At 57.3% G+C, this 57671-nt stretch carries 45 protein-coding genes and 10 pseudogenes (1 of these 55 running past the window's edge); 12 read left to right on the forward strand and 43 right to left on the reverse strand.

Features of this window, described 5'->3' with window-relative positions; all coding sequences use genetic code 11:
* Positions 1-371: pseudogene (locus AC2YI2_RS31520) on the forward strand (recombinase family protein); the annotation flags it as partial.
* Here AC2YI2_RS31520 and tnpB (AC2YI2_RS31525) read toward each other — a convergent pair.
* The 6 genes and pseudogenes from tnpB (AC2YI2_RS31525) to AC2YI2_RS31550 all read right to left on the reverse strand — a co-directional run bounded on the left by tnpB (AC2YI2_RS31525) (position 368) and on the right by AC2YI2_RS31550 (position 6690).
* The gene (gene tnpB / locus AC2YI2_RS31525) at positions 368-643 is read right to left on the reverse strand and encodes an IS66 family insertion sequence element accessory protein TnpB (protein ID WP_487390500.1); all 276 of its coding nucleotides are present in this window, start codon (positions 641-643) and stop codon (positions 368-370) included. The pseudogene AC2YI2_RS31520 and the gene tnpB (AC2YI2_RS31525) overlap by 4 nt on opposite strands.
* A gap of 34 nt (positions 644-677) precedes the next feature.
* Positions 678-1016 (reverse strand): annotated as a pseudogene (locus AC2YI2_RS31530) (transposase); the annotation flags it as partial.
* Positions 1017-1307: 291 nt separating this feature from the next.
* Positions 1308-2795 carry an aldehyde dehydrogenase gene (gene aldA / locus AC2YI2_RS31535; RefSeq protein WP_487390501.1) on the reverse strand — a complete coding sequence of 496 codons (1488 nt, stop codon included), beginning with the start codon at positions 2793-2795 and terminating at the stop codon, positions 1308-1310.
* A gap of 100 nt (positions 2796-2895) precedes the next feature.
* Complete coding sequence (locus tag AC2YI2_RS31540) at positions 2896-4266, reverse strand: aldehyde dehydrogenase family protein (RefSeq protein WP_487390502.1); 1371 nt, start codon at positions 4264-4266, stop codon at positions 2896-2898.
* Positions 4267-4279: 13 nt separating this feature from the next.
* The gene (locus AC2YI2_RS31545; protein WP_487390503.1) at positions 4280-5611 is read right to left on the reverse strand and encodes an aspartate aminotransferase family protein; all 1332 of its coding nucleotides are present in this window, start codon (positions 5609-5611) and stop codon (positions 4280-4282) included.
* 5 nt (positions 5612-5616) lie between these two features.
* Positions 5617-6690 carry a phosphotransferase gene (locus AC2YI2_RS31550; RefSeq protein ID WP_487390504.1) on the reverse strand — a complete coding sequence of 358 codons (1074 nt, stop codon included), beginning with the start codon at positions 6688-6690 and terminating at the stop codon, positions 5617-5619.
* A gap of 142 nt (positions 6691-6832) precedes the next feature.
* On the opposite strand from AC2YI2_RS31550, the gene AC2YI2_RS31555 reads away from it, so the two are divergent.
* Entirely contained in the window at positions 6833-7648 is an 816-nt protein-coding gene (locus AC2YI2_RS31555; RefSeq protein WP_487390505.1) for a GntR family transcriptional regulator, read from the forward strand.
* 207 nt (positions 7649-7855) lie between these two features.
* Here the strand turns inward: AC2YI2_RS31555 and AC2YI2_RS31560 are convergent, their stop codons facing one another.
* The 8 genes from AC2YI2_RS31560 to AC2YI2_RS31595 all read right to left on the reverse strand — a co-directional run bounded on the left by AC2YI2_RS31560 (position 7856) and on the right by AC2YI2_RS31595 (position 16147).
* A complete protein-coding gene (locus AC2YI2_RS31560; protein WP_487390506.1) occupies positions 7856-9217 on the reverse strand; it encodes an acetyl-CoA carboxylase biotin carboxylase subunit in 1362 nt (453 codons plus the stop codon).
* A gap of 9 nt (positions 9218-9226) precedes the next feature.
* The gene (locus AC2YI2_RS31565; RefSeq protein ID WP_487390507.1) at positions 9227-9469 is read right to left on the reverse strand and encodes an acetyl-CoA carboxylase; all 243 of its coding nucleotides are present in this window, start codon (positions 9467-9469) and stop codon (positions 9227-9229) included.
* 87 nt (positions 9470-9556) lie between these two features.
* Complete coding sequence (locus AC2YI2_RS31570) at positions 9557-11119, reverse strand: sugar ABC transporter ATP-binding protein (protein WP_487390508.1); 1563 nt, start codon at positions 11117-11119, stop codon at positions 9557-9559.
* Positions 11106-12089: a 5-oxoprolinase subunit C family protein gene (locus AC2YI2_RS31575; RefSeq protein WP_487390509.1), complete on the reverse strand. Its 984-nt coding sequence runs from the start codon at positions 12087-12089 to the stop codon at positions 11106-11108. The genes AC2YI2_RS31570 and AC2YI2_RS31575 overlap by 14 nt, the downstream gene beginning before the upstream one ends.
* Positions 12086-13003 (reverse strand): 5-oxoprolinase subunit B family protein, encoded by a 918-nt coding sequence (locus AC2YI2_RS31580; protein ID WP_487390510.1) that lies wholly within the window; start codon positions 13001-13003, stop codon positions 12086-12088. Before AC2YI2_RS31580 ends, AC2YI2_RS31575 begins: the two co-directional genes overlap by 4 nt.
* Positions 13000-13725 carry a 5-oxoprolinase subunit PxpA gene (locus AC2YI2_RS31585; protein WP_487390511.1) on the reverse strand — a complete coding sequence of 242 codons (726 nt, stop codon included), beginning with the start codon at positions 13723-13725 and terminating at the stop codon, positions 13000-13002. The genes AC2YI2_RS31580 and AC2YI2_RS31585 overlap by 4 nt, the downstream gene beginning before the upstream one ends.
* Positions 13726-13734: 9 nt before the next feature.
* Positions 13735-14955 (reverse strand): sugar ABC transporter permease, encoded by a 1221-nt coding sequence (locus AC2YI2_RS31590; protein ID WP_487390512.1) that lies wholly within the window; start codon positions 14953-14955, stop codon positions 13735-13737.
* A gap of 67 nt (positions 14956-15022) precedes the next feature.
* Positions 15023-16147 carry a substrate-binding domain-containing protein gene (locus AC2YI2_RS31595; protein ID WP_487390513.1) on the reverse strand — a complete coding sequence of 375 codons (1125 nt, stop codon included), beginning with the start codon at positions 16145-16147 and terminating at the stop codon, positions 15023-15025.
* Between the two features lie 993 nt (positions 16148-17140).
* Here AC2YI2_RS31595 and AC2YI2_RS31600 point away from each other — a divergent pair.
* Positions 17141-17798: pseudogene (locus tag AC2YI2_RS31600) on the forward strand (VirB4 family type IV secretion/conjugal transfer ATPase); the annotation flags it as partial.
* Positions 17799-17918: 120 nt separating this feature from the next.
* Here AC2YI2_RS31600 and AC2YI2_RS31605 read toward each other — a convergent pair.
* From AC2YI2_RS31605 to AC2YI2_RS31615, 3 genes are all read right to left on the reverse strand, one after another.
* Positions 17919-18365 carry an ABC transporter permease subunit gene (locus AC2YI2_RS31605; protein ID WP_487390572.1) on the reverse strand — a complete coding sequence of 149 codons (447 nt, stop codon included), beginning with the start codon at positions 18363-18365 and terminating at the stop codon, positions 17919-17921.
* A gap of 156 nt (positions 18366-18521) precedes the next feature.
* Complete coding sequence (locus tag AC2YI2_RS31610) at positions 18522-20834, reverse strand: N,N-dimethylformamidase beta subunit family domain-containing protein (protein ID WP_487390514.1); 2313 nt, start codon at positions 20832-20834, stop codon at positions 18522-18524.
* Positions 20831-21205 (reverse strand): N,N-dimethylformamidase alpha subunit family protein, encoded by a 375-nt coding sequence (locus AC2YI2_RS31615; protein WP_487390515.1) that lies wholly within the window; start codon positions 21203-21205, stop codon positions 20831-20833. Before AC2YI2_RS31615 ends, AC2YI2_RS31610 begins: the two co-directional genes overlap by 4 nt.
* A 286-nt stretch (positions 21206-21491) precedes the next feature.
* Here AC2YI2_RS31615 and AC2YI2_RS31620 point away from each other — a divergent pair.
* The 3 genes and pseudogenes from AC2YI2_RS31620 to AC2YI2_RS31630 all read left to right on the forward strand — a co-directional run.
* Positions 21492-21746 (forward strand): annotated as a pseudogene (locus tag AC2YI2_RS31620) (integrase core domain-containing protein); the annotation flags it as partial.
* Between the two features lie 282 nt (positions 21747-22028).
* Entirely contained in the window at positions 22029-22208 is a 180-nt protein-coding gene (locus AC2YI2_RS31625) for a hypothetical protein (RefSeq protein WP_487390516.1), read from the forward strand.
* Positions 22195-24264 (forward strand): recombinase family protein, encoded by a 2070-nt coding sequence (locus AC2YI2_RS31630; protein WP_487390517.1) that lies wholly within the window; start codon positions 22195-22197, stop codon positions 24262-24264. Before AC2YI2_RS31625 ends, AC2YI2_RS31630 begins: the two co-directional genes overlap by 14 nt.
* 12 nt (positions 24265-24276) lie before the next feature.
* On the opposite strand, the pseudogene tnpC reads toward AC2YI2_RS31630, so the two are convergent.
* The 5 genes and pseudogenes from tnpC to AC2YI2_RS31655 form a co-directional block, all read right to left on the reverse strand.
* Positions 24277-25650 (reverse strand): annotated as a pseudogene (gene tnpC, locus AC2YI2_RS31635) (IS66 family transposase); the annotation flags it as partial.
* A 132-nt stretch (positions 25651-25782) separates the two neighbouring features.
* On the reverse strand, positions 25783-27864 hold the full coding sequence (locus tag AC2YI2_RS31640) for a recombinase family protein (protein ID WP_487390518.1): 2082 nt from the start codon (positions 27862-27864) through the stop codon (positions 25783-25785).
* 348 nt (positions 27865-28212) lie between these two features.
* Positions 28213-28542 (reverse strand): IS66 family insertion sequence element accessory protein TnpB, encoded by a 330-nt coding sequence (tnpB, locus tag AC2YI2_RS31645; protein ID WP_487390519.1) that lies wholly within the window; start codon positions 28540-28542, stop codon positions 28213-28215.
* Positions 28539-28925: an IS66-like element accessory protein TnpA gene (tnpA, locus tag AC2YI2_RS31650; RefSeq protein WP_487390520.1), complete on the reverse strand. Its 387-nt coding sequence runs from the start codon at positions 28923-28925 to the stop codon at positions 28539-28541. The genes tnpB (AC2YI2_RS31645) and tnpA overlap by 4 nt, the downstream gene beginning before the upstream one ends.
* A gap of 227 nt (positions 28926-29152) precedes the next feature.
* Positions 29153-29428 (reverse strand): transposase, encoded by a 276-nt coding sequence (locus AC2YI2_RS31655; RefSeq protein ID WP_487390521.1) that lies wholly within the window; start codon positions 29426-29428, stop codon positions 29153-29155.
* A gap of 206 nt (positions 29429-29634) precedes the next feature.
* On the opposite strand from AC2YI2_RS31655, the gene ltrA reads away from it, so the two are divergent.
* Positions 29635-31113 carry a group II intron reverse transcriptase/maturase gene (ltrA, locus tag AC2YI2_RS31660; protein ID WP_487390522.1) on the forward strand — a complete coding sequence of 493 codons (1479 nt, stop codon included), beginning with the start codon at positions 29635-29637 and terminating at the stop codon, positions 31111-31113.
* Between the two features lie 70 nt (positions 31114-31183).
* Here ltrA and AC2YI2_RS31665 read toward each other — a convergent pair.
* The 10 genes and pseudogenes from AC2YI2_RS31665 to AC2YI2_RS31710 all read right to left on the reverse strand — a co-directional run.
* A pseudogene (locus AC2YI2_RS31665) lies at positions 31184-32416 on the reverse strand (IS1380 family transposase); the annotation flags it as partial.
* Between the two features lie 260 nt (positions 32417-32676).
* Complete coding sequence (locus AC2YI2_RS31670) at positions 32677-32829, reverse strand: hypothetical protein (RefSeq protein WP_487390523.1); 153 nt, start codon at positions 32827-32829, stop codon at positions 32677-32679.
* Between the two features lie 341 nt (positions 32830-33170).
* The gene (locus AC2YI2_RS31675) at positions 33171-33416 is read right to left on the reverse strand and encodes a MoaD/ThiS family protein (protein WP_487390524.1); all 246 of its coding nucleotides are present in this window, start codon (positions 33414-33416) and stop codon (positions 33171-33173) included.
* Positions 33416-35680 carry a xanthine dehydrogenase family protein molybdopterin-binding subunit gene (locus tag AC2YI2_RS31680; RefSeq protein WP_487390525.1) on the reverse strand — a complete coding sequence of 755 codons (2265 nt, stop codon included), beginning with the start codon at positions 35678-35680 and terminating at the stop codon, positions 33416-33418. The genes AC2YI2_RS31675 and AC2YI2_RS31680 overlap by 1 nt, the downstream gene beginning before the upstream one ends.
* Complete coding sequence (locus tag AC2YI2_RS31685) at positions 35670-36158, reverse strand: (2Fe-2S)-binding protein (protein ID WP_487390526.1); 489 nt, start codon at positions 36156-36158, stop codon at positions 35670-35672. Before AC2YI2_RS31685 ends, AC2YI2_RS31680 begins: the two co-directional genes overlap by 11 nt.
* Positions 36155-37018 (reverse strand): FAD binding domain-containing protein, encoded by an 864-nt coding sequence (locus tag AC2YI2_RS31690; RefSeq protein ID WP_487390527.1) that lies wholly within the window; start codon positions 37016-37018, stop codon positions 36155-36157. Before AC2YI2_RS31690 ends, AC2YI2_RS31685 begins: the two co-directional genes overlap by 4 nt.
* Before the next feature lie 144 nt (positions 37019-37162).
* Positions 37163-38965, reverse strand: coding sequence for an ABC transporter ATP-binding protein (locus tag AC2YI2_RS31695; protein WP_487390528.1), 1803 nt, complete (start codon positions 38963-38965; stop codon positions 37163-37165).
* Positions 38962-39882, reverse strand: a complete 921-nt coding sequence (locus AC2YI2_RS31700) for an ABC transporter permease (RefSeq protein WP_487390529.1) — start codon at positions 39880-39882, stop codon at positions 38962-38964. The genes AC2YI2_RS31695 and AC2YI2_RS31700 overlap by 4 nt, the downstream gene beginning before the upstream one ends.
* Positions 39883-39916: 34 nt before the next feature.
* A complete protein-coding gene (locus tag AC2YI2_RS31705) occupies positions 39917-40891 on the reverse strand; it encodes an ABC transporter permease (RefSeq protein WP_487390530.1) in 975 nt (324 codons plus the stop codon).
* Positions 40892-40972: 81 nt separating this feature from the next.
* Complete coding sequence (locus tag AC2YI2_RS31710; protein WP_487390531.1) at positions 40973-42541, reverse strand: ABC transporter substrate-binding protein; 1569 nt, start codon at positions 42539-42541, stop codon at positions 40973-40975.
* A gap of 305 nt (positions 42542-42846) precedes the next feature.
* On the opposite strand from AC2YI2_RS31710, the gene AC2YI2_RS31715 reads away from it, so the two are divergent.
* The gene (locus AC2YI2_RS31715; protein WP_487390532.1) at positions 42847-43830 is read left to right on the forward strand and encodes an AraC family transcriptional regulator; all 984 of its coding nucleotides are present in this window, start codon (positions 42847-42849) and stop codon (positions 43828-43830) included.
* Positions 43831-44085: 255 nt separating this feature from the next.
* Here the strand turns inward: AC2YI2_RS31715 and AC2YI2_RS31720 are convergent.
* Positions 44086-44309 (reverse strand): annotated as a pseudogene (locus AC2YI2_RS31720) (transposase domain-containing protein); the annotation flags it as partial.
* A gap of 93 nt (positions 44310-44402) precedes the next feature.
* Positions 44403-44642, reverse strand: a pseudogene (locus AC2YI2_RS31725) (DDE-type integrase/transposase/recombinase); the annotation flags it as partial.
* Here AC2YI2_RS31725 and AC2YI2_RS31730 point away from each other — a divergent pair.
* The 4 genes and pseudogenes from AC2YI2_RS31730 to AC2YI2_RS31745 all read left to right on the forward strand — a co-directional run.
* Positions 44634-44756: an IS66 family transposase gene (locus tag AC2YI2_RS31730; RefSeq protein ID WP_487390533.1), complete on the forward strand. Its 123-nt coding sequence runs from the start codon at positions 44634-44636 to the stop codon at positions 44754-44756. The pseudogene AC2YI2_RS31725 and the gene AC2YI2_RS31730 sit on opposite strands and share 9 nt — an antisense overlap.
* A gap of 212 nt (positions 44757-44968) precedes the next feature.
* Positions 44969-45607: an SDR family NAD(P)-dependent oxidoreductase gene (locus AC2YI2_RS31735; protein WP_487390573.1), complete on the forward strand. Its 639-nt coding sequence runs from the start codon at positions 44969-44971 to the stop codon at positions 45605-45607.
* 50 nt (positions 45608-45657) lie between these two features.
* Positions 45658-45759 (forward strand): annotated as a pseudogene (locus tag AC2YI2_RS31740) (bifunctional methylenetetrahydrofolate dehydrogenase/methenyltetrahydrofolate cyclohydrolase); the annotation flags it as partial.
* Positions 45760-45820: 61 nt separating this feature from the next.
* Positions 45821-45937, forward strand: a pseudogene (locus AC2YI2_RS31745) (C-terminal helicase domain-containing protein); the annotation flags it as partial.
* Between the two features lie 343 nt (positions 45938-46280).
* Here AC2YI2_RS31745 and AC2YI2_RS31750 read toward each other — a convergent pair.
* The 9 genes from AC2YI2_RS31750 to AC2YI2_RS31790 all read right to left on the reverse strand — a co-directional run.
* Complete coding sequence (locus AC2YI2_RS31750; RefSeq protein ID WP_487390534.1) at positions 46281-47366, reverse strand: GlxA family transcriptional regulator; 1086 nt, start codon at positions 47364-47366, stop codon at positions 46281-46283.
* 77 nt (positions 47367-47443) lie between these two features.
* On the reverse strand, positions 47444-47977 hold the full coding sequence (locus AC2YI2_RS31755) for a hypothetical protein (RefSeq protein ID WP_487390535.1): 534 nt from the start codon (positions 47975-47977) through the stop codon (positions 47444-47446).
* Positions 47970-50840, reverse strand: a complete 2871-nt coding sequence (locus AC2YI2_RS31760) for a sarcosine oxidase subunit alpha family protein (protein WP_487390536.1) — start codon at positions 50838-50840, stop codon at positions 47970-47972. The genes AC2YI2_RS31755 and AC2YI2_RS31760 overlap by 8 nt, the downstream gene beginning before the upstream one ends.
* Positions 50837-51106 (reverse strand): sarcosine oxidase subunit delta, encoded by a 270-nt coding sequence (locus AC2YI2_RS31765; RefSeq protein WP_487390537.1) that lies wholly within the window; start codon positions 51104-51106, stop codon positions 50837-50839. Before AC2YI2_RS31765 ends, AC2YI2_RS31760 begins: the two co-directional genes overlap by 4 nt.
* Before the next feature lie 13 nt (positions 51107-51119).
* Positions 51120-52373 (reverse strand): sarcosine oxidase subunit beta family protein, encoded by a 1254-nt coding sequence (locus AC2YI2_RS31770; RefSeq protein WP_487390538.1) that lies wholly within the window; start codon positions 52371-52373, stop codon positions 51120-51122.
* A gap of 121 nt (positions 52374-52494) precedes the next feature.
* Complete coding sequence (locus AC2YI2_RS31775) at positions 52495-54909, reverse strand: GcvT family protein (RefSeq protein ID WP_487390539.1); 2415 nt, start codon at positions 54907-54909, stop codon at positions 52495-52497.
* Positions 54910-55046: 137 nt separating this feature from the next.
* Positions 55047-55700 carry a TetR/AcrR family transcriptional regulator gene (locus AC2YI2_RS31780; RefSeq protein WP_487390540.1) on the reverse strand — a complete coding sequence of 218 codons (654 nt, stop codon included), beginning with the start codon at positions 55698-55700 and terminating at the stop codon, positions 55047-55049.
* A 121-nt stretch (positions 55701-55821) separates the two neighbouring features.
* The gene (locus tag AC2YI2_RS31785) at positions 55822-57369 is read right to left on the reverse strand and encodes a trimethylamine methyltransferase family protein (protein WP_487390541.1); all 1548 of its coding nucleotides are present in this window, start codon (positions 57367-57369) and stop codon (positions 55822-55824) included.
* A 120-nt stretch (positions 57370-57489) separates the two neighbouring features.
* Positions 57490-57671, reverse strand: partial view of an aspartate/glutamate racemase family protein gene (locus AC2YI2_RS31790; RefSeq protein ID WP_487390542.1) — the 3' end only. The gene runs 607 nt beyond the window's last position; only the last 182 of its 789 coding nucleotides appear in the window; its start codon lies off the right edge, out of view; it ends in the stop codon at positions 57490-57492.

A 57671-nucleotide genomic window follows, 5' to 3' on the forward strand; every position in this document is an offset into this window, starting at 1 on the left:
ATGATGACGAGATAGCTGCCATCCTCACCCAAGAAGGCCACCGCTCCCCCACATGCAGGGATAAGGTCCTACCCATCACCGTGCAAAGAATACGCCATTCGGCAGAGATCGAGGTGGGCCAGCGAAACGTCAGATGGCACCATGAAATCGGCCGCCTATCAGCACCTGAACTCGCCGCTAAGCTCAGAATTTTCGCAAACTGGCTCTATGTGCAAATCAGGAAAAAGCGCCTTCTGGTGAATCGGCAACTCAACGGCGCATACGTCTTCAACGACGTCGAGGAGGTCCTTGAGGGTGTCCAAAACCTACGAAACCACACGATCAGCTCCATCGATCTCAGAATCTGTCAGCCTCACCAGGAGGGGCATTAACATGAGCCATCGAACAGGGCTTCGAACTGGGCGTGGGTCAGCGTCATCAGGCCATCCTTGATGCCGGGCCAGGTGAAGGTGTGCTCTTCCAGCCGCTTGTAGGCAAGCACGATGCCGCTTCCATCCCAGTAGATCAACTTCAGCCGGTCTGCCTTACGAGACCTGAACACGAAGACTGTTCCGGTGAACGGGGCCTTGTGCAGCTCGTTCTTCACCAGCGCCGTCAATCCATCATGCACCTTGCGGAAGTCGACGGGTTTGGTCGCCACCATGATCCCATGATCCGCACGCGGTTCGATGGAAAGATCACGTCGTTGCCGCCAAGGCACGCGCGATGGCGGCGATCCTGGCAACAGACACCCCTTCCTCAAGTCGGATCGTGACTGGACCGATGACAATCTCGGCACGGGAGACTGCTTTGGCAATCGGCGGCTCCGGCGTGTCAAGCGGCGCGGGCGTCTCAACAATCATGGCCGCGAATTCGACTGCGTCTTCCGGCTCAGGCAAAACCAGCTTGCCCTGCCGCGCCAGTGTTCGCCAGGACGACAGGTGGTTGGCCTTAATGCCATGGCGCTCGGCAACCTCGTTCACCCTCACGCCCGGTCGCAAGCTCTCCGATACGATCCGCGCCTTGACTTCGTCCGGCCATAGCCGATGAACGTCCCGTCAGCCCCGCCGCGTCGTGAGAACCTCCAATGTAGTGTCCATGGAGAAACTCCTTATCGCTTGTCCATGGAAACGCGATCACAGATCAGGCGACTGCGGGCAATGTGGGGGCAGAACAGCGGTTACGATTTACTGCAGCGAAACAGGTTTTATCCCGGTGACAATGTCTTCGTCGTGGGCATCAAGGCGTGAACCGTCTCGTCAAAATCGAAGAGGCGAAGGACATTACCCTCAAGATGGTCCTGCGATTGCGTGGGGAGAAAACCGGTTTCAACGGAAAGGCATGAGACCAGCCGTTGGTTTTCCGGAATAGTTGACGTAGACGGTCTTTTTTCTAAGGTATTTGTCCAGTCCGTGAACACCGTCATCTCCGCCCGGTCCGCTTTCGCGATAACCAACATGGTAGGCTTGCAGCAATTCACCCGCAGAACGATTCACATAAATTTCTCCGAATGAAACGTCGCTGACTGCGGCCATGATCTTGTTAAAGTCGTTGGTGAAGAGATACGCGGATAGCCCAAATCTGCTGCTATTGGCAATGGCGACCGCCTCTTCAAAAGTATCGAACGGCATTATCGGAACAATCGGACCGAATATTTCGTCCGTCATGATGTCCATATCCGGGGTTACATTTGTGAGTACCGTTGGATTGATGAAGAAACCATCGGCCAAATCTTCTCTCTGCGGCCTCCCACCCCCGAACGCTATTTCGGCGCCGTCTGCGACGGCTTTGGCCAGCATTTTTTCGACCTTGTCTCGCTCACGGCTGCTGATCTTTGGGCCAATATCCGTCGTCGTCAACATCGGATCGCCAACGGTCAACGTGCGGGTCATGGCGATGAACCGCTCCACAAACTCGTCGTACCGTGAGCGATGAACCAATGTCCGCTCGTTGCACACACAAACCTGGCCACAATTCATGTAACGCGAGGTCACTGCCGCCGCGACTGCGTGCTCCATATCCGCGTCGTCCATAACGATGAACGGGGCTTTTCCGCCAAGCTCCAGCGAAACAGCCGTGAGATTGCCCGCAGCTCTGGACATGATGTGTTTTCCAGTGGCAACGCTTCCTGTCATTGTAATCAAATCGACGTCACGTCGGCCAACCAAGCCAGCTCCGACAGTTTCCCCCGCGCCAGAGACGACGTTTACCACGCCGTCCGGCACACCAGCCTCAACAAAAAGGCGCATCATCATCAGTGCTGTTAGCGGCGTTTCTTCATGCGGTTTGACAACTATCGTGTTACCCGCAATGAGTGCTGGCGCGACTTTTCTGCTGACCAGACCGCACGGGTAGTTCCAAGGAAGAATCGCCACGACGACCCCGACGGGAACGCGTTGAATCCATATTTGCTCACCTGGAAAATCCGATGGCAATATCTCCCCTTGGATACGGCGAGCGAATTCGGCAAAATAATCGAAGAACTCGGCCGCTTCAGCCACCTCTCCCCTGGCTTCGTTGATGGGCTTGCCTTGCTCCATGACCAGAACAGTGGCCAGCAGCTCGGCATCACGGCGAATGAGCTTAGCTATCTGTCGCATGATGACAGCGCGCTGAAGCGGAGACTTCATGCCCCATTTCGGTTGCGCTTCTCGAGCCGCCCAAATGGCTTCGGCTACCTGATCTTCGCCTGCATCCGGGGCCTGAGCAAACGCTTTCCCGGTACTTGGATTAATAACCGAGGAGAACCCTGCCGATCCGTCTACAAATCGTCCATTGATTAAAAGCTGAAAGTTAGTTGGAAGCGCCTCAGTCATCGCTGATAGTCCTCAATTTGTGAAACTTCATACCCTGCGCAAGCGAAGGCCCGATTTGGTTTGTGGGCACCAGCCAGGATGAGTTTTGTGAAACCAAAACTTAGATAGTGTTGGACATCACAATGGTCTTCAGATTCGTGTACTCGCGGGCTCCTTCTCGCCCGAGCTCGCGACCAAAGCCCGAGCGTTTGGTTCCCCCGAGGGGGAACGCCGCATCGGACCTGGACATGGTGTTGACGAATACGCAGCCTGCTTCAATTCGCCTGGCCAAATTGGCTGCTCGATCCTGATCGCTGGTCCAAAGGGAGGCGCTCAGACCAAACCTGGTCTCGTTAGCAATCCGAATAAGCGTCTCCTCAGTCGCTAACGGGAGAACGACGACAGCCGGTCCGAATATCTCGTCTTTCCTGAACGGCGTATCGTCGCCACCCACGATCACGGAAGGGTCGTAGAAGAAGCCAGGGCCTTGCATCGTCCCACCGCGGCGTACTACACGGGCACCTGCTGTTACGGCGGTCGACACCTGCCGTTCGACCTCGTCCCTCAGATCCCCCCTAGCCATCGGACCGATAAACACGTCGGCCCGGGTAGGATCTCCAATCTTCATAGCGTCCACCTCTGCGAGAAATGCGTCCATGAATTCCGCTGAAATGCTTTCTTCCACGAGGATCCGTTTCGCGGCTATGCACACTTGACCAGCATTCTGAAAACGGGACACGGCAGCGGCTCTTGCGGCACGCTGAACATCGGCATCTGCCAAGACGATGAAGGGATCGCTCCCGCCAAGCTCCAGCACAACCTTCTTCAAATGACGTCCGGCACTCGCACCTACCGCGGATCCTGCCCTTTCGCTCCCGGTCAGACCAAGCGCGACGATACGGTCGTCCGCAATAATGCGGTCGGACTGATCGTGGTCGATCCTGAGACATTGATAGAGACCCAAGGGCGCGTCGGAACGCTGAAACAGCTCGATGAGCTTTTCCGCGGATCCGATCACGTTCGGCGCCGGCTTCACGACAACAGCATTGCCTGCTGCGATGGTGGGGATCGCGAGCCGCACAAGCTGCCAGATGGGGAAATTCCAGGGCGTAATCGAGTAAACCACACCAAGAGGCTCCGGCACCACCATCGCCTGTCCGTCCGGCAGATCAATCATCTGCGGCGAGAGATACGAAGCGGAATGCTCTGCATAGTGCCGGCACAAGCCCGAGCTCTTGCGTATTTCGGCGATCGACTGGGATATAGGCTTTCCCATTTCGCGAGTGATCAGTCCGGCAAGTTCCTGTTCGGCAGCATCGATGGCGTCGGCCATCTGCCGCAGGACTTTGGCTCTTTCTTCGAAGGAGGTGATGCGCCAGGACAGAAAAGCATTCTGCGCCTTCGAGATTACAGTTTCTACTTCCGCATCTGTCATCGCGGCGTATTGCGCTACCGTTTCACCGGTAGCCGGGTTGATACTCTTGAAGGTCATACGTTTCACCGAACTAATCGTTGGATTTGGAAGGGACGTTCCGCAGCACGTCTCGGAAGGTTTCCATGAAGCGGTCAATCTCGTTCTCACGGACGACAAGCGGGGGGCGCACCTTGATAACGTGCTCGTGTCGACCCGTCAGACTAACGAGCACGTTTCGCTCACGCATCGCGTTTACGATTGCCCTGGCCGTGCGGCCGTCCTTTAAACCTGTCGACGTATCGCGGACTTCCACCCCCCAATAGAGGCCCGAACCACGCACCTGTGCTATTCTTTCATCGCTTGTGTCTGCCAATTGCTGGCCGAGCTTGGAGCCTTGGATCCGCGAGTTCTCTAACAATCCTTCATCGCGGATCACGTCAAGCACCGCCAAACCATTAGCAGCGGCGACGGTGTTTCCCGCAAACGTATTAAAGTAGCGCGCATTCGCGCCGAATTTATCGATCAGCTCCGAACGAGCAACGACGCCGGACATCGGGTAGCCGTTACCCATTGGCTTGCCCAAGGTCACGATGTCAGGGATCACTTCATGGCGCGAAAAGCTCCACATGGAGTCGCCGGTCCGAGCAAAACCACCTTGCACCTCGTCAGCGATGAAAAGTCCGCCCTCCGCGCGAACAGCCTGTACGGCCTCTTTGATTACGCCCCGGGGGTCTGGGTAGACCCCGTCGCTCGAGAAAATGCTATCGATCAGAAGTGCTGCCGGCTTAACGCCATGACGCTTCATCTCAGCCAGCGCCGACTTTACCTCTGCCGTAAATGCTTCGGCGGCTTGCGCGTCCGATCGCCCGAGGGTGTGCGGCGGCATGACTGTCCAAACAGTCCGGCCTAGCGGAACAGTTGGGCCGAGATTGCTCGACAACTGGGCAGCTGCCTTGGTGGTACCATGGTACGCAAAGTCAGAAACGATGTACCCTTCGCCACCCGTAGCATGCTCAGCTATGCGGCAAGCCGCATCATTGGCTTCACTACCAGTACACGCGAAGACAACCCGTGACAGTTCGGCCGGAAAGGTTGCTAGCAATCGTTCCGAATATTCAATTACGGAATCGTAGAGATATCTCGTGTTCACACAAAGCGTTCGCGCTTGCTCTGCCATGGCATTCACTACCCGAGGATGACAGTGTCCCAGCGATGCAACATTGTTGTAGAAGTCCAGAAACCGTGTTCCGTTCTTCTCGTATAGCCAGACACCTTCGCCGCGCACAAAGTGTAACGGCTTCGAGTAGTTGAGCCGATAGGAGGCACCCATCACCCGTTGGCGGCGCGCGATAGTGGCCTCTAGTTCCGGATCGAGCTTCGCAGCACCTGGGACGAAAAGGTTAGGCGTAGTATCAAGAGGCATATGTTCTACTCCAAGTAGCATGCGGATTGAAAAAGTCGGTGCGAAGCGTCGTTGCCAAGGCTGCTCAGAAGGCGGAGCCCTTCGACAGCCGTCGGGTTGTTTCTGAGGATATACGTTCTGTTCTCGGGGAAGATGGATGCACGCCAGTAAGTGATGAGGATGGTGGTTACGAACCGCGCCAGGATGAGGTCATACAGTACACTCAACTCGCTGTCAGTCAGGCGAACCACTTCATTGTACGCAGACACTAATGCAGCCAATCTCGCCTTGAAGAGATCCTGATCCGCTACGTGATAGGCACAGGTGACTGCGAGTTCGTTGACCCGCGGCGCATACACCATGTCGCCGAAATCAAAGATCCCTGAAACGCTGTGGTCATCGGGCGAGACGAGAATGTTGTTCAGGTTGATGTCGTTATGAATGACCTGCCAGTTCAATCCCGCCAGTCCAGGCCCTACCCTATGCTCGAAATCGTCAACGATTTTCTCGCAGAGCGCGAACAATGCCGGGTCAGTAACGAAACCCAGCAAAGGTTTGAGCTTCTGCAGAGAACTCGAGTCCCAAACCAAGTCATACTTCTTGTAAGGATGGTCAAAACCTTCGAGCACTTTGTCTAACTCAGCAATGACCTGCCCGATCTTACGGTATGGAAACCTGGAGCGCTGGAGCTCCTTGAGGGGCGATCCATTCAAGTATGTCAAAAGCCTGACGGCACTTTTTCCGTTGCTCAGTTCCAAAAACGTAGTTGGCTTGCCTTCCAGGGTTCTTTTCAAATGCGGAACCGGCAGGCTCGGAGCTGAGCGCTCTAGGTGCAAAAGAGCCTCAGTCTGAAAATCCGTAACCCCGGCTGGCTCCTCCTGATTGGTGATCTTTAGAATAAAAGAGTTTTCGCCGGTGGAAACGAGAAAGTTGGTGTCCCGTTCGCTGTGGAGTTTTGTTGGTTCGCCAGTGATCCCATAATGCTCAAGGACGACACGCCGGGCTAACTCGACGTCAACCGCTGGTGGTTCGGACGTGAATAGCGATTCCGCTGCATGGAGGCTTGGCTTATCGGCGACGTCCAACGGAGAAACGCTCATTTGATCCTCGATTAATGTCGACAGGGAGTAGGGACGTACCTGTTCGCGGGAGCATTAACAAGACGCGTACATCCGCGCTAAAATTAGCCGTTTCCCGCCCATAGAATGGTTTGTCGACTAGATAAACTGTCGACACTTTTGTATGTTTACTAAGCGTGCTTGTCAATATGTGAGAACCAAAAAAGCTTACCTCCTAAGCAATCAGTTGCCATCGGCGTCGCACAATGGCAGTGATCGTTTTGTCGACAACGCAAATTGCTGGGCAGATATGACTGAGGTAACTTCAAACAATCCAAAATTGGCGGTGGGCGTCGTCGAATTCCTTCAAAATGAAATCCTGAGAGGGAAGTTTCCGCCGGATAGCACCCTGGCCGAGGTACCCATCTCCAAACAGTTCCAAACCTCTAGAACCGTTGTGCGCGAGGCGCTGAGATCGCTGGCTGAAATAGGTTTGGTGACGCTTCATCCGCACAGGAGGGCGACGGTCACATCGCTGACGCCTCGAAGCGTTCGCGAACTTTTCACTCTGAGGTCAGTGCTGGAGTCGTTCGCGGTTCGGCTGTCCATGACGGAAGGTCGATACGGCAATGCCGAGATCAAAGAGATTGAAGCGCGGTACGAGGCCCTGCGCGAGAGCGTGGTTGCAGGAGACGAATTTGCTGTCGTTGAGGCGGATATGAACTTCCACTGGGCCGTTTGCTCCCCGTGTGGCCACGAACTACTGCTCGATCAACTCAAATCACTTCAGACTCGCACCCGAGTTTGCATTTTCCTAACTAAGTTCTACGGTTCAGACATCGACAGCGAAATCGAAGCTCATGCTCCCATCCTCGCCGCGATCCGGTCTTCGCACACGAAGGCCGCCGAGGAATCGATGTATAGCCACATCTCCAACGCCGGGGAAAGGTTGCTGATGCGGATGTCGCAGGTGGACGGTCAGAAACGCGGCAGGCATTAGCTTCCACACCCCGCTCCTACGACGAACGTCTGCTAGAGGATACATGCAGAAACCAAGCGTCCCCAATTTCTCTAGCATTCAGGCGATGGCTGAGCTAAATCCACCAACAATCGAGGAGGAAGCTACACTTCAGATTACACCCAGAGCCGCCTGATAATGACGGCCCGGAACCACACCGGAAATTACACCATCTTGACGGACGCTATCCTAGAAATTGTTTGAGTTGCGCTCAAGCCACTGCTCAAGCCACCCAGTATGTACGGCGCAATCGACTACATCCCGATCTTTTGCGAGTGCCTTATGAAGCGGCACCGTGGTAGCAACGCCTTCGATTTTGAGCTCGTCCAGTGCGCGGGACAGCCGACGTAGGGCGTTCTCTCGACTGTCGTCCCAGACAATCAGTTTGCCGAGCAAAGAGTCGTAGTAGGGAGGGATCACATAAGAGGGATACAACATGGTGTCGAAGCGGATGCCAGCTCCTCCGGGCACCGCTAAACTAGACACTGTGCCGGGCGCGGGCCTGAAACCGAGTTTGGGATCCTCCGCATTGATACGCACCTCAATGGCATGGCCATTCATGCGAATTTCAGCTTGCGTCATCGAAAGCCTATTTCCGCCAGCGACGCGAATGCCTTCGCGGACAATATCGATACCTGTTATCATTTCGGTAATCGGGTGTTCGACCTGCACGCGAGTATTCATTTCGATAAAGTAAAACGCCTCCCTTTGATGATCGTAAAGATATTCCAACGTGCCGGCGCCGCTGTATTCGACAGCTTTTGCAAGACGCACTGCAGATGTGCAAAGAGCCTCTCTGGTGCTCTCGGAAAGAAATGCGGCTGGGGCCTCTTCCCAAACTTTCTGCCGCCGACGCTGTAAGGAGCATTCACGCTCGAAGAGATGAACAACATCGCGCCCGTCACCAAGCAGCTGTACCTCGACGTGGCGAGCATTTTTAATGTATGCCTCCAAGTAAAGGCCGTCGTCGCCGAAGCTAGCGGCCGCTTCAGCTTTTGCCTGCGGCATCAAAGTCCGGAGTTCGGATTCGTCGTAAGCTACCCGGATACCGCGGCCGCCACCGCCTCCAGATGCCTTTATCATAACGGGGTAACCAACTCGATCGGCTAATAACAAAGCCTCATCAAGGCTCGCCAACTTACCCTCACTACCTGGGACCACAGGTACGCCCGCCGCGATGGCGTAGCGACGAGCACTGACTTTGTCTCCCATTGCTCGGATCGTTTCGGGCTGGGGCCCAATGAAAATAATTCCTGCGTCGACAACGGCCGCCGCAAAGTCGGCATTTTCGGATAGGAAGCCGTAACCCGGGTGAATGGCGTCTGCGCCACAGTCCAAGGCGGCTTTTAGAATTGCATCCTTGTTAAGGTATGATTTCCCGGCCGCCGCGGGTCCGATTTCCACTATGGCGTCGGCCATCTGGGCCGCGAGCATATCGCGGTCTGCCGAGCTGACAGCCTGAACGGTCTGAATCCCAAGCTCCTTAGCTGCCCGGATGATCCTCACGGCGATTTCGCCGCGGTTCGCGATGAGAATTTTTTTAATGGTCATGGTGGGCCGTTACGTCTCGATTTCGCATATGGCTTGGCCAGCATCGATGGCATCCCCGCTTTCCACGAGGAAACGGACGAGGCGCCCGGCTACTCCGGCTTCCACTGGCGCGAAAGACTTCATGATCTCGATCAAGCCGACAGCATCTCCCATGGCGACCATGTCGCCTTCTTCCTTGTATGGTGGATCGTCGGGATTTCCCCTGCGGTAGAAAATTCCCGGCATAAATGCCTCGACAACTTCAACTGCCATAGCTCACATTCCTCGAATATTCGCCTTCAGACAACCTGCAGTGTGTCGCGCAGCCCGCTAAACGCTACAAGCACTTTTCAAAGCTCGTCAATCTCCGCCAGTTGCAGAGACAAGGAGATCCTGTTGAGTGGCCTCTTGCCCGTAAACTGCAGCGCATTTGCCTTGCCGAAGCACGATAATGCGATCGCTCAAAGTCAGAATCTCTTCGTGGTCAGTGGAGACCACCAATATAGCCTTGCCGCCGCGCGCCAGGGCGTCGATTACCTCGTAGATGTCCTTTTTTGTCGCGATGTCGACACCCTGTGTCGGCTCGTGCAGGATCAAAACTCCTGGATCCTTCGACAGAACACGCGCGAGCGTTACCTTTTGCTGATTACCGCCCGAGAGCGCGCGGATGGCGATCTCTGGAGTCGAAGCCTTGACTCGGAACCGTTCAAAGTACTCTGCGACAAGCGCGCTTTCTCGCTTTACCTCGATAAGTCCCGCACTATGAAGCGAACCTAGTTCGAGCATGCTTATGTTTTCACCTATTGTCATTTGCGGGAAAACAGCGTCACGTTGCCGGTGGCCTGGGAGATATCCTATGCCAGCCGCGATGCTATCGGCCGCACTGCGGAGCCGCCTCGGCTTTCCGTCGATCGTAAGTTCTGATTTTTTTGAACAAGGTTGCATACCAAAGAGAGCGTTTGCCAAGTCATCGGCCCCGCTCCCGATCGATCCGAAAACACCCACGACCTCACGTTCGTGCACTTCGAATGAGATGCTTTCTAGGGCTTGCGTTTGCTGACCGCGCGAGCTCGTCCGTGGGACGGAAAAATCCTTCACCGAAAGCTTGCATTTGCCACGCTCCAAGCTGGCGCGGCGTGTTAATTGAACGTCTCGTCCAACCATCCCCCGCACGATCCGACGTCCGACGTCGGACCTATTCTCGCCGAGTTCGAAACCCTCTACAACTTTGCCGTCTCGCATTATCGTAACGCGGTGAGCGATCCGGATGATCTCATCCAAGCGATGCGAAATGTAAATCACCGCAATGCCACGCTTGGTCAGCCGCGAAACGTGTTCGAAAAGCACGTTAGCTTCAGCGTCCGTAAGAGCCGCGGTCGGCTCGTCGAGTGCAAGGACTTTGACATTCCGCATCATGGCGCGCGCAATCACGACAAGTTGCTGCTCGCCCGTCGTCAGATCCGCAATCGGCTGGGACGGGTCCATATCGAATCCAAACTCACGCAGTCGAGAGGCTGCCTCTTGCAGCATCTGGCCGCTTCTCAAAAACCCGAAGTGGCTTCTCTCACGATTAAGGAATAGGTTTTCGGACACCGTCATAGCCGGAACAACCTGAATATCCTGGGGCACAAGGAAAATTCCGTGCTCCTCGGCATCGTGGATGTTACTGACCTGGATCTGCAAACCGTCGATTGCGAGGGTCCCGTCATGACCTTTAGAGGGATGAAAGCCGCTGAGGATCTTGACCAGCGTTGACTTGCCAGCTCCGTTTTCCCCTACGATCGCGTGAACTTCGCCCCTCCGAAACGCGATGGAAACGTCGCTCAAAGCCTGCGTGCCGCCAAACCGTTTGGAGATCCCCTGCGCTTCCAAGACCGATGGTGGAGAGGGAACGTCCGAAATACGCTTTTCAGTATCTTGCATGGGGTGTCTCGATCAATCCGGAACGGGCCAGTTGTTCACTTGCTCTGTAGAGTGCCACGGCCTCCTCCAAGGTGATCCGCTGAAAGGAAATGACTTGATTGGGTCGTAGCTGCCCCACTTTGCGCAGCGCGGCAGTCGCCACAACAATGGGCGTGATGAACCCTCCCTGGCTCGGGCCGTCACAGGGCAAAATGATAGGTGTTCCACCGCAAATGTTGACGCCACCGATCGGATAGCCTGTGTTGATCACGTTGCTCGGGTCAGCACCGTTCTCAGGCGCTTTCTGGTGCGCTCTGGTTGAAAAGTCCAACGGCGGACCCTCGAGCCTTATTCCGGTGCGGTCCATGCGCGACGACACCTTCCAACTCCCGCCGACTAGCATTTCGAGTCCACGCTGTGACAGCCAGTCCAAATGGGGACCTGCCACCACCTCGATGACCTTGCAGTCCAAATGTGACTCGCCGCAATTTGCCGAGTAACCAACACGGCGGACTGTAGGCTCAGCGAAATGCAATTCCATTTCTGCGGTCAGGGTTGCGCCACCAATCTTGGCCCGGGGGAACGTCGCACAACTGCCTAGTGTAGATGGGGTGGCAAACCCGCCCGCAACTGCGAGATACGCACGAGCGCCCTGCAGAACGGCTCCGCAATTGAGGCTCTGCCCTTTCCTGATCGCTACGACTTTCCCTGTCGGGAAAGATTCGCCGTCCAGCGTTGCACCGCACTTCCCGCCAACGATTGCGACGCTCGCATCAGCCAAGAACTCGAGTTCTGGGCCTAAGAACTGAAATTCTATCCCGACTTCGCCCGGTTCATTCCCGACGAGGCGATTGGCAAGTCGGAACGATAGGGAATCCATAGGGCCGGAAGGCGGAATTCCGACATTCCAATAGCCGACCCGACCCGGCCAATCTTGCAGAGTGGTCTGCAGGCCAGGACGTTTGACGCGCATTCCAGGCGTGGCCGTCATACCAACTCCTCCCCGGCTGCCGCCGCACTCCAAACTTTGTGCCGATCCAGCGAAAAGTGATCGTCGTAGGTTATCGAGAACTCATAGCTCCCTGCAGCTGCGGCAGCCTCAATCTCGCTGAAGGTTTGCTCATCAATGCGCTGGAAACGAACCCGGTCGCCTGGCCGGAACAGCGTCGGTCCCTCGCGGAAAGGCGCTAAGCGACTTTCAAAACTGAAAATCGGAACAGGTGTTCTTCCGATCAAATGGTAGCCGCCCGGTGTATCCATGGGGTAGATCGAGGTGAATCCCCCCCCGACTCCCACTGCGCCGGCGACGGTGGAAAGTCGCGGCGGGTCGTATTTCGTCACCGAGTGCTGGCACCGAGGGTCAAGTGGCATCATGTCCGGAAGACCCGGCCAAAACCCCACCCCCCCAACCCAATGCTCGGTGGCAGCGTGTCGCTTAACGAACGCTTCTGCTGAACGCAGACCATTTGCTTGGGCTACAAATTCGGGATCGTCACCTATCGGCTTTATTGTACGGGAATAGTTTTCGACGCACGCCTTAGTCCAGGGGTCAAGGTAACAGACGGGGACCTCGATTATTCTCGAAACGAGGACCACGTCCTTTTCTACGGCGATCTCGCTCCAAAGCTGACGCACCTCGTCCCGTAGGCTGGAAGCCGACAGTCGGATAGGATCATAGTGAACAAGCACCGTAACAAACATAGGGAGCGTTTCGATAACGCCTTCGATTTGCGCGTCCATAATCCTACGCGCCAATTGAATGGCGCGCATGTTGTTGGCGAGGTCTATGTGTTGAGCAAGTTCCAGCAGGCAGTAACGATCACCCGCAGCAAGCCAGCGGAGGCCACCGAGATCAACAGCCTCATCTCCGCCGAAGGAAGCCGCATTTTCGTCAGTGCCAGTCATAGTGTCTCCAAGTAATGACGTATTGCCGACGCCACCTCGGCGCTGTTGGGGGTATCGGAGTGTATGCAAATCAGCGTAGCCTCTACGTCGCGCGTCGTGCCAGCTGTTGTTGTCAACTTCCTTTCAGTCACGACCTGCCTGACCTGCGCGACAGCAAAGCCGGGGTCCACGGGCTCAGGCATACGGGTGATTACCAGGTTTCCATCGGCGTCGTATGCCCGGTCAGCGGTAAACTCGAACACCGTTTTGCAACCACGGTCACGAGCTATACGCGCGGTCGGCTTGTGTGCCTCACAGATCCAGGCGATCTCCGGATCCACCGCTTGGACTGCATCTGCAAAGGCGTGGGCATAACGATCATCGTAGAGCATGGCGTAAAGTACGCCATGCGGTTTCACATGCACGCAGCTGGCGCCTTCAGCTTCAATCAGCGCTTTGGTCGCGCCCATCTGGTAAATGAGGATATCAGTTAGTTCGCCTGGGTCCATCGCCATTACACGCCGACCGAAGCCCATTAGGTCAGGCAGCGATGGATGCAGGCCGCAGTCGACGCCGTGGCTTACTGCAAGGCGCGCGGTGCGTCGGATGGTGCTTGGATCGCCCCCGTGGAAACCGCAAGCTATATTCGCAGAGTGGATAAGCGGCACCACAGCTTCATCCTGCCCCACGGATAACCTTCCGTAGGATTCGCCGCAGTCGCAATTTATCGACCAGTTCGCCATTTGATGACCTCAGGAGTTATTGCGGCCACGGATATCAATGTAGACAGCCACCAGCAGTACCAAACCGTTGACGATAAGTTGGAACGAGGACTCGACATTCATCAGCCCCATCCCGTTATTGAGGCTTTCGAGCAGCAACGCGCCGATAACCGCACCGGCAACCGTTCCTTTCCCGCCAAAGAGGCTGGTTCCGCCGATCACCGCAGAGGCAATAACGGTCAACTCGAGACCGGTGCCGGCAGTCGGAACGGCAACTCCGATGCGTGACACCAAAATCATGCCCGCGACTGCATAGAGGGCACCCATTATGACGAAGACAACGAAGCAATGAAGCTTCACATCGATACCGGCATACTTTGCTGCCGAGAGATTTCCGCCGATAGCATAGAGGCGCCGGCCAAAGGGTGTGCGTGCCATCAGAACCGAAACCAGCACCAAGACACACACAAGCAGAACCACCGGAAGCGGCGCACCGCGGTAGGAAAGCGCGACTACCGAGGCGCCTGCGGCCACAATGAGTATGCCCATGGCAGGCAGCACAACCGAGCCGAGAAGAGGTTCATGCCTGCCTGTCGCAGCGATACGCGCGTTCCGATCAGCGATTCGAACTAAAGCGTATGCCAGAACCAGGATGGCCAGAAAGATCGAGGCCCAAATGCCCGGAACTGCGCCAGCAGCGACGAATGACAGAACTCCGCCGTGTGAAGTCGTGGAACCGCCGGTGATCACCAAAGCAGCGCCCCGGAGAGCAAGTAGGCTTGCCAACGTTACGATAAAGGACGGCACACCCAGCCAGGCAACCCAGACACCGTGCCATGCACCGATGAGCATACCTGCGGCCAAGGTCAGAGGGATAACCACCCACGCGGAATCGGTTAACCCCAAACCACGTGTGGGATCAATAAGTAGCGTGGCGACCATGCCGACGAATGCGACTGCGGAGCCAATCGAGAGATCGATGTAACCCTGCACCATCACCAGAACGATGCCTGACGCGAGGATCGCAGTGAGAGAGACCTGGACCAAGAGCGTCGTCAGGTTCCGGGGCGAAAGAAATAGGCCATCGGTCAGGAGCTGGAAGGCCAGCCATATGACCAGCAAGACGCCTATCAGACTAAGCGCTCGAAGTTGATCAAGCTTACCAAATCGGAAGAGCGATACACGTGCTGGTTTTGGGACCTGTGGTGGCCCGGCTTCGTTGGGTGACGTTGGGCTCATGGCAGTATTCAATTTTTTCTCCGCATCTCACTCGGCCGAAATAAACCGGGCGGCCGCCAAGTAAGCGGCCGCTCCGACATCAGAGTCCAAGGGCGGCCTTGGTAACCCACCATGGATTCTGCTCGGCAAAATCAGCTACGGAAATCGAATGAGGCGCTTGTCCATCCTTTGTCACATTGACGATCGGGCTCTTGAACCAAGGCCAGTCCCCGGCGCCGTTGTTGAGCGTCTCAGGCGCTTGCGGATCTTCCTTCGTCAAGGCGGCGTACAATAGATCGGCGGAATGCTTGCCCATCTCGTCGAACTTGGTCCAGGCTGTCACATAGGCATCGCCGGCAAGTATCAGCTTCAGCATCTCGGGCTCGGCATCTTCCCCGGACACGGGGATTTTGCCGGCCAGACCTTGCGATCTGAGTGCTTCGACGACACCGTAGGCTTGGCAGTCACAATAGGACAGAACGGCCTGGACGTTGTTCTGGGCGGCCGTAAGAGCCTGCTCCACTTGCTTGCGCGAGAGATCACCCGACCAAGCCATCATCCACTGATCTGACACAATCTTGATATCACCGCGGTCCAAAGCAGCCTGGATGGCCCTGTAACCACCCTCCGCCTTTGCACGGGCGATGTCCGTACCTTCATCGCCCTTGTTCACGATCCAATTGCCTTTTGGCGCTGCGGCGAGCATTGCATCGCCCAGCTTCATCCCGAGTTCCACACCGTCTCTGGCTGAAACGCCTGCGAGCTCTACATTCGGGATGATATAATTGTGAGATACAACCGGAACACCTGCAAGATTGCATTGCTGGACACTTGTCACGGCAGCGTCGACGTTCACCGCAACCAGCACAAGACCATCAATCCGTTGGTTGAGAAGATTCTCAACCTGACTTGCCTGCAAAATAGGGTCGTTATTCGAGGATTGGAGAGGCAGGACTTCCATACCCAGTTCTTCCGCACGCTTCACAAAGAAGGCGCCGTCTGCCGCACGCCAGCGCTGCTGATCAAAACTCGGCAGCAACATTGCAACCCTGAAAGGCTTGTTCTGGGCGATAGCCGGAGCAGCCAAGCCACCAGCCAAGGTGCTACCCGCGAGCGCGACCGCACCCTTGAGCAAACGTCTCCGATCAGGCCGAAACATATTTCGCAACGGGTTATTTGAAATGAAACTCGTGGATTTGCTGGATTTATCGTCGTCACGCGTCATTTGTTCTCTCCCTCGATTGACGTGCTAACTGTCCTTCCGCACTACGCTCCCGGTTGTTTGGGCAAGATCTCGTGCATAGCCAAGCATAAGCAACAAACCCAAGCCCTTACCTCGAGTTTCCCGCAATTCGACTACGATGTTACCTGATTCAAAAAGTACTGCTTGGCGGGTCATCCAGAACGAGTGATCGATGGGCTCTCCGCCGAACCGACCGTGAAGTACGAATGCCTCTTTCCCGCCCCAACCCAATGGGACCCGCGAGTACGGGATTTTTGCGGTGGCAAGCTCTTCTGCCAAGGGTAACCACCGTCCTCTTTGCGCTATTTCGAACTCACGCTTCCCGTCGCTCGACGAGACTTTGAGGATGACGGAGTCGCCGACCGACGTCGCAGGCTCCGCCGAAACGATCGCGAAGCCGCGGGGAACCCGACGCGGTCGAGTAAAGTCGATGCGCAAGCGCTTCGAACATTCCGACAAAAGACGTGCTTGAGTCCTGTCGACATCACTCAACGAACTTCTGAGCGGCGCAAGGCAGCTGATGCATGCAGCAACAACGGCCCGCACCATTGCAAATCGCCGGGTTGCAAGCGAGACTATTTCTATCGGGGGCGGTCCGTAGAAATTTTGACGAATACCAGTCTTCATGGCGGAGCCTCACATACTGTCGACAGAACGATACCAGCGACATTAACCCGCGTCAACTACTTAAATCCCTTGCAATTGCCTATCCTTGGGGCATTCTTGATCTTATCTTAAGCGGTTCGGGCATTTTCGGCTTGAACTAGGTCACACATACTGTCGACATTTTGTCTGAAGGTCTGGTTATTGATACTTTTTCGGCTGCGTTCCGCGATGTGGATTGTCGGTCGAATTTGACCCGGGGGGATGCGGACGAAAACTTGGACTACCAAGGAGGTCGTTTATGTCCCACGAAGATAGGGCTCGAGCGGTCGAGCTCTACATCAAGCTCGGCAAGCGTGTAAGGGCGACCATTCTGTAGCCGGGTTTCCGGCAGAGAGCTGGCCCTGCATCCTCAATTCGCTTGACCTGATGGCGCTAACCTATCGCTGGTCCAGCCGGTTCATTTTCCTCGGGCGATCGGGGAAGCCTGGCAAAAGCTCGAACGGACCAGCAAGAAGGGCAGCAAAAAGTGCGGCCGTTTTTCGATCAGCTCTTCCAGACCCAGAGCCGTTCGGTCGGCCAGGACGCGATGACCATGGTTGCCGAAATCGACGACGCGATCGCCGAGACATCGTCCTAGATCGTCGCTTACGGCTATGACACGCCGGTCATCGTGATGTTCGACAAGGATGACGCACGGCTCCGAGATCAGGCAGAGGCAGTCCGGAGGCTCATCCGCGCCGAAGGCTTCGGCGCTCGCATAGAGACCCTCAACGCCAACGGGGCCTATCTCGACAGCCCGCCGGGCAACACCTACACCAACGTCCGCGAACCGCCAATCAATACGCGCAATCTCGCCGATCTCATTCCGGTCAATTCCGACTTGGCGGGCAGCATCGTCGCGCCTTGCCCTTTCTACCCGCCAAACGCTCCGCCGCTGAAGCAGGTCGCCAGCGGCTCGTCTTCCTTCCGGTTGAACCTTCACCTCGACGACGTCGGCCACACGCTGATCTTCGGGCCGACGGGATCGATCCCCTGCTCGGCTCCCTTTAATAGCGACGACCTTTCCGGACATGTCGGAACAGATTTCCGCGGATGTTCGGAAGCGGTCGCTTCATTTTCTGCCCCGTCAGCTGAATAGAACGGGTACTCACCGCGGGCGGGGGCCGAGCGTGTAGCTCATCAGCAGTGCGATAACGAGCAGCACGCCTTGGACGAATCTTTGCGCGTAGTACGGAAAATTGAACATCGTCAGACCGTTGATCAGCGTGGCAACGAAGATCGCGCCGATCAGAGTGCCGAAGGCGTTCGGCTTGTTGGCGCCCAGCACGGCATAGCCAACGAGGGCCGCCGAAACTGCCTGCAGCATGTACGCGTCACCCAAATTCACGTCGCCCCGATTGGAACGCGCCGCTAGCATCACGCCTGCGATCGCCGCCAGCCCGTCGGAAATCAGGTACGCGGCCATGCGATAGCGCGCCACCCGGATACCGGCGGCCGCAGCCGCGATCGGATTGCCGCCGACGGTATAGAATGCTCGGCCCCAGCGCGTGTAGTTGGGCAGCACGATGACAACGACAAAAATGAAGCCGGCCACCAAGACCGAGGCTGGTACACCGAACAGCTTTCTAACTGCCGGATGGCCTATCTCTGCCTGTGTGCTACTCCCGCTTCAGTCTCCGCATATCCAACACCATACCGTGGGGTGCCTCGGTCATCATTGTTGGGGATGAATGAGTTTACTTTTTTAAACTCACCCTGCTTCTCCCTCTGCAACGATGACGTCGAGCGGTTCTGGACGCAGAAAACGCCTAACAATATTGGTGGTCAGCCGTGCGACGTTGTTGTCGTAATTATTGTGAGAAAGGGAGGCGGTGTAGGAGATCGAACCGGCCGCAAATAGTGCGCCGCCTCCGACCAGAGGACTGAGGATAATGTCTGAGCGGATCGCCGCATTTTCTGTGCCTCCAATGCCCGGAACCGTCTCGTAAATTTCCTCTGAAGCGAGCAAATACGCGTCCGAAAAAGGACCCGACGTTGCAAGCAGCAAGGTGCCTGGGGGGGTTCCGAGGACGGGTTGGTAACAATCGATCTCAGTGCCAGCTGCACCGCCGCCCATTATTCCGAAGTCGCCAATACGCTCGTCGGGACCGATGCCTTTGAACGCGAACGCCGCGACTGGATTATGGCTGTCTTCCAGCCGTTCGTAGTAAGTGCTGCGATCCATGCCCTGGGCCGTGAATCCAACACCAAGCAGGCGTTGAGGTGGTAGTCCCTTGTTGCGCCACAGGCCTGCGCTTTCACCCGATGTGGTATGGCGCCTTTCGCCGAATGCGGACTGGTGCGGGCGGGTACCGCCGTCAGAGCGCCTGAGTTCCATGATCGAGCGGTCCTCAGGATCAAACGACACCGTCGCGAAGAAGCCGTTGCCGCCCAGATACATAAGCCGGCCGCCGTGACGCGTGAATTCGTCGATCGCCAAGATTTCGTTGCGCGACACGTATTCGGGATGGCTGCCGGTAATCAGAACCTTGTAGTCTTTCAGCAGGTCATACCCTTCAAGATCGAGATCTTCATCGGTGATGGGGTCATAATCGAGCTCCAGGGCTTCCAACCAATGGGCAATACAGAGGTCCGCGGGCAGCCCCCAAACGCCATCCGCTTGAGGCCAACCGCGATGCTTCGGCTGAAGTGTCAGAATCGGATGATGAAGGCCGCTGAAAACGACGCCACTGCCATCATTGTGAACTTCGTAGCAGCAACGCCCGAATTCCGGATGATCCTGCAAGATCAAGTCTATGGGATTGACTACGGGTGTGTGGCCGACAAGGGCCTCGGCGCCGTTTGCCTCGAATGGAATCCTGTCATTTGAGTAAGCAAGGTAAGTCGCTGTAGAGAAAAGGATCGCTATTTTCGCTTTCTTTTCGCCTGCACGCACGAAAAAAGGAACGTAATATTCCGCAGATCCGCTCGTCAGTTTCGCAGCATACACGCCACTCCGACAATCTTTCGGAATCTCGAGCGTGAATGCAACCGGCCAATTTGCATCGGTGATGTCATCATCATGAAAATGGATGGCATCGTATTCATCCGGCGCCAGACGGAAGTCGTCTACCAGACCCGTAAACCGATGCCCTGTCACGCCGCGCAGTGGGTTGTTGTAGCAGCGCCCGTGAAGCTTATTGGACGATTTGTCTACAACCTCTTGAAGCAAAAGATTGTCGGCACGCGTGCTGCGTCCCAAATGCCAGGCTGCGACCACATCGTCAGAGTCGCTGCGCGAAATCTTGATCCCGCCAATTTTCCCGTTGAAGACACTTGCAGCCAGAACGCGGTCATCCTCGCGTCGAGCCAGCGCCCCGATCCTGAACGAAAACTCGCTCGCAGACCACTTTCCCGAAATCGAGGCGGACTCTGATTGCGCCGCAAGTCCCGTAGCCTGACTCGAGCATTGGTTCATGATGTTCGAAATGGGCGTCTGGTCGAGGTAGACCTTCCCCTCAATGGCTACGATCCGAACCGTCAGCCGATACCATTGGTTCGCTTCAAGGCCTGTCGAGAGCGAGAGCCTTTTGGTGCTTGTGCCGTCGTTCCACACGAAGGCCGGTTTGCCGTCGTCCAAAATAAGCGCGTAACCAGTTTGTGTCGCCTCTGACCAGTTGCCAAGAATAGCCTGATGAGTGGCTCCACTGCCAAAGGAGTTCTGCGTGACCTGGTAGGCTCCAAAGTTTCCGGAACGAGTTCCCTTGGGCAGGGTCGGGAACACATGCGCCTCGATCACAAACCCATCTGGAGTGCTCAGAATTCCATTCTCGTCGTTGACTTCCATGTATGAGCCGGGCTGGCAGGAATACCGCTTGCCTTCATAGCTGCCGTTGATTTCGGAAACACATTCCGTTTCAAGGAAACCTGGACCGGCTGAGCCCGTAAAGGCATGTCCAAGTCGGACAAGGGTTGCATCGTATCTGTCCAGGTTTTCGCAGCTGACGTGAAAGGAGACAGTCTCGCCCGGCCGTGTAGCGATCCGGTCGGAATAACCGAAGATTTGTTGTGAACTGTGTGTCATGCCTCAGCGCCTTTTTCTGCTTTGCCCGCTACATCGCTAGTGCCGGAGATCGCGAAGAAAGCGTCTCTACGCATCGAAAAAATTGCTCGCATAGCGTCTTCAAAGCTGCTGAAAGTTTCGGGCAAGTGAAAGATGTTTCCGGGTGCACCTACTTCGATCCTGCCGATTCCCCAGGGACCGTCCGCGCCTAGCGAAACGACAACCTCTTTACCGGCGACGCTAGCATTTCCGAACGCGCGAGCCACTCTAGCGGTACTGTCGTCGTGCGGCCCCAGCGGTGATTTCTGGTACGCGGCAAAAACCTCATCAGTGAAGATTTCGCGAAGACGAGCGTGGTAACGGCGATGGAATATCCCGCTAAGTTCATTCATCCGGTGCTCACTAGTGCGCATCGTCATACCTCACCAAAACAAAAAATGAAAATACGATTGCTGACGTCGTGTTTGATAAGCATCGGTCCCATGAGTATTTCTTCCTATTCCAAACAGTGCGGCGGACAGACGACAGATGTTAACCTCGGGTTTTGAGCGGGAAGACTATCATCTCGCTCAATGTAGGGGCGCGGTGCACAAGCGTATATCATCACAGTGAACAGCGATTTTTCTGAGGATGCACAGGCCATCGGCTGGCGTTCCAGAACTTTCATGGGGACCTACATGGGCGAACGGTCAGGTGGAGCGGATGAACCGCACCATCAAGGACGCGACCGTCAATCGCTTCCGCTACGACAGCCACGATCAACTGCGGCGGCACCTTCGAGATTCTATTGATGCCCACAACTTCGGCCGCAGCCTCAAGACCCTCAAGGGCCTCACGCCACACGAGATTATCTGCAAGCGGTGGACTTCAAAGCCGGATCGATTCATCATCGAACCCATCCATGAAATGCCGGGACTGAACATCCAGCTCTAGCAGGCTGCTGAAAATCGCGTTGCGTTGTCGCCATGGCTGTCGGTGGGTTTGATTTTTTTGTGGATCGGCGGCCAATCTGGGCTGCTGACGGGGATTTGGCTGGTCATTTTGGCTTATTGCCCTCCCTCAAGACACACTTCGCCCGTCGATCCGAGTAATTTGGGCAGGCGGATGCGCCACAGGTCGATCTGCTGGCATTGTCCGAATTGAAGAGGCTGGTCACCGCTGTCGCTGCTCCGCCACACTCCAGACGCGATGATGGATTCGCACGGGAGAGAGTCGATGAAGCAGCACGCCGCGCCCGCGTTGAACTCGGGCAGACAGATGAGCCTAATATTCGAACCCAGCCGGATAGACGGGATGAACGAAACGGAACGGATGAAAGTCGTTCTGACGCTTGCCCGGATTCTGATGCAGGCCGCCGGCATCCGCATAGAGGAGCTTGCCGATGACAAGCGCTGATCTTCCGGCGACCGTGCTTCAGCGCAAGGCGGTCGTCTATGTACGCCAGTCGTCGCAATCCCAGGTCATGACCAACCTGGAAAGCCAGCGGCGCCAATATGATCTGGTCGACATCGCACGCAGCTACGGCTTTGTCGACATCGAGGTCATAGATGACGATCTCGGGCGGTCGGCGAGCGGAACGGTAGCGCGGCCTGGTTTCGACCGCCTGGTCGCCTGGCTCTGCGCCGGAAAGGTCGGGGCCGTCCTATGCTTCGATGCGTCGCGGCTCGCGCGCAACGGGCGCGACTGGCATCATTTGCTCGAGCTATGCGGGCTTGTCGAAGCCCGTGTCATCGATCATGACGGGGTGTACGACGCTTGCCACCCCAATGATCGCCTGCTCCTTGGCATGAAAGGCAGTATCAGCGAGTTCGAGTTGGGTGTGTTGCGGGCAAGAATGCTCGATGCTGCCAGGTCGAAGGCACACCGCGGCGAACTGCGGTTGTCGGTTCCGTTCGGTTATGTATGGCATCGCGAGGCAGGCCTAGGACTTGATCCCGATATTCGTCTGCAAGAGGTGATCCGGCTTATCTACGCCCGCTTTCGCGAGCTTGGCAGTGCCCGTCAGGTGTTGTTGTCGATGCAGGCCGAGCAAATCCACTTCCCACGACCTGCTGACGAAGGCCGCATGACGAACTGCATCTGGCAGCCGATACGCTACCGTAATGTGATCAGCGTGCTCAAAAATCCATTCTATGCGGGCGTTTATGTATATGGCAAAAGTGAGAAGCGCACCTCGATTGTTGAGGGGCGAGCGCGGCGGACCTACGGACATTACAAGCCGGCGGGCACCTGGGAGGTGATGATCAAGGATCATCACGAGGGTTACATCGCTTGGGAGGAGTTTGAGCGCAACCAGAAGCAGTTGGCGCTCAATGCCTACGGTCGCCAGGATGGCGCAAAGTCAGGCCGCGGGGGCAAGGCGCTCTTATCAAGTCTTCTGACGTGCGCCCGTTGCGGCCAACGTCTGAGTGTTTGCTATAGGGGCGGTCCGATCAGCCAACCGGTCTACCGCTGCGATAAGGGTAGCCTGGCTGGGCAGCCTCGTTGTATGACCTTCGGTGCTCCGAAGATCGACACGGCGGTGGCACGGGAGCTGTTACGAGCGGTAGAGCCCTTGGCGATCGAAGCCGCGGTCGAGGCGGAGCGGATGCACCGGAAACAAGTTGACGATCAGCGCCAGATCATTGATCTGGAACTCCAGCAGGCCCGCTACGAAGCCGGTCTTGCCGAGCGGCGTTACGCGGCATGTGATCCCGATAATCGTCTGATTGCCGCACAGTTGGAGAAAAACTGGGAGATCGCGCTGCGCCGCGTGCGTGATCTGGAGACGCGCCAATCCACCAAAGAAGACCCGACGACCATTGCGATTGATCCAGGTGCTTTCGCCAATCTCGCGGAAAATCTCTCAGCAGCCTGGAATGCTCCTGATGTGACGATGCGTGCCCGCCAACAGCTTCTTCGAACGCTGATTGCCGACATCATCGTCGATGTCGACGAAGCCGTTCGTGATGTCGTGCTGACGATCCATTGGCGGGGTGGCCAGCACTCGGAACTACGTGTCCGTAAGCCGCAATCCGGTGAACACGGCAGCGCGACAGCCGAAGATGCACTAGAAGTTATCCGCAGCATGGCCGGCCGCTGGTCCGACGAGCATATCGCCGCCACACTCAACCGAATGGGCTTTCCCACTGGCCAGGGAAAGACCTGGACAGCCCATCGGGTCCGGTCTGTGCGTTACGTGCGTGGTATCGATGCCTACCGTTCAGCCGACAAGAATGGCGAATGGCTGACACAGGCAGAGGTCGCCAAAGCGTTGGGTGTCTCAAACTATATGGTACGACGCCTCGTTTCCACCGGCGTTCTTCCTGCGGTTCAGGTTGTTCCGCGAGCGCCCTATCAAATCCGGGCCGCCGACCTGACATCCGAGCCGGTCAGAGCGGCGATCGCCCGGAAAGGCCGCCCGTTGCGCGATGTTGACGCGGACACGCTTCCAATGTTTACATACACTTAACGAGGTAGCGCATAATGAAACACGTCTCGCAAGTGGACGCATGGCTCGTTCAGCTATGTTGTTATCGATTTCGACACGGCCATCGTCGATGTAAACGCTCAAGGCTGCCCATCGAGAGAGGGCATATCGCATTGCCTCGGCCAGCTTCTGCTTCTGTGGCAGCGTCGAAAGCGTAGCCTCGATCCAGACCTTCAGCTCTCCCAGTATGGGCTTGGCATGTTGTTGGCGCAGTTTGCGTCGCTCGTCGGCAGGCATTCCGCGGATGCGATCCTCGATATCGTAGAGCGCACCGACGCGCGACAGTGCCTCGTCGGCGATCGGAGACGGCTTCAGTTTGATCACATCGTGGAACTTGCGGCGCACATGCGCCATGCAGGCGGCCTCGATGATCTGGTTGCCGTAGAGCTTCTTGTAACCCCCATAGCCGTCGGCATGCATCACACCGCTGAAGTTTGCGAGATGGTCAGCCGGATGCACGCCCTTGCGGTCGGGGCTATAGTAGTAGGCGATGGCGCCAGGGGTGGGATCTTGATAACCGCTGCCATCGAAGACATAGACCCAAACCCTGCCGGTTTTCGTCTTCCCGCGCCCAGGGTCGAGAACATCGACCGGGGTATCGTCCGTATGTATTCGGTCAAGCGCGGCGATGTGCGCCCTGATAGCCAAGACGAGCGGCGCAAGCAGAACGGACACGCGGCCAACCCAGTCCGCCATGACAGAGCGGGAGATGTCTATTCCCAGCCGGTCGTACATCTCGGATAGGCGGTAGAGAGGGATGTGATCGTCGAATTTGGCGACCATGATATGGGCGAGTAATCCCGGTCCGGGCTTGCCACGCTCGATCGGCAAAGTCGGCATTTCGCCTGCCACCGTCGTGTCGCACTCCCTGCAGATCATGCGCTTTTCGACATGGCGGACAATCTTGACGGACGCTGGCACGTGCTCCAACACCTGGACCACCCTGTCGGCGGCCTTCAGGAACGATGTGCCACCACAGGTCGGGCAATTGCAGGGCGCCGCATAGACCAGTTCTTCAGTTGGAAGACCATCGGGCAATGGCTTGCGCTTCGGCTTGTCCGGCGCGTCGTCCAACTCCGGCAGAGGAGCTTTCCCGGAGCGCATCTCAGCCTCGGCACGGGAGGCCTCGATCTCCTCAAGCATCAGCTCAAATTGCTCGATCTTCCGGTCGATCTTTTCCGAAGAAGCGCCATGCTGCCGATGTCGAAGCAGTTCCAACTGCGCGCGCAGAAGCCCGATAATGGAGTCGCGCTTGCTGACTTCGGCTTCTTGGCTCTCAAGTTTCGACGCCTGTTCAGCGACGAGCGCGCGCAAAACGGATAGCTCGTCCTGTCTGTCCAGCGGCGTCGTTTCCATACCCGCATACATAGCCGATTTGCGTCTGACACGCTAGCATTTTACCCAGGATGTCCTTGCAAAATATAGCTTTTAGCCCGTTCGGCCGGGAGCTGAAGTCCATGCCGGTCGGCGCCAATCGATCCCCTCGCACGATGGCTCATGTTAATGCCCCTCCTGGTGAGGCTGACAGATTCTGAGATCGATGGAGCTGATCGTGTGGTTTCGTAGGTTTCGGACACCCTCAAGGACCTCCTCGACGTCGTTGAAGACGTATGCGCCGTTGGGTTGCCGATTCACCAGAAGGCGCTTTTTCCTGATTTGCACATAGAGCCAGTTTGCGGGAATTCTGAGCTTAGCGGCGAGTTCAGGTGCTGATAGGCTGCCGATTTCATGGTGCCATCTGACGTTTCGCTGGCTCACCTCGATCTCTGCCGAATGGCGTATTCTTTGCGCGGTGATGGGTAGGACCTTATCCCTGCATGTGGGGGAGCGGTGGCCTTCTTGGGTGAGGATGGCAGCGATCTCGTCATCATACATGCCGCCGCGCGCCAAGGCGATCACTCGATCGCGCATCTCGGCTCCTCGTGTGAGTTTGACAACGCTGTTGACCCTCATCTTGACGTCGAGGCTTGTGACAGCTCCGCCGCGCCATACGATGCGGGCGACGGTGACGTCGTGGTGGCCACGATCGAGCACGACCTTATCGACGAGGCAGCGCAACAACGCCTTGCGCTGAGCATCGGAAGTGGCGGGGTTGGTCCAGATTTGCGGAAGGCGTCCTGCAAGGCTGACTACCTTTCCATAGAGCGCCTTCCCGATCCCGAGCTGTGCGACCACCGGTCCGGTAGAAGCTTGTCGTAAGAGTGCCTCCTCGGCTTCGCGAAGCTCGATCAGTGCCGCCTCCCAGCGGCGTTCGAGTTCAGCGGCAACCAAGCGATTATCAGGGTCGACCCGGTTGAATTGCCTCTCGGCCAGCGCGGCGGAATATCGCTTTCGCTCAACCTCGCGCTCGGTGCTGGTGCGCAGTGCCGTATCCACTTGGACCTGGGCACGGCGGGCTTTCGACAGCGCATCGAGCTCGGCCGGCGCCAGTGCGATCAGGAATGCGGCCGCCACGGCCTCATCCACGTATGCCGCTCGAACATGTTGGCAAGTCGGCAGGCCTTCGTTGGTGTGGAGATGATTGCAAACATACTCGCCACCGCCCTTGTAGCGGACGAACATCTTGTATCCACATCGCCCACACCAGACGATGCCGTGCAACAGAAGGTCGCCATCGCGAGGTGCGCCTCTGGTCTTGATGCGCATGTATTCGGCCCGATTGTCCCTTATGACGGCTCTGATCTTCTCATAGGTTGGCCAGTCGATATAGGCAGGATAGCGGTCTTTAACGACAATTCGCCACTCTTCCATCGGTCGTGGCGCCTTCATCTTTTGCGCCCCGTCGCGGGCCGCTTCACGGATACGGGTCCGTCCATAGACAAAGGCACCTGCGTAGGCAGGATTCTTGAGGACCGACAGCACCGACGACACCGTCGCGCCTGTCCAGCGCAAATCGCCGTGACGATCCCGGCGCGGCAAATCCAGGTTACGCTCGTTAAGCACGCGCATGACCTTGGCGGCGGTGCGGAACCTTATGAACATGTCGAACACCAGCATGAGGCGGTCCTGAACCGCCATATCGGGGTCCTTGACGACGACACCGCTCGGGTCTCGCACCAGGCCGATGGGCAGGCTCACTTCAAGCTCGCCACGCTCGGCCTTTGCAAGCAGGCCGGCGGTCAATCGACTGCGAATGGTATGCAGTTCAAGCTCCGATATTGTACCCTTCAAACCGAGGAGCAGACGGCCATTGGCGCTGCCGGGATCGTAGACGCCGTCCCGATCCGCAATAAGGCAGCCGCGCAGGCCGCAAATGTCCAGGAGCGGATACCAATCCGAGCAGTTGCGCGCCAGTCGAGTTACGTCAATTGACAGGATCAACCCCACTTCGCTGAGGCCGACCCGTCCCACAAGCTCCTTGAAGCCTCCGCGTGCCGAAGCGGACGCGCCGCTCAGGCCGAGGTCAGCATCAATCACATCGATATCGGCCTCATGCCATCCGAGTTCGCGGGCGCGCTCGCGAAGAGCATATTGGAGCCGCAAGCTCTCCTGATTGCTGACCACCTGGTGGGGTGTTGATTGCCGAACGTAAACCACGGCCTTGCGCGCCAAGTGGGTCGGCTTGACCAGCTCGGACTTCATGGCAAATCTCCGCCAGAACCGCCGCGACCTCGTCGACAATTTGACGCCGCAGAACCAGTGGCAACGTCGCCCAAAGGTCGTGTGGATCCGTGTTCATGGCCTTCGAGACATTCTACAGCCGATATGAGTTCCTGAAGAGCCTCTATGCTAAGTTTAACATGATTCGCATTTGCGTCATATGGTTGCGTGACGAGCACTGGTATCAATAGACTTCTTCCCGTTCCATATTCCACCTCGTACGAGGCAGATGAAGTCCCGTCGCGAGACGCGACGCGCCTAAGGACCCGGAACAACTGGCCATGAAGGGGATGACGCGGATCGTGAACCTGGACGACCTCACTTGAGGATTCATCGGACTCGCTGCAGGGGATATTCCTGAGACCCTTCGACGAGCATCGAAAGCTGCGCCTGCGTCAGGTGCGCAACCCCATCTTTCGCCGTCGGCCAGGGAAAGTATCCGCGCTCCAAAATTTTGTAAAACAGGCAGAACCCTTGGCCATCCCACCATAGAAGTTTGACCCGGTCGGCGCGTTTCCCGCGGAAGCCAAAGACAGCGCCGGAGCCTGGCGCCTCCTTGATCGCCGTCTCAACGAGCGCCGACAGTCCATCAATGCCACGCCGCATGTCCGTCACCCCGCAGGCCAGATAGACCCGCACATTCCCCGAAGGCCCGATCATGCCGCCTCCACACAAGCGACCAGCGACGACAGCACCTCGAGATCCATGTCCGCTGCAACTCTCAGCAAGCGGCCATTCCTCAGGACGATTTCAACGTCTTTGCATCTCGAGCGAGCACCGCTCCTTTTGGAACCGTCACTCACGCTCTCCGACGCACCGATCAGCGAAACGGGGATGAACGATGCGGTCTCCGGAGACGTCAATTCGGGTGACGAGAACTTCTTTCGCCATGCGTATATCTGCTGCGGAAGAATGTCGTGCCGGCGCGCTACAGCCGAAACACTGCCATCCGCGCTGAATGCTTCCTGCAATATCGAAAGCTTCAATTCTGTCGACCATCGATGTTGTCGCTCGGCACCCGTCAGGATCTCAACCTTGGCCATTCATATCCTGTTACGTCACAAATGAATCATCTGTGACGTAATTTGCGCTAACCCGGTTAATTCACGGCACTGTCAGTCGGCGGTGTTTTGGCTGATGGCTGGCTCAACGTAAGGATATTGCCGACGTGGTCCATCGCTCGTCCGCAGGGAGCGGATGGGCGCGGCAGGTCGGGGTTGGGCGGCTGGGGTTTCGGGGTTCGGTCTCAAGGGCGTTTGCGCCCTGTCGCCTATGTCATCAGGCGGGGAATTCGGACAAGCGCAATGCGCAGGATATCCTGATAGGGATACGACGTGGGCATGTGCAGGCGAATTTGTGTCTTCATCTCGACGACGCGCGCGGCGATCTTAATGAGGTGCGCCAGGACAAGCTGGCGCGTTCCAGCCGGTGAAAGTCCGGCTCGGGTAAGGGGTAGCTCCCGCCCGATAGTGAGTGTTGCGGCGTGGGCGGTGACGACCACGGCGAAGCGTACACAGCAATCATGTGGGGCATGGGAGTGAGCCACGATAATGATTAGATCGCAGGGGCCGAGACTTTCTCATTCGTCGAAGGCAACATGTGCGGAGCCGATATGCGAGGCGCCGTCGCCCTGCCGGGGTCTAGGGCCATGTCACGCATGAAAGGAACGCGTCGGAACCTGGGAGATCTCCTGTCTGGCCGGGTGGCGTCAGCCACGCCGGTCCGCATCGGAAAGGCGAGGAGCCGTAGCCGATGATGGACGGACAGGAGAAGTCAGACTCCGGCATAGTAGCTGCGAAGCCAACGAACAAAGCCGGATCTCCGGCGGCGGAGTTGGTGGAGCCAAGGCCGGGGGCCAAGGGGAACGTGGAACAGCAACGCATGCACCGGACACAGAGCCGGGATCGCATGTCCCAGTCGCTGGACCGCGTACGGAAGGCCGCAAGGCTAAGGAAGAAGGATCAGTTCACCGCGCTCTTCCACCATATCAACGTCGATACACTTCGGACGGCTTTCTACGCGCTGAATCGCAAGGCCGCTCCCGGGGTGGATGGCATGACGTGGCAGGACTACGAGGCAGACCTTGAGCCTCGACTTGAGGATCTGCACAGACGGGTCCAAGGGGGAGTGTACCGCCCGCAACCGTCACGCCGAACGTTTATACCGAAGGCGGATGGGAAGCAGCGGCCGCTGGCGATCGCAGCTCTGGAAGACAAGATCGTCCAAGGAGCGACGGTCATAGTGTTGAATGCCATCTACGAAGGCGACTTCTGTGGTTTCTCCTACGGGTTTCGGGCCGGACGAGGACCTCACGATGCATTGGACGCCTTATGCGTGGCGATCGACCAGCGAAGGATGAGCTGGATAATTGACGCTGACATCCAGAACTTCTTTGGGGCGGTCAGCCAGGAATGGCTGGTTCGCTTCTTGGAACACAGGATCGGCGACAAGCGCATCATCCGCCTGATCCGCAAATGGTTGAAGGCGGGCACCCTCGAAGACGGGATCGTGACCGTAGATGACAGGGGAACGGGACAGGGCTCGGTGATCTCACCGCTGCTCGGGAACATCTACCTGCATTACGTACTCGATTTGTGGGCCAAACGCTGGCGACAGCGCGAAGCCACCGGCGACATGATCATCGTGCGTTATGCTGATGACCTAATCGTCGGTTTCGAGCGCGAGGGCGACGCTCGTCGCTTCCTCGCTGCGATGCGCGCGAGGCTTGAGGAGTTCATGCTGTCGCTCCATCCGGACAAGACCCGCTTGATTGAGTTTGGTCGCTTCGCTGCGGTCAACCGCAAGCAACGCGGGCTCGGCAAACCGGAGACCTTCGCCTTCCTGGGGTTCACGTTCATCTGCGGGAAAACGCGCAAAGGGCACTTCCAGCTTCAGCGGAAGACCCGAGGCGACCGCATGCGGGCGAAGCTCAAGGACATCAAGGCGGACCTGCGGCGGCGGATGCACTGGCCAATCTCCCAACAGGGAAAATGGCTGAGGCAGATCGTCGGCGGGCACTTCGCCTACTTCGCGGTTCCAACGAACCTCCGGGCGCTCACGGCGTTCAGATATCGGATGGTTGACCTTTGGTTGCGATCGCTAAGGCGGCGCAGCCAGAAGGACCGCGTTACGTGGGACCGGATCGCGCAGTTAGCCAACGACTACCTTCCCAAGCCTCGCATCCTTCATCCATGGCCGAATGTACGCTTCGCCGTCAATCACCCGAGGTAAGAGCCACGTGCGGGAAACCCGCCCGCGTGGATCTGTGCGGGGGGCGCTCAGTAATGGGCGTCCCTACCGCGATATGAAGGCGCAGCGTATCGAATTGAGCGCGCCGCCATGTCGAGCGCTTCGGCATCGAGGCGCGCAGGCCCCAGATCAGCCAATAGGCGCCGGCATGGAGAAACAGTCGGAACTGATTGGCGGTGGCCCTGGTGCAGGATGTGCGGTCGGCACGAAGATGGGTCTTGAAGGATTTTATGTGGTTCTCTGCTGCGCTGCGACGGCAGTAGACGTCCTGATAAAGTGCCCTGGCCCTGCCGCCGTTCAGATTGGTGACGATGAAGCGGGTGTCGGCACCCTGATCGCCAACTTCGACGCGGGCGATGATGCGCTCGACGCGGCTCCAGGTCGCCGCCCCGTCGAGGAATTCCTTGAAGCGACGGACTTTGCCAGTCTTGTCCGTGCCAGTCTTGTCGGAGGCCGCAAACCGCTCCACCGTGCTTATCTCCAGCGCTTCGACATGTTTGCTGAGTGTCGTGGTCGGGGCGACGCCGAAGATGAAGTCGATCCGGTTGGCACGACACCAGTCGATGACGAGCGGACCGCAATAATGGCTGTCGCCGCGGATCAGGATATCGGTGCTGGGCCAGTTGGCGCGGATCGCCCGGACGAGACGCCTCAGATGGGCGCGGATTTCACTGCCCTTCGGTCGCTTTGCCGGACGCAGGACCGCGGCGACGAACCGGCCCTCGCCGTCGAACACGACAATCGGCTGAAAGCCGTATTCGTCGTGATGCGCGTTGAACAGCCGGAGTTGCTGACCACCATGCACGGCATCGAACGTATCGTCGATATCGAGCACGATCCGTTTGGGGACAGTGCGGAAGGAGGCGCAGTAGAGGTCCACCATGGCCCGGCCCATCCTGAGCAAGGCTTGAAGGTCGGGAAGGTTCTCCAGACGACACAGTGTCGGCTGCGAGGCCAGATCGCGTCCCGAAGGCAGCCTGTCCTGCGCCATCTTGAAGGCAGGATCGGACCGCAGGCGTCCGGCGTCATTGGCATCCTCGTATCCCGCAGCGCACATCATCATCCGCAAGCCGATCATATTGGCAAGGCTGTGGACGATGAGGTCCGGAGAACGCGGGTCCTTGAGGCAGGCCGCAAGCCGGGCAGCAACCCCAAGCCGTTTCTCCACCGCCGCCAATGCCAGAACGCCGGCATCCGACGACAGCGCTCCGCCGTCGAACCGGGCGAGGATTGTCTTCCCATCCACCGGTGACAGGCCGGGCAGAGGCAGTGTAGCATCGGACATGGCGGGTGTGGTCTCCGGAAATCGTCAGGATCGGCTTCGACAACCAATTCCTACACTATTTCAACGGCTTGAACCACATCCGCCTGCTCACCGTGAATTTTCCGGGCTAACTCCGCGCCTGACCAAAACCGGCTTACCGGACGCTCACCTCTGATGTCCGTTGTCAATGCTTTGTGTGCGAGGAACCGACCGTCCAGTCGAACAGCAGTTCATGATGATGATCGCGTATGGGTGGAGGCGGAACTGAAGAACGTCGGTGATCAAGCTCTGATGCGCGGATTGGCTACATGCACACGACGCTCGGCCTCATCGATCAGTTCCAACGCACTGATTTCACCTCGCTTCACCAGGTCGGCCAAACCAACACCGTCAGTCTCGTCATATAATCTGGAAATGTCTGCTGAACTGCTCATTTTCTGCTCCTAATAAGAAGCCGCAAAATCATGTAATGCAACAGCCTAACCCGAATTTTTTACTTCAGGCGCATGCCGACCTATTTCCATTTCGAACGGTATTATTTATCGAGATAGACTGATGCAAAGAGATCACCGATCCGTAGCTGCGGCTCTTCATATGAAGACAACACGAAAGCAGCTACACAGATTTACTTTAAATGGCGACTGGATCATCCATAGATGTCGCCATTTCCTCTAGGATGATCATGGATGCACTTTCCACGTCTTGCACGATATGATCGCTAACGGCAGATGCATCCTTTGCTTCTATAGGACTAAGTGCCTCGCTGCCGCACTCATCAACCGCCCACCAAGCGTGGGAGCAGGAAAATGTCTGCATTTTTCGTTAGCTCTTTTGACCAGGTATCGCGATAGATCGTGCCATCTATTGCAACAGCGATGCCACGATCCAGCCAAGGCTGGATGCCGGGATACTGCTCGGAAAGCTTTACGAACAGTTCCCTTATATCCTTCGCTTCGACCTGGACAGTATTCGTCCCCCCAGCGACCGAACTCAGTGATCCCCAGAGAGTAACCTGAACCATCAGCCCGACCGTTCCGCGTCTAGCGCTGCAAGAATACGTGGAGGAGACATGGGAACATGCGTCATCCTCACGCCTGTAGCACTCGCCACTGCATTTCCGACTGCTGCCAAAGGTGGTACGATAGATGTTTCACCAACACCTCGTACACCATAAGGATGATTGGGATTGGGTATTTCGAGAATTTGCGTATCGATCATTGGCAGATCCGAGCAGACCGGAATTCGGTAGTCAAGGAAGCCTGGATTCTGAAGCCGTCCATCTTTGCCATAGACGTATTCTTCATTGAGAGCCCAACCAATCCCCTGGGCCGCCCCGCCCTGATATTGCCCTTCCACATAGGTTGGATGCACCGCCTTGCCGGCATCCTGGATCACCGTGTATCGAAGAATCCGGGTCCGTCCCGTTTCAGGATCGACCTCGATGTCGCAAAGGTGCGCGGCGAAGGAGACGCCCGCACCATCCGCTACAAGTTCACTGTGCCCTGCGATTGGACCTCCCGTCTTGCCAGACTCGGCGGCTATCTCCTTTACCGAAAGCCTTCCGCGATTGTCATTCTGCTTGCCCTTGGCAACCGCATGACCGTCTTCCCAAGCCACGTCTTCGATGGCAATGTCCCACATCCGCGCGGCGCGCTCTCGCATGACTTTTATGGCATTGCGTGCAGCGGAGATCGTTGCCATGGACGACGAGAATGTGCCACGGCTGCCGTCAGTCATGTCATTGTAGCCGAGAGTCGATGTATCAGCGACCACCGCCTTTACCTGATGATAATCGATGCCGAGTTCTTCCGCCGCCACGAGCGACAGCGAGGCGCGAGAACCTCCGACATCCACGGTGCCAAGAGCGAGCGAAACTGAACCGTCCATACCGACATTGAGGTCTACACAGGTTTGGCCGCCAAAATTGAACCAGAACGCACAAGCGACGCCCCTGCCCTGATTGGCCCCCAGCTGTGCCTTCATATGCGGGTGGTTTTTGGCAGCGTCAAGCGCGGCGCCGAAGCCGATAGGCCCGAATACCGGACCATAGGACGATTTCGTACCTTCCTGAGCCGCGTTTTTGACGCGGAATTCAATCGCGTCCATGCCAATCTTCTTGGCAAGTTCATCGATCATGCTCTCGACCGCAAAAGCCGCCATAGGGGCGGAAGGCGCACGATAAGCCGCTGATTTTGGTCGATTGACCACAACGTCATAGCCCACAGTTCTTACGTTATCGAGTTTGTAGCAGGCGAACGCAGTCATGGATCCATAATCGGCCCACTCGCCAGCATACGCGCCGCACGAATATCGCAACGTCGCCTCACAGGCGGTAATCGTGCCGTCGCTTTTAGCGCCGATCCTGACGTCGATGGAGCTGGAACTCGTAGGGCCCGATGCACGAAAAACTTCATCGCGCGTCATTACAACCTTGACCGGCCGGCCGGCCTTGCGAGACAGAGCGAGCGCCACCGGCTCCGCCCAAACGTGGGTTTTCCCGCCGAAACCGCCACCAATTTCAGAGGAGGTTACACGCAGCTTGGAGGCTTCCATGCCGAGCAATTGTGCACAATGTTGCCGGTAAACGAAGTGACCCTGAGTGCAGACCCACAAATCAGCCGTACCATCCGGGCTGAAATTTGCGACACAGGCATGTGGTTCAATATAGCCTTGATGGGTTTGCTCGGTCTTAAAGGAACGCTCGACCACGACATTGGCTTCGTCAAAGCCTTTTTGGACATCACCGTGCCCGTAAGTCACACGCCTGACGACGTTGGAGGGCTTTAGCGGCTTTTCCTCAAGACCTTCCGTAAAGATCGTATCGCTGACCAAGGGGGCCGACAGCTCCATTGCCTCATCGACGTCCGTTACGTGAGGAAGAATTTCGTAATCAACGTGGATCAGTTTCAACGCTTGTCTGGCTGTACGCGCATCGACGGCGGCCACCGCCGCCACGGCGTGACCGTCGTAGAGCACTTTCGTGCGGGCAAGACAGTTGTCGAGAATGTCAAAAACGACACTATTTCCGTTGGTCACGTCAGGCAGATCGGCCGCGGTGATCACCGCTTTGACGCCAACAAGCTTTTCCGCCCTTGACGTGTCAATTGACCGAATGCGCGCGTGTGCGTACGGGCTTCTTAGAATAGAACCCACCAACTGTCCGGGCATATTGAAATCCGCGCCATAACGGGCGCGACCAGTTACTTTATCGATACCGTCGGGACGAATGGGGCGGCTGCCAACCGATGTAAAGTTGCGTCCCGTGTAGCGTGGATCAAAAGCCATGATTTCCCTCTTTCATCACATGCGATGCGTCCAGAACTGCACGGACGATCTTGTCATAACCCGTGCAGCGACAGAGGTTTCCAGCAAGCCCGAAGCGGACTTCTTCTTCAGTCGGTTCTGGATTTCTTGCCAGCAAATCTTTTGCTGCAATGAGAAGACCTGGCGTACAGATACCGCATTGCAAAGCAGCATGCTCAAGAAACTTTTGCTGTAACGGATGCAGTTTGTCACCGTTGGCCATGCCCTCGATTGTTTCGACTGCCTTCCCCTCAGCTTCGGCACCGAGCACGAGGCATGAACAGACCAGCCTGCCGTCAAATATAATGCTGCATGCCCCACAGTCACCGGTTCCGCAGCCTTCCTTCGCACCCGTCAAGCCCAAACGATCGCGAAGGACGTCCAGCAAAGTCTCGTCGGCATGGCAAAGAAACTCCACGGCGTCTTTATTGATCGTAGTCGATACCATTACACTTGTCATAGCATCCCTCCTGCCCGAGCATAAGCGGTGGCAGCTACCCGTTTGGCCAGCACACCCACGATCTTCTTTCTAAATTCAACAGTACCGCGTTTGTCAGCTATCGGCCGACAGGCTGACGAACAGATAGCGGCGAGTTTTTCAAGCGCCGCATCATCCGGTTTCCTACCGATCAGAAACTGCGAAGCCTCTTCCACAATGAGGATTGTCGGCCCTACAGCTCCCAGAACCACGCGAGCCTTCTCGATTATTCCGTCTGTATTAAGCGAAAGATTGATTGCAGCGCTCACCACCGCGATATCCATTTCCGTACGGGGAATGAACCGCAGATACGCGTCGCTCGAACGAACAGGGCGCTTCTCCAGAACGATGGATTCTATGATTTCACCTTTGGAAAGTATCGTCTTGCCAGGGCTAATGGGTATGCTTTCCACCGCGACCATGCGTCTGCCGTCAGGGCCGACGATGGAGGCCTTTGCGCCTGCGGCGACGAGTGCCGGCACACTGTCGGCGGCAGGCGATGCGTTGCAAAGGTTACCTACGATCGTGCAACGCCCCTGCACCTGCTTGGAACCGATAAGTTTGGCGGCCTCCACGACGCCTGGCCACGCTGTTTTCAGCGCTTCATTCTCTCCCAACACGGCACAGGGAACGGCGGCGCCTATACTGAACCCCGCATCCGTCTGCATGATCTCCTTCAGCCCAGCGATCGCCTTGATGTCGACGATGAGATTCGGCTCGACAAAACCTCCCTTCATTTTCACGAGAAGATCACTGCCGCCGGCAAGAACGACTGCCATTCCGTCCTCGCCTGTCAACAGGGACACAGCATCCTCAATTGAAAGCGGTCTTTCGTAACGCATCGTTTCCCCTGTTCGTTTCAAAATGTCTATGCACGCACTCGATGTTGATTGGGCATCTAACCCTTCCGGATCGGCGGCATACACAGTCCATTGTCTTTACTTGCCAAAAAAATGCCCGAGTATGTTGAACATATCTGAGCGAACTTAAGTCATGGCGAAGGCAAACCTCGGCGTATCCGAAAGAAGTCGCTGCGTTTCAGTCGCGACCGGAGCGCGCAGAACATCGCTAACGCTACCAAATTCCACGATGGTGCCGCTTTGCATTACGGCCACGTTTTGCGCAATGTTGCTTGCCACGGCGAGGTTATGAGTGACGAACAGCATTGCAAGGTTGTGATCTCGTCTTAGCTGCTCCAGCAACTCCACCACCACCGCTTGAACCGAAACGTCCAAAGCCGACGTCACTTCATCGCAAATCAGCAGCTCTGGATTGACGATGAGTGCGCGGGCAATGGCCACGCGCTGTCTCTGCCCGCCAGAAAGCTGATGAGGATAACGATCAGCGGTGACCGACGGCAGCGATACCTTGTCCAAGGCAGCGAGGACTCGTTTGCGTGTTTCTGTGTTGGAAATCGATTCGAATTGTTTGAGTGCCATCGCCACCGATTGGCCAATTGTTCGCCGTGGGTTAAGCGACGCATAAGGATTCTGGAAGATGTATTGGATCCGTCGACGTGCTTGCAAGGACCGTTCTGATGCATGCGCTGGTATCAGTTCGCCACCGAAAGTGATTTTACCCGCCTGCTTCCGATGAAGTCCTGCAATACAACGAGCTGTTGTCGTCTTGCCGGAACCCGACTCGCCCACAAGAGCAACACAGCTCCCCTTGTGAATTTTGAAAGAAATCCCTTTAAGAACTCGAATGTTTCCGTGAAATGCCTCCAATCCAGATACGTCAAGCGCAACATCGCGATCAACCGCATCATAGTGCTCGACAGTCCGGACCGCAGTCGCGGCGGTTCTGAGTTCTTTCAACTTCAGACACTTCGCAAAATGACCGATTGCAATCTCCACGGTTGGTGGCACTGATTTCGTGCAGCGCGTATCCGCAGCAGTGCATCTTGGCGCGAAAGCACATCCAGGTGGACGTCGCGCCGGCTCCGGCGCACTACCGGGAATTCCACTGACGGCAGTGGCTCTATCGAGATCGGGTACCGCCTCAATCAGTGCGCGCGTGTATGGGTGCTCGGGTGTCGCCAGGATTTGCGAGGTTGCGGCAAGTTCGACAATTCTTCCAGAATACATTACCGCTATTCGATCACACAGCGATCCAACAACCGCAAGGTCATGGCTGACATAGATCGCAGCCACCGAATGTTCACGACAAAGGCCTCGGATAGTCTCCAGAACGTGCGACTGCGTAGTTACGTCTAGGCCAGTCGTTGGCTCATCCATGATAATGACGCGTGGGCGGTTGGCGAATGCCATGGCAATTCCGACGCGTTGCTGTTGTCCACCGGAGAGCTGATGCGGATACGATCTCAGGAATTCAGGCGTTTCAGGCAATTTCACCAGACGCAGTAGCTCCATCACGTTTTCGTCGATGGCGGACTGCTTGTTAGTAAAACATTCGGCAAGTTGAGTTCCCACTCGAAGGATGGGATTGAGGGCGGTGCCGGGGTCTTGAGGGATAAGCGAGACGACGTGCCCGCGAACCTTTTTCAGCTCTCGCGAACTGAGAGACAGAATGTCCTTTCCGTCGATACGAACGATCCCACCGCTTATCTCCAAACCTTTTCGACAGTAACCGAGAACTGCCAGCCCGACCGTTGTCTTGCCGGAGCCCGATTCGCCGACCAGGCCGAGAATTTCTCCTGGAGCCAGATCAAGTGACACCGAGTCGACGATGTTAACCTTTGTCCCTGCGAGAGAGATGCACAGATCGCTGATTTCCAGTGCACGATTTGGGATGTGAGAAACCTCAGCTTTTGTGCTGCCAATCATCATGACACCCCCCTGCCCACAATGGTGTTGCCATTGGGGTCGATATGTTGAAGCTGAACGGATCTGTCACCCTCTGCCGAAAGGTCGTCAGGTATGGGCGTAGCTACCCGTCTTGCCCTGCCCAAGGCATCGGCGAAAACATTGATCGCGATGGTCAGAATAGCCAGGATGAAAACTGGTGCCGCGACTGCCCACGGGTTCAGCAGAAGACCTATCCGGTTTTCGTTGATCATCATGCCCCAGTCCGGAACGGACGGATCAGCCATCAAGCCCAGGAATCCAAGACCGGCTACGAGGGCGACTGAGTAGGTAAAGCGCAATCCGAGTTCGACCATAAGAGGTGCGGTCAGATTCGGGAAAATTTCTCGCACTATTATCTTGGGCAACGAAACGCCGATGGCCTCCGCGTATTTGATATAATCCTCTTCCGACACTCTAAGCGCGACAGACCGCATGACACGCGCAACTTGGGGAACGTGTATCGCAGCGACCAATATCGCTATCAGCCATGCTTTGGGTCCCAGAATGCTGATGAAAAGCAAGGCAAGCACTGTCTGTGGGAAGGCCATTGCAACGTCCATCAGACGCATAATCACGTCGTCAACTCTGCCTTTCAAATAGCCGCCTATGATGCCGAGCAAGGTGCCAATGCACACGCCGACAATGGTGGCAACCGCGGACAGACCCAGAATCTGCATTCCGCCGGAGAGAACCCGCGAAAGCACGTCTCTGCCCATGAAATCGGTGCCAAAAATTGCGTCGGGGGATGCCGGATCGAACGGGCCACCTACAAAGTCAGCCGGAGAGACTGGCGCTATCAATGGGCCGACGATCGCGCCGCAAATGATGACGAGAGCAACCGCCAGGCCTATAGCCCCCGCTTTAAGGTCGATAATCCATCGCCAAATGCTGTAATTCATGGCTGAATCCTCGCGCGAACTAGGTTGATTGCCATCATCGAACACTCATCTTTGGCGTGAGTAACATCGTAATCAAATCTGCCGCGAGGTTGAGGAGTACATAGGTCAAGGCAAGGATGAGAACGATAAGCTGGATGACAGGAATGTCTCGCGCAATGATCGACTCCAGAAGGCCTTGCCCCACGCCCGGATATCCAAAAACGAACTCCACCAGCACCACGCCACCGGCGAGGTATGCCAGCGTCAGCGCTATCACCTGCACGACAGGCGCCATCGCGTTGGGAAGCGCGTGTATGAAAATAAGCCTTGTCGTTCCCACGCCTTTTAGGCGCGCCATCTCAATGTATTCGCTCGCGAGAACCTCAATAACCGCTGCGCGCGTCATCCGAAACAGGTAAGGAAAACAAACAAGCGACAGGGTCAATACCGGCATCACAAGAATAATCGGATCCTGAAAGACGGAACTACCTGGAGCGACGAGTGAAACTGCTGGAAGAACATGAAACAACGAAGTCGAAAGGATGAGAATAAGGAGAATGCCGATGACGAATTCCGGCAATGCAGCAAGTGCAAGCGCCACAAATGAAATACTCGTATCGACTGCCCGACCGGAATACAAGGCGGCCACTACACCGAGCACGATTGAAATCGGAAAGCTGATGATCGCGGTAAGCATCAGCAAAGTGGCCGAGCTAATAGCCCGCGGATAAACAATATCGATCACGCGTATGTTATTGACAAGGGACCGGCCTGGATCGCCGGTCAATATACCCGAAAACCAGGTCCAAAATTGCATCAGAAGAGGACGATCCAGCTGAAGCTGAGCCCGTACTTCCTGAAGGCGCTCAGGCGTCGCATTTCGACCAAGCACCGCACGCGCCGCGTCGCCGGGCAAAACCTGAGTTGCCAAAAACACCACAACGCAGACCAAAAGCAGCGTTAACAAGCCAAGACAGATGCGTCTGACTGTGAATTCGAGAATAGAGTTAGACGCCATATACAACACCATCAGTTCTGCCGAAATTAGTGCAGCCGTGCTCCCCCGGATCAGAGTAAAACCCAGGGGGACACTGGAAATCGGCGATTTGCGTTATGAGAGCCAGACCGACTTCCAAGCAAAGTGACCCATAGCATATCCGGTACGGGCCGGCGTCAGTCCCTCTACATTCTTCGCGAGAAGATCGACCCCTTGGTTGAACGATGGAATGATATAGCCGCCTTCTTCGAAGTCGATTTTCATCATATCGTGCGCGATCTCCTTGCGCTTGCCGATGTCGGTCGCACCGATTGCCTGATTGTAGAGCTTTGTGTAATTCTCGTTGCCCCAACTCGTAACGTTGTAAGCAGCACCTGGCATAAGGCACTCAGCAACCAGTGGTAGATATGGCGTGTGAAGCCAATAATCCTGTGCGAATACCCACTTCTTGTATTGGTCTCCGAAGAATACATCCGTTGTGACCTGACGTACAGAGACCGCGACGCCGACGTCTTTGGCCTGTCTTGCAAAGACCTGCGCCATCTGCGGAGCGCCGATGGCAAAGTCAGATGTGACGAGCTCAATATTTAGATTTTCTTCTCCGGCCTTTTTGAGGAGAAATTTTGCCTGATCGACATCGCGCTCTCTCTTCAGGGAAGTGTCGTAGAGTGGGTCCCAGAGAGAGAACACGTCATTGCCAACTTCACCATATCCGCTGAGCGCGATCTTGATCATCTGCTCACGGTCGACCAAAAGTCGGAAAGCTTTTCGTACCTCCGGTTTGTTGAAGGGCGGTTGATCCACTCTCATGGAGAATGGCGTGAACATCCCCGGCTCAGAAACAAGAGCTTTAATTGCTCCACCTGTTCCGACCTGGCGGGTCAGAGACAGCGGAGCGGCGGCCAAAGCGTCCATCTGTCCACTTTGCAGTGCATTGAATGCGGCAACGTCAGAGACAAAGGAAGTGATTGTCAGTGTATCGAGATGTGCTCCGACGTCGCGCCAATATTCATCGAATCTAACAAATACGCTTTGTTGGCCAGGGGTAAAGCTCTGGAACTTGAATGGCCCGGTTCCAACGGGATTGTTGGCGTCGAAACCTTCTGGAACGATAGCGTAATAGACCGCAGAGCAAATGGCTTCCGGAAACACCGCAAACGGCACTTTCATCGGAACTTTGAGCGTCAGATCGTCAACGATCTTAATGTTGTCGACATCGAGTGCCCCCAACGTGACGGATCCGCTCAACGGAGCCTTTGGATCGACAATCCGTCGGAACGTAAAGGCAACGTCCTTGGCTGACAACGTTCGTCCATCGTGGAACTTCACGCCCTTTCGTAGCTTGATGGTCCATTCGGTGGCATCGGCATTTGGTTCGAGCGACTCAGCCAGCGCGTTCTGGATGCTCGCATCAGGCTGCATCTCCACGAGAGGCTCGTAGAGGCCAAGTGCGCGGGCGAAGTCAGGCTGCACGGTACCTTTATGAGGATCGAGATGCTCGGTCGAAGACCCACCCAGCATTGCGACGCGAAGATTGCCGCCGCGCTTCGGCTTTACGGTTTCAGCATGCGCTGAAAACCCTAGAGAAGCGCCAAATGCAAGGCCCGCCCCTCCGATTAATGCAGCGCGACCAAAATCGCGCCTTGAAATTCCGGTGATAGGTGAGTTCTTTGTGTCAGACATTCCATTCCCCTTTTTGCTATTGGTTAACGCACCCTGCTAACAATCTGAAATGGCGTGAATTACTGTTCGTAACTCGCGTCAAAACAAAATGTCAGCCAGCCCGTTCATGCTTATGGTTTGTCGCGCAAGACCGCTTTCGGCTACTCGGGTTCAACGACGTTAAAAGGTTGGGGTGCCTGCGTATATCACCAGAGTGAACAACCATTTTTCCTAGAATGCACAGTCAGTTCCGAACATTCTCCGTAACTAAAGCCCAGGTTGACGCTATCCTTGACTGGCAGGCCAATCGGTTTATGATATATCGCTTGATCGGAGCCTTGCTGGTGCTACCTCTAATCACGACGAAATTTGCAATTGAAAAATCCGAGCATGGGCGAGGAGTTCAGCGTTGGTGTGACTACATGTCGGAGGTATATTATCCTCTGCAGTGTTCGCCGGCCGACCCCAGCTCTTTCAAAGGCAATCTCACTGCATTACAGCTTTCGACAATCGGGATATCCAAGTTTTCTGCTGAAGCGTGTCGGACCGTTCGCCGCAAATTCAACGTTTGTGACGAGGAGGTCGTCTTCATTTTCCCTACCCGTAGGCGGGAAAAGTTCAGCCAAATGGGCCTGGAATGCGAAGCGGGGCCTGGAGAAATGTATGTTTTGACATCGTCAGAGGACTACACGACGCACATACATGACAATTCCCACAATGTAACGATCAAGGCGCCGGCAAGTTATATGCGCGAGAGAATTCCCTCTCTGGACATGATCTACGCACGTCGGAATATCGCGAATGTCGGTTTGGTTCCGATTGTTTCCCAGCTGGCTTTGCAGACTTTCCGCTTGGCGTCGTCCTCCGATTTCGATGTTCTTAAGCGCGTCGAGGCCAATATTCTCGATCTCATATGCCTGATGGTGGAAACTCATTCCCTGGAAGACATTCACGAAAACACCACGGCGGCATTGTCCGACGTCACCTTGCAGCGGCTGTCGGCGTTTCTCTCCTGTCATTTCCACGACCCTGATCTATCGCCGGACGATGCTGCAGCCTCGCTACGAGTCTCGGTTCGTTATGTTCATAAAGTTTTTCATATTAACGGGACTACGTTTGGACGAGAGCTGCTTGGGCTCAGGCTTCGTGAAGCCGATAGAATGTTGCGGGAAGGTTCGGTCAAAAGTAAGTCGCTTCTGCCAATCGCGGACATTGCCTATGCGTGCGGTTTTTGTAGCCAATCCCACTTGTCCACCCGATACAAGCAACATTTTGGCATGACACCCAGTGAATGTCGCTCCAGGATATGATGATACAATCCATCAACCCATCTTGGTTCCGCGCAGAATTGAGCGGGCAAAAATGCCGACGTGAGCATTTGAAGGTAAGCACATAGGCCACCCCACGTATCTTTAAGTGTGCCGAGAGGGCATTATTCGCATGAGTTATACGGGGAATCCTATGAGCGACACCGTGAATCAGCCTCGAGCGTTGTAAGCGCTCCTTTTCATGAGCCTTGACGCGGTCGGCTTGACTGGATGAGCTTGTCCTATGGTCGTTTGTGATCAACCAGCGTTGGTTTTGGCGAAGTTGAAGGGCAGCAGGTCGCTGATGTCGGCGGCATTCCCGCGCTGTGGTAGCTCCGTGAGGACGTGGCGCAAGTAGGCTAGGGTTCGATGCCGCAGGCGCGGCAGGTCAGCATCAGGCTGCAGGCGACGGCACTGGCCCTGGCTCCGTCCACGGTGTCGCTGACCAGCCAAGATTTTCTGCCGGTTGCGAAGATTCTGATGCAAGCGGTGAATAGACACCGTCTGGCGATAGCGACGGCATCTCAAACTTAAACGCAACTAGGGCAAACCATGGCGCCAGCCGAGTTCGCCGGTCATGCTCTGGCAATTTTCGTCCACAGGTTCATCGCCCCCGAAGGCAGTTCGCGATGATGGTTGGAGGCGATGTCGTGGCGCGGGATGTGGAATAGGTTGGCAATCGGGTCATGGATAGAGACGAAACGTTGTAGATGTCGCGATGCCTTGAATCGCTTCATGATCCGCTATCGCCGCCGGATTGGTTGGTGAGAATTCTCTGCCCGATTGTTCAACCCATTGTGGGAACGATGCTCGACACCGCGCATGGTCGCGGAGGCACTCCTGCTGAACGGATATTGCTAGGCTTCTCCGGCATCCTGCAGGTCGATGGCTATGAAGCGTATCACACGCCCTTTTTTCCGCTGAGGTAACAGACGAAGAGTTTGCCCATGCGGCGGCGTCATACGATCACGCGAACGACAAGAAGGATTTTATTACATGACAGTCTCTGAGAACAATGGCGAGTTCCGCACGGCTCTGGTGACAGGGCGGGAGGGGCCGACGGCATCGGCTTTGCAATCGCCCGCAATCTTGCACGGAAGGGCTCGCCGTTTGCATCACCGGTGCCAGCGAACGCATTCATCTGCGGGCTCAGGAATTGCGGGACCAGGGCTATGCCGTCACCTCGCATGTCGCTGATCTCACCAAGGCCGATGAGGTCATGCGTCTGCGAGACCTTGTGGGGCCGGTCGACGTTCTGATCAACAATGCGGGGATGGGGTCGACGGCAGTGCCTACCGTGCAGCGCGAATTCCTAGCGCTGAGCGAGGCAGACTGGGATGTCGGAATAGATGTTACCCTCAAGACAGCCTTTCTGGTCACACGCGCTTTTCTGGGGTCGATGATTGAGAATAGGCGCGGACACATCGTGAATATCGCTTCTGTCACGGGCCCGCTGGTGTCCAACCCTGGCGAAGCTGCGTATTCGGCGGCAAAGGCAGGCATGGTGGGGCTCACTCATGCCGTGGCGCTTGAAGCGGCACCGTGCGGGGTAACGGTCAATGCTATCGCACCGGGCTGGATCGAAACCGGCTCGTCGACCGAGGACGAGCGGATCGCGGCCCTGCACACGCCTCCGGGACGGACCGGAACACCGGATGAAGTCGCCGCCGCCGCCGCTTTCTTGGCCTCTGCCGAAGCGAGCTACATCAATGGCGCTATGCTCGTCGTTGATGGCGGCAATGTGCTGCAGGAGCGTAAGGTCCAGATGAGTTATACTTGATTCAGTCTGCCCTTGAACTATACGTTCATACATACTTCACCGCGAGGAGCAGGACGGCAAAGGAGTGTGGTTTCGAGTCCAAGCAGTACACCCTCCCCTCTGACACAACCCAGCAAGACCTGGCAGCTCTGGTCGCTAGGCTGAACGCGGATTCCGCCGACATAATCCGAGATCGGTTGGGACGACACCGACAAATTCACCTACGGCTGGACGGTGACCGTCCACAAGGCGCAGGGCTCAAGTTTCAAGCGGGTGAATCTCCCAATCACGGCGTCGAAATTCCTGGATCGGACCTTAATCTGCACGGCCCTCACCCGGGCCGAGGAAGTCGTGGTCTTCGTCGGCAGCAGGGATGACTTCGACAACGCTGTACGCGCAATTCCCCGAGCGGAGAAACGCGGCACACAGATCGGTTCGAAACAAAAAAACAACAGTCGACGTGTAGCTTTCGCTAGACATCGACTGTTGCTTTTTCTGAAAACAAGAGCAACAGAAGGCCGTTTCTGGGTCAGCAACACCCACTTTCTGCAGCCATTCGTCAAGTCGCTTGAAGGCTTGCAACTTTTTCTACTCACTCACTCAGCAAAAGCCGTAGACCGGCACTCTTTGGAACATTTGATGCATTTGCAAAGCGGACTGACAAACCCGAGGCAGGCATATTGTAGAGCAATATCTACGCAGGAACGTATCCCGCTAGTGACCGCCCACGCTGAGCACGTGACCAATCTCGCTCCTCGTTGTCGTTTGTTGAGTAGTGCCCGTATGCGACGTTGGAAGACAACACCGGGACGTCGTCTCGACGGGACTCGGTCGGCGACGCGCCAAAGAACGTCCTGAAAGTCTTGGAAAAGTGGGATGCCGAAACGAAGCCTGTCGCGATCGCCACGTCAACGATAGGCATTGAGGAATGGGTGAGCAAATCCTTCGCTCTGTCCAGCCGGAGCTTCAGATAATACCGCTTGGGCGACATCCCCATCTGGCGCTCGAACAACCTCTCGACCTGCCTCCTTGAGATTGACGCCTTCTTGATCAGGGTTTTCATGTCGACAGGATCGGATATGTTCTCCTCCATCATGTCGACGACGAAGAGCAACGGTGATCCTGTGCGCTCGAGCTTGACGTAGTTGGGGACCTTCTGTCTATCCGCCTCCCCTCGCGGTGTACCGTGCAGCGCATGCACGCCGACTTGTTCGGAGACATCCCTCCCGTAATCCGCTTGTACGATCCGAAGCATGAGGTCGAACGCGGCCAGCTCGCCTGGACAGGAATGAAACGGCCCGTCGATCTCGAAAAACGCCCGCGTGAAGTGAACATTGGGGAATTGTTCGATCGCAACCCCGAAATCCCTCCAGTGTACGGCACATCGCCGCCCTGCCAACAAACCAGTTTCCGCCAGCAACATGGTCGCCTCGCCAATGGAGAAAACCTTTGTCCCGCGGGTCAATCCCTCACGGATCATAGCGACCAGTTTCTGACGGTCCTCGACTGAGCAGCTCCCCAACAGCAACACCGTCATTCGGGATTGACCGACCCGCATTCCCTCCGGCTCGCCTTGGTCGCCGCGACGACAGTTGATTTGCGCCTGCGTGTCCGAACAAACAGCCCCGCCCTGGATCGACACCGCCTCCCAAGTGTAGACGACGTTCCCCACCTCCCGGTTCGCGGAGTTGATGGCACCGACGATCGACGAGAATGCGAGTGTCGAAAAACCTTCCGTGACAAAGACATTGAAGTGGCGGCGGATAAAAGGCTCATGCATTCTCGTTCCTCCAAACCAGTGAAAGGGGCTTCAATTGCGTCACGCATTCGACTCGACGATCGCGAACGGGAGCACCGCTACGAGGAGGCCTCGCGGACGATCCCTTGGTCGTTGATCCAAGACCACAGATATGGGGCAAGGCCGCGATCGGCATGCAGCCGGAAAGCGCCGTCTTCGAGTCGGTAGAGGCTGGTCGTGACCCCAGCGAACTGGATGGCGGAGCAAGGTCCTGGTGTCCGCCAATCGAGTACGCACGCCCGGGCAATCAACCCATCGGCTCGAGAGCCGCTCAGTTCGAAGACGTGGAGCGCGGAGGACATCCTGGTGACCGCGTAACCCGCCTCGTCCCAGCCAGGGGTGATCTCGTCGTCGCCAATTCCAACAACGATCAAGCTATCGCGTGACATGGAGAGCGCAAATCTGTCACCTGTAGCAACACCGAGAAGTCCCAAAGGGCGCGGAAGGCTGTGCCTGATCAGAAAAGCGCTCAGATCGCCGCTTACAAGGAACTGCGGTAGTCCGGCGATCGACCTGAGCGACACTGCCTCGTTTTCAAGCTTCGTGGTATTCCAGTTGGGTGGCTCCGGCCACTTGCGTCCATGGTTAAGCATTTAGACGTCCTCCGTCCGGGTCGAAGGCGCAGGGATGAACGATGCGCGCCGAGCGTATCGTGCCGAGATGCTGCACCTCGATCGTTTCGCCATGGCGGCTCATTCCCTTTTCGATAAGGCCAAGCGCTATGGGCCGACCGAGGGTGGGGCTGAAGTAGCTCGACGTGACATAGCCCAGACTACTGGTCCGCCCGGCCGTGCGTTCGATGCCATGCGCCCCGGTGGCCAACGGCGGTCCGCCGTCCGTGACTTCCAGCCCGACGAACTGCTGCCGATCCGAGCGCTGCGCCTCTTTGGCCAGCAAGGACCTGCGTCCTATGAATTCGACCTTCTTCTTTTCCAACGGCGCGGTGAGGCCGAAGTCCATGGGACGGCTCATGCCGTCACTGTCCTTGCCGATCACGATAAAACCCTTCTCGGCCCTCATCACGAGGAGCGCCTCCATGCCCAGGAGGACGGCATCGAATGTCCTGCCAGCTTCCCTTAACAAGCCCCACAGAGTCTCCGCCTCTAACGCGGGAACCGATAGTTCATAGGAGCGATCACCCGTAAAGCTGACGCGGCTCACCCGGACGGCAATCCCGGCAAACATTCCGGTGGTCGTCGACATGTGGGGTAGCGCCTCGTCGCCAAGATCGGCGTTCACTCCGGCGGCATGCAACAAGGCCCGCGAATTTGGACCGCTGACGGTCAGCGTGGCGCTCTCCGCTGTGGCGTTGTGGATGAAAACCTTTTTTCGATCAAAGCGGTCCTGCCGCCATTCCTCAAGAAGGGCGTACATGCCGGCCACATGCGACGACGAGCAAGAGACGATGAAACGGTTGTCGTCGATCCGAACCAGGACACCGTCATCGTAGACGATACCCGATTCAGCCAGAATGAATCCGTAGCGGCATTTGCCAGGCTTTAGGTTCGAGACGGTGTTGTAATAGATGAAGTCGAGAAACTCGGCCGCCTGCGGCCCAATAATCTCGATCTTTCCCAATGGGGTGCCGTCGAACAAGGCGACTGACTTCCGGGCGGCGTTTATCTCCCTTGTCACTTCTTCCTGGGCCTCGCCACCACCGTAATACGCCGGACGCAGCCATCCGCCGTATTCCTGAAAGACCGCGCCGTCGACGCGATGAGAGGACTCAAGCGGCGAACGTCGAACCGGGTTCATGAGCGTTCCGGAACGATGTCCCGCCAAGGCTTGGAACGGCACAGGGGTGAACGGCGGCCGATACGTCGTGGTCCCGACCTCGGGTATCCGTCGCCCGGTGATCTCCGCCATCAGCGCAAGCCCGGCAAGGTTAGAGGTCTTGCCCTGGTCGGTCGCCATGCCCAAGGTGGTGTAACGCTTGAGGTGTTCCACCGATATATAGTTCTCTCGCGCAGCAAGCTCCACGTCCTTGGCGGTAACGTCGTTCTGCAAGTCTATCCAGACACGGCCCTTTGTCTTGGGCTTCGGCCATGCGGCGACTGCGGGCCTGCCGTCGTCGTCGTCGGAGAACCTGGCGAAGTCATCGGGCTGCAGTCCGAGCCGAGAGAGCAATTCCACCAGTCCATCGGACAATTCCGAAGCCGAAAACGCACCCGCCGCGGCGCCCACCACCGACACGCCGGATACAGCCTTGCCGGGCACGAACGCCAGTTTGTCGTCACGCCATGTGAGCTTTCCTTGCGCTTGGCAGAAAAGATGCACCGTCGGGCTGAACCCGCCCGACACCAACACGCAGTCGGCGGGAAGTCGTCTGCCGTCATCGAGTTGTACGCCATCGACGCGATTTCGGCCTCGAGCGGCGGTGATCGTCCGACCATGGATCACGTCGATGTCCGAAGGTTGCGATCCCGATTCCGGCCTGTAGTCAACGAGTGTCACCTTCGCCCCGGCCGCAGAGAGCGCCCTGGCGGTTTCATAGGCCGATCCATTGTTCGTCGCGACCACGATCTCCCGCCCGGACACCACCCCGTAGCGCTTGAGATAGACCAGAGCCGCATCAGCCGACATGATCCCGGGGAGATCGTTGTTTGCGAATGGAAGCGGTCTCTCGATCGCCCCTGTTGCGAGCACTACGTTTCCGGGGCGGACCCTCCATAAGCGTGAGGCTCCGTCCTCTAAACGCTCGTTGAGTGCAACAAGGAGATGGTCGTAGATGCCGAAGGCCGTCGTTCGCGGCAATAAGACAGCGCCCAGTTCGCGGAGTCGCAAAAGGGCGTGCTCGACCCACGTTGCGGCGGGCTTGCCCGCGACCGACATCGAACGATAGAGCATGGCGCCACCGAAGCTGTCGGCTTGTTCGCAGATCACGACACGCTTGCCGCGTTCGGCCGCGATGAGAGCGGTCGCTAGTCCTGCCGCGCCGCCGCCGACCACGAGGATATCGCAATCGTGATTTATCTGGTCGGCGGCTGGCGGCGCTGTGCCGTCGGCCTTGAGCACGCCAAGCCCCGCCATTTCACGGATTCGCGGCTCGAACATATGCCAGTCCGGAAACATAAAGGTCTTGTAGTAGAAGGCTGCGGGAATGAATCGGGAGAAACGGTCGATGAAGGCGTTACGGTCGTCGCGAGCCGTGGGTCTGTTGTTGACGCTTCTCACCGTCATGCCGTGTTGTACGACTTCCGTTGTAGCGCGGCTGTTAGGCAGATAATGCCCCCCCGAGATGTCGACCAACGCGTTTGGTTCTTCAACACCAGCGCCCCAGACACCGCGGGGACGATGATATTTGAAGCTGCGGCCGACGACCGAAATGTCGTTGGCCAGGAATGCTGACGCGATCGTGTCGCCCTTGAACGCGGAGACCACCGCGCCATCGAAGGTGAAATCTTGCCGGATCGAACGATCGATCGCCGTCCCGCCTTTGGTGCGCCACGAACTCATTGGCCATGACCTCCATCGAAAAATGAAGAGCCGTCAATCTTGTGGTCGACCGTGTTGCGGTCGAGCCTGAAGAGTTCGCCGCAGGTTAGATGCATCCACACCTCGGAGGTGGGACCCTTCGTGTTGTTGCGGAGATGGAGGTAGCCGGACCATTCGCCGTCCGTCACAGATGCGTGGCCTTCGGGGCGCAGGTTGCCAAGATCGCCGCCGAAATGGAACTCTGCTTCCGAGCGGGGACCGCAGTATGGACAAGGGATCAATTGCATCTTCGTTTTCCCTTCAGTGTGCGATGCCGGAGCCGGCGGCCTCGTCGATGAGGCGACCCGTGGAGAAGCGGTCGAGATCGAACGGGCGGCTGACGTCGTGATGCTGTCCAGTCGCAAGGAGATGGGCGAGCAGTGTCCCACCCGCTGGTATGGCTTTGAAGCCTCCGGTTCCCCAGCCGCAATCGAGGAAGAGGCCGGGCAACGGACTCTCGCCGATGACGGGCGACGAGTCGGGCGTGACGTCGACGATTCCCGCCCATTGACGCATCATTCGCAGCTGGCGAAAGCTCGGGAACATTTCAAGGAGGCCAGAGACCACGACTTCGAGCGTCGGAAGGTTGCCGCGCTGTCCATAGGACGGAACCCGGTCGAGGCCGCCGCCTATCACCATTTCACCTTTGTCCGATTGGCTGACATAGGTCCCCGCACCGGGGGACAGGACAACGGTGTCGAGCGCGGGTTTTATAGGCTCGGAGACGCATGCCTGGAGGGCATAGGATGTGATCGGCAACCGGAAACCTGCCTTCTCGGCCATTTGAGAGGAATGCCCCGCGACCGCCATCCCAACCCGGTCGGAACGGATGTTCCCATGCGAGGTCCTGACACCCCTGCATCTGCCGCCTTCGACAATGAAATCCTTCACTTCGCAGTTTTGGATTATGTCCACGCCGAAACGGTCCGCCGCGCGGGCATATCCCCAGGCTACGGCGTCATGGCGGGCGGTCCCGCCCCTGCCCTGCCAAACGCCCCCGTAGATCGGGTAACGCGCGCTTGGTTCGAAATTCAGGAGAGGCGCAACCCGCCGCACATCGTCAACGCTGAAAAGCTCCGCGTCGACCCCGTTGATCTGCATCGCATTGACCGTGCGTGCCGACGTCTCCATCTCCATCAGACTGTGTGCCAGGACCAGCATGCCGCGCTGCGACAGCATGACGTTGTAGTTCAGGTCTTTGCCGAGTTTCTCGTAAAGCTTCAGCGACATCTCGTAGAGCGCGACGCTCTCGGGAAAGAAGTAATTCGAGCGCACGACCGTCGTGTTGCGCCCCGTGTTTCCACCGCCAAGCCAGCCCTTTTCGATCACCGCAACGTTGGTGACGCCGTGGTTCTTGGCCAAGTAGTAGGCTGTGGCAAGACCGTGACCACCGCCGCCGATCACGATCGCATCGTAGCGGCTTTTCGGCTGGGGATCACGCCACGCCTTTGCCCACCCCTTCTGGTTGTTGAGCCCTTCTTTGAAGAGGGACAGCGCAGAATAGTGACGTGTCACGGATTGCCTCCCGGTCGAGTTCCCGAAGCGAATTTAAGAGTGGCGGTACTTTTCAGTACTTCTGGTCCCGAATGTCGGGGACGGGCGGCGGTTACACACCGCCGCCTGACAGGGTGCGACGTCAGCCGCGCATCGCCTTGCCGGAAGGGTCATAGGGCGAAGCAGCGAGAACCTTCGCGCCGCGCTCCTGGCCGACGATGTGCACGGTAAGCGGCGTGCCTTCCGTGGTAGCATCGACGTCAAGAAGCGCTATCGCGAGGCTCTTCCCGAGCGTGTGGCCGTAGCCGCCTGACGTTACGTAGCCGACGAGCTTGCCGTCACGCCAGATGGGTTCATACCCGCTGGCATCCGCATCGGTCGCTTCGACTTCGATGGTCGTCAGTACCCGAGCCGTCGTCCGACCCTCTCGCTCAGCCAGCGCCGCCTTCTTCCCGATGAAATCGGCCTTGTCGAAGTCAACGAAGCGGTCCATGCCCGTCATCCCTGCCGTATAGGCCTGAGTGAATTCCCGGCTCCAGATGCCGAAACTTTTCTCCAGTCTCAACGAGAGGACAGCGTTGAATCCGAGTTCCGTAATGCCGAGGTCCTTGCCGGCGTCGAGCAGCATCCGGCGCAGAGTGGCATGTTCGGCCGCGGAGCAATTGAGCTCGTAGCCGAGTTCGCCAGAGATCGACAACCGCGCCGCCTTGACGCGAAGAAGGCCGATGTCGAGCGGTCTGCAGGCGAAGATCGGGAACGCCGAGTTCGACACGTCGGCATGGGTGAGCTTTTCGAGGACTTCGCGGGATTTCGGACCCGAGAGACTGAAGCCGACCGTCGCGTCGGAGATGTCCGAGACTTGGACCCCGTCGGTGAGCAGGCCTTCGAACCAGCGCATGTGCCACTGGCGCAGATAATAGGAGCCCATGATCCACCAGGTCCCATCGCCCCAATTGAACACGGTCAGATCGCCCTTGAGCCGGCCGTCATTGCCGAGCATCGGGGCCAACTTCGCCCTTCCCGGCTTCGGCAGCTTGCAGGCCAAGACCTTGTCCAGCCACTTCTCGGCTTGTGGTCCGGTGACGAGATAGCGGGAGAACGCCGTGGTGTCGAGGAGCCCGACGCTCTCGCGGACGGTCTTGGCCTCTTTCGCCACGATGTCAAAAGTGTTGGAGCGCTTCAGCGTGTTGTGTTCGACGAAATCGGGCTCGGCGAAATAGAGCGGTGTCTCGAGTCCCCAGTTCACCCCCCAGCGAGCGCCGGCTGTGGACATGGGCTCGTGGGCGGGAGCGGTCTTCAACGGACGGCCCGCGGGGAGCTGCTCGTTCGGATAGGACATGACGAAGCGACGCGAGTAGAACTGTCCGGTCGTCTGGCGGATGTATTCGCGATTGGACATGAACTCGCCATAGCGGGCGATGTCCATGCCGAAGATGTCCGCCTCGGGTTCGCCGTGGACCATCCATTCCGCCAGCGACTTGCCGACGCCGCCACCTTGCAGGAAGCCCGCCATGACACCGCACGCGACCCAGTAGTTCTGAACGCCGCGGACCGGACCGACGATCGGATTTCCGTCGGGCGAGAAAGTGAACGCGCCGTTGACCCAGCGCTTGATGCCCGCGGTCTCCAGTACCGGATAGCGGTTGAAACCCATGACGAGTTCGTCGGCAATGCGATCCGTGTTTTCCTGGATAAGCTCGATCCCGTAGTCCCAGGGAGCGCCGTCCATGTTCCAATGTTGGTAATTACGCTCGTAGATGCCGAGGAGGATGCCCTTCTGTTCCTGACGGAGATACGTGAAACCTTCGAGATCGACCACCAGCGGGAGTTCCTTGCCGAGCGCAGCCACTTCAGGGATGGCCTCGGTGACGAGGTAATGATGCTCCATCGGAGTAACAGGGAGATCGACCCCCGCCATGAGGCCGCATTGCTTCGCCCAGAGCCCGCCCGCGTTCACGACATGGTCGGCCTTGATGGTGCCCTTTTCCGTGACGACCTTCCAAGTCCCGTCTGGCTGGTGTTTGAGTTCGAGCACCCGGTTGTGCTCGATGATGTCGGCGCCGCGCAGCTTCGCGCACTTGGCATATGCGTGGACGACGCCCGAAGGGTCGATGTAGCCCTCGCGATCGGTCCACATGCCACCGAGGATGCCGTCAGTATTGATGATGGGAACGCGCTTCTTAATCTCTTCTACGCCAATCAGCTCGACGTCGTTGATGCCCATCGTCTGAAAGACCCGGTAGGACGCCTGGAGCCATTCCCAACGTTCGGGAGCGCAGGCGACACTGACGCCGCCCGTCATATGCATGCCGACGCTTTGTCCCGACTCCCGCTCGATTTCGGAAAGCAAGTCGATCGTGTAGGCTTGCAATGCCGCGATGTTCGGATCGGCGTTGAGCGCGTGGAAGCCGCCCGCGGCATGCCAGCTGGAGCCTGCTGTCAGCACCTCTCGTTCGAGGATCGCCACATCAGTCCAGCCAAGCTTGGTGAGATGGTAGGCGATGGACGCGCCGACCACGCCGCCGCCGATGATTACGACACGATAATGAGATTTCACAGCGCCCTCTCCGACGGTTTCGTAGGAGCGTTGGTAACATTAGTAGACACTTGTGTCTATTAAAAATATCAGGGTCCGGCAATTTCCGAAACAGAGTGTTCCGCAGGGCTAGCCACCTGTGGACGAGGAATTCGAATTCAGCCGTCGGCGAACGAGTTGCTGAACCGGACAAAGCCCTCCACTTCAGTGGCCGCCGGTTCGACGCCGGTAAAGGTGAGCAAATAAGACCTGACATGCGTGAGACGCGAGGCGAGGCTTTCACGATGTTCCAGCGCGTAGTGGCCGATCTGCATGAAGTACAGGACTCTCGCCCTGGTCAAAGCTTCTTCCTCAACGTATCCGTAACGCGTGAACATCCTGGTGAGCGCCGACACCCGCTGGTCGTCGGCCTGCTCCACGACGTCTCGCACATGCGCGTCGCGGCGTGCCCAGTAGCGCACCGCGTTGTCGAGGCGGGGGTCGAACAAGGATTGGTCGACCCAGCATTCGAAGACGTTGAGGACGGCTTTCGTGATGGTCGGCGCAGGACGCATCGCGCGCTCGATGATCGAACCCGTGTTGCGCTTGAGCCACGTTTGCAGCAGCTCTTCCTGGAGAGCCTGGATGCTGTCGAAAAAGAAATAGAAGCTCGATCGCGATACTCCGAGCTTCTTCGCCATGACCTGCACTTTGACTTGGTCGATCCCCTCGGATACGAGCGCGTCGATCGCGAGGTTAACCCAATCCTCTTTGCCCCAACGGCCGCCGCTCTCCGTCGCGTCGGCCTTCTTTACTGCTGCGACTCTGGGCAATCCGCGCTCCATTCCTGCATTGTGACAATTTCCCCGCAGGACGTAACACGCCACCCGCGAAAATGCAAAAAATCGTCACCAAAAGTGGACACAAGTGTCTACTAAAATAGGAGATGCCTCATCAGCTTTCTGGTTCAGCGCCCCCGTCGGCTTTGGCTTTCGAGATATAGCGATCAAGGAGTTCCGCGATCTCTCCCTGCCTGTCGATCGGTTCGAGCTCCTCGATCTTGCGCTTCCAAATGCCGTTGGCGCGCTCCGTCGCGGTCTTGGAACCGTTTTCGGTCCACGTCCCGAAATTCGAAAGGTCGGCGACAAGCGGATTGTAGAACGCGGTCCGGTACCTATCCATCGTATGCTGGGTCGCGAAGAAGTGGCCGCCGGGCTGGACGTCCGCTATGGCCTCGAACGCCATCTCCGCGACAGTCGCGTTGACGGGTTGGAACAGTTCGGCGAAGGTCTGCAGCGCCTCGATATCCGTGATCAATTTCTCCATCGACACGGACAGACCGCCTTCCATCCAGCCCGCGGCGTGTACGCAGACCGTCGCGCCCGCCAGGACTGATCCCCATAGTGCGAACTGGGTTTCGTGCGCGGCTTGCGCATCGTTGACGTTGGCCGCGGAGCCCCCGCCTGAACGCCAGGGCAGACCGAGGAGGCGGGCGAGTTGTCCCGCGCCTTGCGTCGCCTTGACGTGCTCTGGTGTGCCGAAGGCGGGCGCGCCGGACTTCATGTCCACGTTCGACGAAAAGCTTCCGTAAACTACGGGCGCGCCGGGACTGACGAGCTGTGAGAGCGTGATGCCGAGCATCGCCTCTGCGTGCTGGAGCGTCAGCGCTCCGGCGACGCTGATCGGGGCCATCGCTCCAGCGAGGCAAAAGGGGGTGATAATCGACATCTGCCTGTGGCGGGCGAAGTCGATGATGCCTCTGGCCATCGGAATGTCGAGTTGGCGGGGAGAGTTTGTGTTGATGATCGTAAAGCAGTGGGGATCGGCGGCGAAAGTCGCGTCGTCGATTCCCCGAGCGAGCTTCACCATTTCGAACGATTGCTCGACTTGCTTGGTGCCCCGCGAGAAGATGAAAGGAAGCTTGTCCGAAAGCACCAACTCCGCCCTTCCTGTGGCGTAGTGCCGAAATCTCAGATCCACATCCTGCGGCTCGACGAATGGAGCGAGGGCGTGCAGGACATCGAATGCCTGCGTCAGCTTGGTGAGATTTTCGAAGTCCGCCAGCGCACCCGCGCGCCTGCCCCTGTCGAGATCGGTCACATTGGGAGCGCCGCAGCCAGCGACGAACATCATGTTGCCGAGTTCGAAATCGATATGTCGCGCCGACGAGCCACCCTTCGCGTGGATTTTCTTGGGGGCGGTCGAAAGCGCGGCCGTGACGATGTCTCGGCCGACCCGGACCATCAGCGTTTCCTCGTCCACCGCGGCGCCCGCGCGAGCGAAGATTTCACGCGCCTCGGGCAGGAGAACCTTGACCCCGAGCTCCTCCAGCACACGAAGCGCCGTATCGTGTATGGAGGCCACTTCGTCGTCTGAAAACACTGTCTGCGGCGCGTAGCGATTTCGAAGATGACCGTAGTCGACGGCACGTACCGACGCCGCTCGTCCTGCCGCTCCCCTTCCGCCACGCTTCACCCGGGCCGCCTGGTTGCCTTCTTCCATGTCATTCTCCTTGGCCCGCGGGCATCGAGGTCCGATTGACGCGCTGCCGCGTATTGTCAGAAAAGCTAAGCCGTCCACGGTTTCGTGAGCGGCAGCGAGGCCGATCCGCCGATACGGCCGCTACACGTGGCCGTAATGCTCGCGATGGTTCACGACCGAATATGCGTAGTCCAGCAAGGTCGACCACGTGAAGACCGGGAGATCGACTTCACGCTGCACCGCCCTCGCAAACGGCTGGAATCCGGTGCATTCGAACATCAACGCTCCGATGTCCGGGTTGCGGGAGACGAAATCCTTGCAGA

It is taken from the genome of Rhizobium sp. SRI_017 (assembly GCF_057586295.1).

What these genes read in the sequence shown, in the direction of transcription:
- tnpB (WP_487390519.1), bottom strand. Translation starts at nt 28,542, where the DNA reads ATGATCGGGCCTTCGGGGAATGTGCGGGTCTATCTGGCCTGCGGGGTG.
- aldA (WP_487390501.1), bottom strand. Translation starts at nt 2,795, where the DNA reads ATGACTGAGGCGCTTCCAACTAACTTTCAGCTTTTAATCAATGGACGA.
- AC2YI2_RS31575 (WP_487390509.1), bottom strand. Translation starts at nt 12,089, where the DNA reads ATGACGGCCACGCCTGGAATGCGCGTCAAACGTCCTGGCCTGCAGACC.
- AC2YI2_RS31640 (WP_487390518.1), bottom strand. Translation starts at nt 27,864, where the DNA reads ATGAAGTCCGAGCTGGTCAAGCCGACCCACTTGGCGCGCAAGGCCGTG.
- AC2YI2_RS31705 (WP_487390530.1), bottom strand. Translation starts at nt 40,891, where the DNA reads ATGGTGTTGTATATGGCGTCTAACTCTATTCTCGAATTCACAGTCAGA.
- tnpA (WP_487390520.1), bottom strand. Translation starts at nt 28,925, where the DNA reads ATGGCCAAGGTTGAGATCCTGACGGGTGCCGAGCGACAACATCGATGG.
- AC2YI2_RS31630 (WP_487390517.1), top strand. Translation starts at nt 22,195, where the DNA reads ATGACAAGCGCTGATCTTCCGGCGACCGTGCTTCAGCGCAAGGCGGTC.
- AC2YI2_RS31675 (WP_487390524.1), bottom strand. Translation starts at nt 33,416, where the DNA reads ATGGTTCAGGTTACTCTCTGGGGATCACTGAGTTCGGTCGCTGGGGGG.
- AC2YI2_RS31700 (WP_487390529.1), bottom strand. Translation starts at nt 39,882, where the DNA reads ATGAATTACAGCATTTGGCGATGGATTATCGACCTTAAAGCGGGGGCT.
- AC2YI2_RS31615 (WP_487390515.1), bottom strand. Translation starts at nt 21,205, where the DNA reads ATGAATGAACTTAGCGGGATATTCCATCGCCGTTACCACGCTCGTCTT.
- AC2YI2_RS31560 (WP_487390506.1), bottom strand. Translation starts at nt 9,217, where the DNA reads ATGACCATTAAAAAAATTCTCATCGCGAACCGCGGCGAAATCGCCGTG.
- AC2YI2_RS31540 (WP_487390502.1), bottom strand. Translation starts at nt 4,266, where the DNA reads ATGACCTTCAAGAGTATCAACCCGGCTACCGGTGAAACGGTAGCGCAA.
- AC2YI2_RS31755 (WP_487390535.1), bottom strand. Translation starts at nt 47,977, where the DNA reads ATGCTTAACCATGGACGCAAGTGGCCGGAGCCACCCAACTGGAATACC.
- AC2YI2_RS31550 (WP_487390504.1), bottom strand. Translation starts at nt 6,690, where the DNA reads ATGAGCGTTTCTCCGTTGGACGTCGCCGATAAGCCAAGCCTCCATGCA.
- AC2YI2_RS31730 (WP_487390533.1), top strand. Translation starts at nt 44,634, where the DNA reads ATGCTCGACACCGCGCATGGTCGCGGAGGCACTCCTGCTGAACGGATA.
- AC2YI2_RS31680 (WP_487390525.1), bottom strand. Translation starts at nt 35,680, where the DNA reads ATGGCTTTTGATCCACGCTACACGGGACGCAACTTTACATCGGTTGGC.
- AC2YI2_RS31685 (WP_487390526.1), bottom strand. Translation starts at nt 36,158, where the DNA reads ATGACAAGTGTAATGGTATCGACTACGATCAATAAAGACGCCGTGGAG.
- AC2YI2_RS31765 (WP_487390537.1), bottom strand. Translation starts at nt 51,106, where the DNA reads ATGCAATTGATCCCTTGTCCATACTGCGGTCCCCGCTCGGAAGCAGAG.
- AC2YI2_RS31695 (WP_487390528.1), bottom strand. Translation starts at nt 38,965, where the DNA reads ATGATGATTGGCAGCACAAAAGCTGAGGTTTCTCACATCCCAAATCGT.
- AC2YI2_RS31610 (WP_487390514.1), bottom strand. Translation starts at nt 20,834, where the DNA reads ATGACACACAGTTCACAACAAATCTTCGGTTATTCCGACCGGATCGCT.
- AC2YI2_RS31710 (WP_487390531.1), bottom strand. Translation starts at nt 42,541, where the DNA reads ATGTCTGACACAAAGAACTCACCTATCACCGGAATTTCAAGGCGCGAT.
- AC2YI2_RS31690 (WP_487390527.1), bottom strand. Translation starts at nt 37,018, where the DNA reads ATGCGTTACGAAAGACCGCTTTCAATTGAGGATGCTGTGTCCCTGTTG.
- AC2YI2_RS31785 (WP_487390541.1), bottom strand. Translation starts at nt 57,369, where the DNA reads ATGGAAGAAGGCAACCAGGCGGCCCGGGTGAAGCGTGGCGGAAGGGGA.
- AC2YI2_RS31565 (WP_487390507.1), bottom strand. Translation starts at nt 9,469, where the DNA reads ATGGCAGTTGAAGTTGTCGAGGCATTTATGCCGGGAATTTTCTACCGC.
- AC2YI2_RS31670 (WP_487390523.1), bottom strand. Translation starts at nt 32,829, where the DNA reads ATGAGCAGTTCAGCAGACATTTCCAGATTATATGACGAGACTGACGGT.
- AC2YI2_RS31570 (WP_487390508.1), bottom strand. Translation starts at nt 11,119, where the DNA reads ATGCAAGATACTGAAAAGCGTATTTCGGACGTTCCCTCTCCACCATCG.
- ltrA (WP_487390522.1), top strand. Translation starts at nt 29,635, where the DNA reads ATGATGGACGGACAGGAGAAGTCAGACTCCGGCATAGTAGCTGCGAAG.
- AC2YI2_RS31585 (WP_487390511.1), bottom strand. Translation starts at nt 13,725, where the DNA reads ATGGCGAACTGGTCGATAAATTGCGACTGCGGCGAATCCTACGGAAGG.
- AC2YI2_RS31580 (WP_487390510.1), bottom strand. Translation starts at nt 13,003, where the DNA reads ATGACTGGCACTGACGAAAATGCGGCTTCCTTCGGCGGAGATGAGGCT.
- AC2YI2_RS31545 (WP_487390503.1), bottom strand. Translation starts at nt 5,611, where the DNA reads ATGCCTCTTGATACTACGCCTAACCTTTTCGTCCCAGGTGCTGCGAAG.
- tnpB (WP_487390500.1), bottom strand. Translation starts at nt 643, where the DNA reads ATGGTGGCGACCAAACCCGTCGACTTCCGCAAGGTGCATGATGGATTG.
- AC2YI2_RS31595 (WP_487390513.1), bottom strand. Translation starts at nt 16,147, where the DNA reads ATGACGCGTGACGACGATAAATCCAGCAAATCCACGAGTTTCATTTCA.
- AC2YI2_RS31625 (WP_487390516.1), top strand. Translation starts at nt 22,029, where the DNA reads ATGAAGCAGCACGCCGCGCCCGCGTTGAACTCGGGCAGACAGATGAGC.
- AC2YI2_RS31555 (WP_487390505.1), top strand. Translation starts at nt 6,833, where the DNA reads ATGTTTACTAAGCGTGCTTGTCAATATGTGAGAACCAAAAAAGCTTAC.
- AC2YI2_RS31760 (WP_487390536.1), bottom strand. Translation starts at nt 50,840, where the DNA reads ATGAGTTCGTGGCGCACCAAAGGCGGGACGGCGATCGATCGTTCGATC.
- AC2YI2_RS31750 (WP_487390534.1), bottom strand. Translation starts at nt 47,366, where the DNA reads ATGCATGAGCCTTTTATCCGCCGCCACTTCAATGTCTTTGTCACGGAA.